This is a genomic window from Pseudoxanthomonas sp. SL93 (assembly GCF_026625825.1).
GTDB lineage: Bacteria > Pseudomonadota > Gammaproteobacteria > Xanthomonadales > Xanthomonadaceae > Pseudoxanthomonas_A.
Map to the genome: position 1 here is coordinate 562,927 of NZ_CP113065.1, position 57,671 is coordinate 620,597.

48 protein-coding genes and 4 tRNA genes (2 of these 52 only partly in view) are annotated in these 57,671 nt (G+C 63.9%); 24 read left to right on the plus strand and 28 right to left on the minus strand.

Annotated elements, in window-relative coordinates:
- The 18 genes from OVA13_RS02635 to OVA13_RS02720 form a co-directional block, all read right to left on the minus strand.
- Positions 1-230 carry the start of a hypothetical protein gene (locus OVA13_RS02635; RefSeq protein WP_267792276.1) on the minus strand. It extends 238 nt beyond the left edge of the window, so only the first 230 of its 468 coding nucleotides appear in the window; its start codon is at positions 228-230; its stop codon lies beyond the left edge, outside the window.
- A gap of 737 nt (positions 231-967) precedes the next feature.
- A complete protein-coding gene (locus OVA13_RS02640; RefSeq protein WP_267792277.1) occupies positions 968-1,348 on the minus strand; it encodes a DMP19 family protein in 381 nt (126 codons plus the stop codon).
- Between the two features lie 508 nt (positions 1,349-1,856).
- The gene (locus OVA13_RS02645; protein WP_267792278.1) at positions 1,857-2,378 is read right to left on the minus strand and encodes a DUF2199 domain-containing protein; all 522 of its coding nucleotides are present in this window, start codon (positions 2,376-2,378) and stop codon (positions 1,857-1,859) included.
- A 603-nt stretch (positions 2,379-2,981) separates the two neighbouring features.
- Positions 2,982-3,305: a DUF3658 domain-containing protein gene (locus tag OVA13_RS02650; RefSeq protein WP_267792279.1), complete on the minus strand. Its 324-nt coding sequence runs from the start codon at positions 3,303-3,305 to the stop codon at positions 2,982-2,984.
- Positions 3,306-3,798: 493 nt separating this feature from the next.
- Positions 3,799-4,146 carry a hypothetical protein gene (locus tag OVA13_RS02655; protein ID WP_267792280.1) on the minus strand — a complete coding sequence of 116 codons (348 nt, stop codon included), beginning with the start codon at positions 4,144-4,146 and terminating at the stop codon, positions 3,799-3,801.
- A 507-nt stretch (positions 4,147-4,653) separates the two neighbouring features.
- A complete protein-coding gene (locus OVA13_RS02660; RefSeq protein WP_267792281.1) occupies positions 4,654-5,004 on the minus strand; it encodes a hypothetical protein in 351 nt (116 codons plus the stop codon).
- 510 nt (positions 5,005-5,514) lie between these two features.
- Complete coding sequence (locus tag OVA13_RS02665; RefSeq protein WP_267792282.1) at positions 5,515-5,871, minus strand: hypothetical protein; 357 nt, start codon at positions 5,869-5,871, stop codon at positions 5,515-5,517.
- 446 nt (positions 5,872-6,317) lie between these two features.
- On the minus strand, positions 6,318-6,635 hold the full coding sequence (locus tag OVA13_RS02670) for a hypothetical protein (RefSeq protein ID WP_267792283.1): 318 nt from the start codon (positions 6,633-6,635) through the stop codon (positions 6,318-6,320).
- A gap of 81 nt (positions 6,636-6,716) precedes the next feature.
- A complete protein-coding gene (locus OVA13_RS02675) occupies positions 6,717-6,983 on the minus strand; it encodes a hypothetical protein (RefSeq protein ID WP_267792284.1) in 267 nt (88 codons plus the stop codon).
- 670 nt (positions 6,984-7,653) lie between these two features.
- Positions 7,654-7,938: a hypothetical protein gene (locus OVA13_RS02680; RefSeq protein WP_267792285.1), complete on the minus strand. Its 285-nt coding sequence runs from the start codon at positions 7,936-7,938 to the stop codon at positions 7,654-7,656.
- A gap of 518 nt (positions 7,939-8,456) precedes the next feature.
- Entirely contained in the window at positions 8,457-8,807 is a 351-nt protein-coding gene (locus tag OVA13_RS02685) for a hypothetical protein (RefSeq protein WP_267792281.1), read from the minus strand.
- Between the two features lie 2,003 nt (positions 8,808-10,810).
- Positions 10,811-11,152 (minus strand): hypothetical protein, encoded by a 342-nt coding sequence (locus OVA13_RS02690; protein WP_267792286.1) that lies wholly within the window; start codon positions 11,150-11,152, stop codon positions 10,811-10,813.
- A gap of 2,721 nt (positions 11,153-13,873) precedes the next feature.
- A complete protein-coding gene (locus OVA13_RS02695) occupies positions 13,874-14,146 on the minus strand; it encodes a hypothetical protein (RefSeq protein ID WP_267792287.1) in 273 nt (90 codons plus the stop codon).
- Positions 14,147-15,422: 1,276 nt separating this feature from the next.
- Positions 15,423-15,764 (minus strand): hypothetical protein, encoded by a 342-nt coding sequence (locus OVA13_RS02700; RefSeq protein WP_267792288.1) that lies wholly within the window; start codon positions 15,762-15,764, stop codon positions 15,423-15,425.
- A gap of 69 nt (positions 15,765-15,833) precedes the next feature.
- Positions 15,834-16,061: a hypothetical protein gene (locus OVA13_RS02705; RefSeq protein WP_267792289.1), complete on the minus strand. Its 228-nt coding sequence runs from the start codon at positions 16,059-16,061 to the stop codon at positions 15,834-15,836.
- Positions 16,062-16,497: 436 nt separating this feature from the next.
- Positions 16,498-16,821 (minus strand): DUF3658 domain-containing protein, encoded by a 324-nt coding sequence (locus OVA13_RS02710; protein ID WP_267792279.1) that lies wholly within the window; start codon positions 16,819-16,821, stop codon positions 16,498-16,500.
- 82 nt (positions 16,822-16,903) lie between these two features.
- Positions 16,904-17,362 (minus strand): hypothetical protein, encoded by a 459-nt coding sequence (locus OVA13_RS02715; RefSeq protein ID WP_267792290.1) that lies wholly within the window; start codon positions 17,360-17,362, stop codon positions 16,904-16,906.
- Between the two features lie 418 nt (positions 17,363-17,780).
- Positions 17,781-18,092 carry a hypothetical protein gene (locus tag OVA13_RS02720; RefSeq protein ID WP_267792291.1) on the minus strand — a complete coding sequence of 104 codons (312 nt, stop codon included), beginning with the start codon at positions 18,090-18,092 and terminating at the stop codon, positions 17,781-17,783.
- An 872-nt stretch (positions 18,093-18,964) separates the two neighbouring features.
- On the opposite strand from OVA13_RS02720, the gene OVA13_RS02725 reads away from it, so the two are divergent.
- From OVA13_RS02725 to OVA13_RS02795, 15 genes are all read left to right on the plus strand, one after another.
- Positions 18,965-19,972 (plus strand): integron integrase, encoded by a 1,008-nt coding sequence (locus tag OVA13_RS02725; RefSeq protein WP_267792292.1) that lies wholly within the window; start codon positions 18,965-18,967, stop codon positions 19,970-19,972.
- A gap of 86 nt (positions 19,973-20,058) precedes the next feature.
- Positions 20,059-22,377, plus strand: coding sequence for a DNA internalization-related competence protein ComEC/Rec2 (locus tag OVA13_RS02730; protein ID WP_267793609.1), 2,319 nt, complete (start codon positions 20,059-20,061; stop codon positions 22,375-22,377).
- Positions 22,378-22,379: 2 nt separating this feature from the next.
- Entirely contained in the window at positions 22,380-23,039 is a 660-nt protein-coding gene (locus OVA13_RS02735; protein ID WP_267792293.1) for a MotA/TolQ/ExbB proton channel family protein, read from the plus strand.
- A 9-nt stretch (positions 23,040-23,048) separates the two neighbouring features.
- The gene (locus OVA13_RS02740; protein ID WP_267792294.1) at positions 23,049-23,471 is read left to right on the plus strand and encodes an ExbD/TolR family protein; all 423 of its coding nucleotides are present in this window, start codon (positions 23,049-23,051) and stop codon (positions 23,469-23,471) included.
- A complete protein-coding gene (gene msbA / locus OVA13_RS02745; RefSeq protein WP_267792295.1) occupies positions 23,468-25,222 on the plus strand; it encodes a lipid A export permease/ATP-binding protein MsbA in 1,755 nt (584 codons plus the stop codon). The genes OVA13_RS02740 and msbA overlap by 4 nt, the downstream gene beginning before the upstream one ends.
- Positions 25,219-26,238 carry a tetraacyldisaccharide 4'-kinase gene (gene lpxK, locus OVA13_RS02750; RefSeq protein ID WP_267792296.1) on the plus strand — a complete coding sequence of 340 codons (1,020 nt, stop codon included), beginning with the start codon at positions 25,219-25,221 and terminating at the stop codon, positions 26,236-26,238. Before msbA ends, lpxK begins: the two co-directional genes overlap by 4 nt.
- Positions 26,239-26,295: 57 nt before the next feature.
- Positions 26,296-27,057 carry a 3-deoxy-manno-octulosonate cytidylyltransferase gene (gene kdsB / locus OVA13_RS02755; RefSeq protein ID WP_267792297.1) on the plus strand — a complete coding sequence of 254 codons (762 nt, stop codon included), beginning with the start codon at positions 26,296-26,298 and terminating at the stop codon, positions 27,055-27,057.
- Positions 27,054-27,518, plus strand: a complete 465-nt coding sequence (locus OVA13_RS02760) for a low molecular weight protein-tyrosine-phosphatase (RefSeq protein WP_267792298.1) — start codon at positions 27,054-27,056, stop codon at positions 27,516-27,518. Before kdsB ends, OVA13_RS02760 begins: the two co-directional genes overlap by 4 nt.
- Positions 27,519-27,543: 25 nt before the next feature.
- The gene (locus OVA13_RS02765; RefSeq protein ID WP_267792299.1) at positions 27,544-28,965 is read left to right on the plus strand and encodes a hypothetical protein; all 1,422 of its coding nucleotides are present in this window, start codon (positions 27,544-27,546) and stop codon (positions 28,963-28,965) included.
- A complete protein-coding gene (gene uvrC, locus OVA13_RS02770; protein ID WP_267792300.1) occupies positions 28,962-30,809 on the plus strand; it encodes an excinuclease ABC subunit UvrC in 1,848 nt (615 codons plus the stop codon). The genes OVA13_RS02765 and uvrC overlap by 4 nt, the downstream gene beginning before the upstream one ends.
- A 7-nt stretch (positions 30,810-30,816) precedes the next feature.
- On the plus strand, positions 30,817-31,464 hold the full coding sequence (pgsA, locus tag OVA13_RS02775; RefSeq protein WP_267792301.1) for a CDP-diacylglycerol--glycerol-3-phosphate 3-phosphatidyltransferase: 648 nt from the start codon (positions 30,817-30,819) through the stop codon (positions 31,462-31,464).
- Positions 31,455-31,530 (plus strand) — tRNA-Gly (locus OVA13_RS02780). The genes pgsA and OVA13_RS02780 overlap by 10 nt, the downstream gene beginning before the upstream one ends.
- Before the next feature lie 107 nt (positions 31,531-31,637).
- Positions 31,638-31,711 (plus strand) — tRNA-Cys (locus tag OVA13_RS02785).
- Between the two features lie 116 nt (positions 31,712-31,827).
- Positions 31,828-31,914: transfer RNA gene (locus OVA13_RS02790), tRNA-Leu, on the plus strand.
- A gap of 16 nt (positions 31,915-31,930) precedes the next feature.
- A complete protein-coding gene (locus OVA13_RS02795) occupies positions 31,931-33,553 on the plus strand; it encodes an FMN-binding glutamate synthase family protein (RefSeq protein WP_267792302.1) in 1,623 nt (540 codons plus the stop codon).
- A gap of 7 nt (positions 33,554-33,560) precedes the next feature.
- On the opposite strand, the gene arsC is transcribed toward OVA13_RS02795, so the two are convergent.
- Entirely contained in the window at positions 33,561-33,920 is a 360-nt protein-coding gene (gene arsC, locus OVA13_RS02800) for an arsenate reductase (glutaredoxin) (protein ID WP_267792303.1), read from the minus strand.
- 87 nt (positions 33,921-34,007) lie between these two features.
- Between arsC and OVA13_RS02805 the strand changes: the two genes are divergently transcribed.
- The 4 genes from OVA13_RS02805 (at position 34,008) to pbpC (ending at position 44,688) form a co-directional block, all read left to right on the plus strand.
- A tRNA-Val gene (locus OVA13_RS02805) sits at positions 34,008-34,082 on the plus strand.
- 301 nt (positions 34,083-34,383) lie between these two features.
- Positions 34,384-37,077: a DNA gyrase subunit A gene (gene gyrA / locus OVA13_RS02810; protein ID WP_267792304.1), complete on the plus strand. Its 2,694-nt coding sequence runs from the start codon at positions 34,384-34,386 to the stop codon at positions 37,075-37,077.
- A 237-nt stretch (positions 37,078-37,314) separates the two neighbouring features.
- Positions 37,315-42,192, plus strand: coding sequence for an alpha-2-macroglobulin family protein (locus tag OVA13_RS02815; RefSeq protein WP_267792305.1), 4,878 nt, complete (start codon positions 37,315-37,317; stop codon positions 42,190-42,192).
- 144 nt (positions 42,193-42,336) lie between these two features.
- Positions 42,337-44,688: a penicillin-binding protein 1C gene (pbpC, locus tag OVA13_RS02820; RefSeq protein ID WP_267792306.1), complete on the plus strand. Its 2,352-nt coding sequence runs from the start codon at positions 42,337-42,339 to the stop codon at positions 44,686-44,688.
- 7 nt (positions 44,689-44,695) lie between these two features.
- Here pbpC and OVA13_RS02825 read toward each other — a convergent pair whose 3' ends face one another.
- Both OVA13_RS02825 and OVA13_RS02830 read right to left on the minus strand, forming a co-directional pair.
- A complete protein-coding gene (locus OVA13_RS02825; protein ID WP_267792307.1) occupies positions 44,696-45,448 on the minus strand; it encodes a hypothetical protein in 753 nt (250 codons plus the stop codon).
- A gap of 4 nt (positions 45,449-45,452) precedes the next feature.
- Positions 45,453-45,932, minus strand: a complete 480-nt coding sequence (locus tag OVA13_RS02830; protein ID WP_267792308.1) for a peroxiredoxin — start codon at positions 45,930-45,932, stop codon at positions 45,453-45,455.
- 145 nt (positions 45,933-46,077) lie between these two features.
- On the opposite strand from OVA13_RS02830, the gene OVA13_RS02835 reads away from it, so the two are divergent.
- Both OVA13_RS02835 and OVA13_RS02840 read left to right on the plus strand, forming a co-directional pair.
- Positions 46,078-46,521: an Hsp20/alpha crystallin family protein gene (locus OVA13_RS02835; protein WP_267792309.1), complete on the plus strand. Its 444-nt coding sequence runs from the start codon at positions 46,078-46,080 to the stop codon at positions 46,519-46,521.
- A 171-nt stretch (positions 46,522-46,692) separates the two neighbouring features.
- Entirely contained in the window at positions 46,693-47,589 is an 897-nt protein-coding gene (locus OVA13_RS02840; RefSeq protein WP_267792310.1) for a DnaJ C-terminal domain-containing protein, read from the plus strand.
- A gap of 202 nt (positions 47,590-47,791) precedes the next feature.
- On the opposite strand, the gene OVA13_RS02845 is transcribed toward OVA13_RS02840, so the two are convergent.
- Both OVA13_RS02845 and OVA13_RS02850 read right to left on the minus strand, forming a co-directional pair.
- Complete coding sequence (locus tag OVA13_RS02845) at positions 47,792-49,972, minus strand: M3 family metallopeptidase (protein ID WP_267792311.1); 2,181 nt, start codon at positions 49,970-49,972, stop codon at positions 47,792-47,794.
- Positions 49,973-50,291: 319 nt separating this feature from the next.
- Entirely contained in the window at positions 50,292-50,891 is a 600-nt protein-coding gene (locus OVA13_RS02850) for a hypothetical protein (protein WP_267792312.1), read from the minus strand.
- Between the two features lie 125 nt (positions 50,892-51,016).
- Here OVA13_RS02850 and OVA13_RS02855 point away from each other — a divergent pair, with 125 nt between their 5' ends.
- Together OVA13_RS02855 and OVA13_RS02860 are read left to right on the plus strand one after the other, a co-directional pair.
- The gene (locus OVA13_RS02855) at positions 51,017-51,499 is read left to right on the plus strand and encodes a glutathione peroxidase (RefSeq protein WP_267792313.1); all 483 of its coding nucleotides are present in this window, start codon (positions 51,017-51,019) and stop codon (positions 51,497-51,499) included.
- Between the two features lie 8 nt (positions 51,500-51,507).
- The gene (locus OVA13_RS02860) at positions 51,508-51,906 is read left to right on the plus strand and encodes a hypothetical protein (RefSeq protein WP_267792314.1); all 399 of its coding nucleotides are present in this window, start codon (positions 51,508-51,510) and stop codon (positions 51,904-51,906) included.
- On the opposite strand, the gene OVA13_RS02865 is transcribed toward OVA13_RS02860, so the two are convergent.
- A complete protein-coding gene (locus tag OVA13_RS02865; protein WP_267792315.1) occupies positions 51,891-52,682 on the minus strand; it encodes an alpha/beta hydrolase-fold protein in 792 nt (263 codons plus the stop codon). The two genes, OVA13_RS02860 and OVA13_RS02865, sit on opposite strands and share 16 nt — an antisense overlap.
- Complete coding sequence (locus OVA13_RS02870; RefSeq protein WP_267792316.1) at positions 52,679-53,221, minus strand: TlpA family protein disulfide reductase; 543 nt, start codon at positions 53,219-53,221, stop codon at positions 52,679-52,681. The genes OVA13_RS02865 and OVA13_RS02870 overlap by 4 nt, the downstream gene beginning before the upstream one ends.
- A gap of 148 nt (positions 53,222-53,369) precedes the next feature.
- Here OVA13_RS02870 and OVA13_RS02875 point away from each other — a divergent pair, with 148 nt between their 5' ends.
- Entirely contained in the window at positions 53,370-54,425 is a 1,056-nt protein-coding gene (locus OVA13_RS02875) for a GDSL-type esterase/lipase family protein (RefSeq protein WP_267792317.1), read from the plus strand.
- A gap of 54 nt (positions 54,426-54,479) precedes the next feature.
- Here OVA13_RS02875 and OVA13_RS02880 read toward each other — a convergent pair whose 3' ends face one another.
- The 3 genes from OVA13_RS02880 to scpB form a co-directional block, all read right to left on the minus strand.
- Positions 54,480-55,274 (minus strand): ferredoxin--NADP reductase, encoded by a 795-nt coding sequence (locus tag OVA13_RS02880; protein WP_267792318.1) that lies wholly within the window; start codon positions 55,272-55,274, stop codon positions 54,480-54,482.
- Positions 55,275-55,519: 245 nt separating this feature from the next.
- Complete coding sequence (locus OVA13_RS02885; RefSeq protein ID WP_267792319.1) at positions 55,520-57,196, minus strand: pseudouridine synthase; 1,677 nt, start codon at positions 57,194-57,196, stop codon at positions 55,520-55,522.
- Positions 57,193-57,671 carry the 3' portion of an SMC-Scp complex subunit ScpB gene (gene scpB, locus OVA13_RS02890; protein ID WP_267792320.1) on the minus strand. 370 nt of this gene lie beyond the right edge of the window, so 479 of the gene's 849 nt are visible here — the last part of the coding sequence; its start codon lies beyond the right edge, outside the window; its stop codon occupies positions 57,193-57,195. Before scpB ends, OVA13_RS02885 begins: the two co-directional genes overlap by 4 nt.

Here is a 57,671-nt window from a genome sequence, read left to right on the forward strand (position 1 = left end):
TGAGTATCTGGCATACGCAAGTGAAGCTGCTTGTCCGTGAACTCTAGCGTCATCTTTCCCATCAGGCTTGCAAGGAAGCGCTCTTGGCGCTCCTCAAGCCTGGCATTTGCACGATTAAACGACATCGTTGCGGTTGCGTCGGACTGCCAAGTACCAATGAGGGGGAGATCACAAGCCAGCAGTGTGGGTGAAAAGCCTAGTGCTGTAAGAAGCAAAGTGATCTTCATCATGGGGGCTAACACCGGAATTAAGCCGACCCGCGAAGCGGGTTCGGCTTGAATGAATTGTTAGGCCGCGCCAGATGGAGTCGCAGCACTAACGTGGTTTTACTTGTCATGGTGATCGCCATTTGTCTGAGATTGATCGTCAGCTCGTCTGCGCAGACCCTGCTCAAGTATCGGTTTAATGGCGATCCATGTGTGGGCGTAGTGGCCGCGTGGTCCCCGATTTTGCAGATGCTGAGGCTGCAGCGGGGTGTCGGAATAGATAAGCCAGTAGAGAAGAGGGCCGGCAACAGGGACTAAGAGCAGAAGGATGCGCCAAGCTTTATCGAGCGGAGTGCGGCTGCTCCGGACGACGCCGATTATCAGCGTCATGCTGATCGTGATTGAAGCGACCAGTAACGCGATGAGAGCGAGTCTAGTCATTGTGCGCCTCCGAGCTCATGGAATTGCTTTAGCGGCCTAACACCTGAATTAAGCCGACCCGCGAAGCGGGTTCGGCTTGAATGAATTGTTAGGCCAAAGTTGTACCAGAAAGAGGCGCCGGATGCAGGCGAGCCGCTGGGGTGGGGTGCGCGGTGTCTGACCGATGAGGCGCTGGCCTGGGAATCCATCCGAAGAGCGAGCGGAAGGGCGAACTACGGCGTCGTTGCCGCAGGCCAGCGATGCCACTCTGAAGCGCCAACCCAAGGGCCTAACACCGGAATTAAGCCGACCCGCGAAGCGGGTTCGGCTTGAATGAATTGTTAGGCCCCGCCCGATACCGGGCCGAAAGTCGCTGGATTTGCATAAACGTACTTGTAAAGCAGGTCAGTCAGATCGTCTGGGTAGTCGTAGAACTCGGCGTCCAACTCGTCCAGTGAACCGGAGCCAGCAGAAATGGCGCGATCTACTATGCCCGCGCAGTTTACTGCGCCGATCGCTCGCAGTGCCTCTGGGGTGAAGGCCACGAGTAAAGGATCCTCATACTCGAAGAAGCTCTCGAAGCCGCCACTATTGACTTGGCTCTCAATGGACCAAATTGCCGAGAAGACCTGCTGGTGTTGTGACTGTGCCGAGAAATCAACCCGGCCATAGTCGGTGCGATCACTCTCGGACAATTGGATGAGGATATTGTTCTTGTCCATGCGACAACCTCTTTGCGGGGCCTAACACCCGAATTAAGCCGACCCGCGAAGCGGGTTCGGCTTGAATGAATTGTTAGGCCCAAGCCCGGAAACCGGCAGTGTTGTACTCATTGCTCTTGGATCGTGCGGAGAACGTGTCTGGGCTGCCAAGATCATAGCCCCCTTTGAGAACGAAGCCGCCGTACCCACTTGGGTGGGGCTTTGCCAGTCTTGCTTGGACTTGTACAAGTGCTCGACCTGGAGCATGAGTGGTTCTGAAGATCGCGCGGACGGTCCATGCAGCATTGGAACCGAATACAGGCGACTCCTCGCCCCGAGCAAAGGCATGAGCGGAATAGGTGCTCTCGACGCCAAGCTCCGCAGATGCCCGGACGATCTCCGGGGTTACTGCTGCCGTCAAGAGCGCCTGTAGGTCGGAGCTGCTTGGGATGAACTCGTCGGACACTGTCATTGGGCCTAACACCGGAATTAAGCCGACCCGCGAAGCGGGTTCGGCTTGAATGATTTGTTAGGCTTCACTCTCGTCGAAGTGGCCACACAACTCAAGAAACTGGTGATGCCTGTTGTGACCAATGCCGTCTCTCTGGTCAGCAGCAAGCTCGTGCTCCGCGGATCGTGGAAAGGAAAAGAAGGGGCGGCTCTTCGAATTTTGGAACGCAATGTCAAGGGCTTGCCCGGTAATCTCTGGAAAACCGGGAATGGTGTTGGCCAATACACCCGAGGCTTTGGTCCCTTGAGCCATCTCGTTGCTGTAGTTCTCTAAGTAGAAGTCGTGAGTTGCTTTTGATACCTCAGCCCACACGCCCCAAGCAAACTCGCCCTCTCGATGGGTGAAGGGAATACTTAGAAGACCACGAATGAAGAAGCGACTCTCATCAAGCGAGCACAGGTCCGTGTTGGAACGAGTCCGGCGGTACTTGTCCAAATAGGACAAGTCAAAAACCTCGTCCGGGAGTTTGAAGCCCCAGTCCGTCGGCAGTCCCTCGTGAGTCTTGCCGCAACTAGAGCAAACGTACCTGTGATCTGTCATGTGATGCCTAACACCTGAATTAAGCCGACCCGCACTGGATAGGGCCCGAAGCCAATACTACCCAAAACCAAACGAAGTTAGGGAACCTGATGCGGGTTCGGCTTGAATGAATTGTTAGAGCCCATGCCGCTAATGCATTGGTGGCAGAGTTACTACCCGAACTTGTGACATCTCGCCTCGCCCAGGCCCGGGAGAATCGAAGTGGAGTACGGGGCCATAGAATCCAAAATAGGCGCCACCAGTCTCAAACGTATCTCGGACAACTGTTAGGCGATAACCGCGGCCAGCATAGTAGGTGCTGCCTCGCTTCTTGGTAGTGGCGGGAGGCGATACCTTGTGCGCGTGTTTTGGCTCGCGATTCTCTAGTACGGCGCAAAAATCTTCTTGTGCCTCCAGAATAGTCGTGCGTGCCTCAGGGGGAATATCCGGATCTTCTAATCCAGCTATGGGCCAGCACGGAGTGAACTGTGCGGACGGTATAGGGGCCGGTGATTGAGAGCATGCAGTCAGGAAGAGTGCTGCAAGAATGCAGGAAACTCGGTTCATGGGCTCTAACACCTGAATTAAGCCGACCCGCGAAGCGGGTTCGGCTTGAATGAATTGTTAGGCCTCACTGTCGAGGCCGGCGAGAGTAAGGCGAACCTCACTGAAACGCATGCGGTACAGATTGCCCTGCGCCTCCAGATGGCCAGCCGAGACTAGATCTCTGAGGCGTTGGCTGTAGAAGACATCTGGAACGTCGTGGTACTTGTCCGGATATGCGTCCATTGCGACCGCTACAACAAGGGCGACCTTTCGCCAGTTTGAGCTACTACTGGCCAGAATGGCTCGATCTATGGCAAGAAGGTCATCCTGAGTGAGTGCGGCAACAGCCCGCAGATCGTCCGCATCAAGCGGCGGATCATCTTGGTCGTCGGCTGGAGTCATAGTGGACAGTCTTGTGAGGCCTAACACCAGAATTAAGCCGACCCGCGAAGCGGGTTCGGCTTGAATGAATTGTTAGGCCGCGTCAAAGGCACGTTGTGACCAGACATCGCCTGATTGGTCATGCCAGTAGTAGATGTCAACTTTGCGACCCTCGAAATACTCGCCGCGTTCTTTTGGAGTGCCGTCTTGCCACCAGCTCTCGTAAATCCCATGAAGCTGCCCTGCTCTAAAGTGAGCACGTTGAGTGAGAACCCCCGGATAGTGCCAGGTTTGCTCCAGGCCGTGCGGCACGCCATCTCGTAGCTCAAGACGATATAAGGGCTCACCGGAGGCATGGAGAAGCTCTCTCAACTCGCTGTGATCTGCCATAGCGGCCTAACACCTGAATTAAGCCGGCCCGCAGCGGGGCGGCGACTGAGTGCAAATATAGCCGAAGGCGTGCACTTAGGCGCCGCCCTGATGTGGGCTCGGCTTGAATGAATTGTTAGGCCGCTCAACCGAACTGCTTGGCATACGCGGCTACTTGATTTGGGAACAACTCCTCATAGAGCGGATATCCGATCCCAATTACGTGAACCTCAATCTCAGAGGCACCAAGCTCAATCGAGAAGTCGAGAATGGAAACGCCCAGAGCAGGTATGAGCTGTCCATCTGATTGAGTAGCTGATATCGGAAGATGCTCTTGTGACATCTCTCGCGATGCGATGCATCGGGCCTGAACTGCCTCGTAACCTGGAAGTGGCACAAACTTACCGAAAGCGACACCCATTGGCGGATCGCCCGACTCAAGTGCGGAGTATCCGATCAACGTTTCATCCCACAGTATTCGGTACTGGCTCATGAGCGGCCTAACACCTGAATTAAGCCGACCCGCGAAGCGGGTTCGGCTTGAATAAATTGTTAGGTGCCAACCGGTTGGTCGGCACCCTTGCGCTTTGCGATGAACCAAATGATGGCAGAAGCCAACAGCGTTGCGACCCACAGCGGAACGTAGAAGAGCCAAGCAAGGCCAGACTCGTGCCCGGGGACTGCCAGCAATACCCACAGCTGAAAGGCAATGAGCAACCCGTTGAGCAATGAAAGCACCCATAGAAGTGCAGGGTGTCGGGCTTTGGGCCAAATGGCCAGTACGCTGACTAGCAGTAGCGGCAAGGCCATGAAGAGATAGTTGGGCAACAGGTATTTGAGGCAAGAGGTGCGGCCGTTATGGAGCCCAATCGCTAGGTAAAGCGCGGCCGGCACACAAAGCTGCAGCGCAACCCATCCTGCAAATCGCGTTGATTTCGCCATTGGCACCTAACACCCGAATTAAGCCGACCCGCGAAGCGGGTTCGGCTTGAATGAATTGTTAGGGCTCATCAGGACTGACGGAGAACATGAACTCATCGGTGCTTTGGCCAGCGATTAATGCGCGAGAGACCTCTCGGTCACCACAGAAGATTGCCATGCGAGTACCGACACTAGCCTTGGTAAACCGAGAGTTGACCAAGGCGCCATCGGTATTCAGCTTTACGAACCACAGGTGCATGCCCGAAACGTCGATGCCGCCCGACTTAACAGACGCAACGTTGTCAGGCTTTATCGTCGCTTCCGCTGCAAGCGTTCCATCCGGCTTAACCGCATAAACCGACAAGGCGCAGCGCTCCGAGAGCTCAGATGAACTAGCGGCAAGACTTAGAAGAAGAAGCAGAGAATGCATGGAATGAGCCCTAACACCGGAATTAAGCCGACCCGCGAAGCGGGTTCGGCTTGAATGAATTGTTAGGCCGCGCCAGATGGAGTCGCAGCACTAACGTGGTTTTACTTGTCATGGTGATCGCCATTTGTCTGAGATTGATCGTCAGCTCGTCTGCGCAGACCCTGCTCAAGTATCGGTTTAATGGCGATCCATGTGTGGGCGTAGTGGCCGCGTGGTCCCCGATTTTGCAGATGCTGAGGCTGCAGCGGGGTGTCGGAATAGATAAGCCAGTAGAGAAGAGGGCCGGCAACAGGGACTAAGAGCAGAAGGATGCGCCAAGCTTTATCGAGCGGAGTGCGGCTGCTCCGGACGACGCCGATTATCAGCGTCATGCTGATCGTGATTGAAGCGACCAGTAACGCGATGAGAGCGAGTCTAGTCATTGTGCGCCTCCGAGCTCATGGAATTGCTTTAGCGGCCTAACACCTGAATTAAGCCGACCCGCGAAGCGGGTTCGGCTTGAATGAATTGTTAGGCCTCATAAGCGAAGTCCTCGTGGGCAATTGAGTAGATGATGCCATGGCTGGTAAGAAGCCGCTGTAGCGACTGCTCCTGCTCTACGGTTAGGCCGTCGCAAGAAATTCTGGGCTTTGTAGCGATCTGTGAGACGTAAAGGCTCCCGGTTGGCTTGTCCCAAAGCAAGACGCCGTTACCCTCGACCAGAAAGCCTGCGACCTCTTGAGAGGTCAAGTAAGTGAGCTGACCTGCTGAGGTGAATCCATGCACGCGTCCAGTATCCGGGCACGACATTTGATACCCGGCCTGGCACAGGCGCTCAATCAGAGCAGCAAGCGTGAGACCTTCAACCGTTGCGACATTCTTTGTCATGAGGCCTAACACCAGAATTAAGCCGACCCGCGAAGCGGGTTCGGCTTGAATGAATTGTTAGGGGGCACTGCCATTGACCACAAGCTCCCCGCCGACACGCATGTCACGACCGTACTTGAAAGTGCGCTGTGCTGCCACAGCCCCATTACAGATGAGAGATATCCGATGCCCCTTGCGCGAATGACCAACCGGAAGTCGCTGCCGGAAGTTACCCCTTACCTCCCACTCTTTAGGAGAACTCTTTGAGTCAACTGGGATCAGTTGAAGCTTGCAGGAGTTCATGTCTGGAGTGGAACCAACTGCATAGAAGATGCCGTGAGCAGGCCCGAACCAATGAGTGCAGCCAGGAAGCAGTAGGAGAAGCAGGCTCGCTGAAAAAGCTCTCATGTGCCCCCTAACACCGGAATTAAGCCGACCCGCAAAGCGGGTTCGGCTTGAATGAATTGTTAGGCCGCGTCGCCATCTGCCGCGCCCTTGTGAGGATAGTAGACCAGGGCGGCGCCCGAACTCAGAGCTTCTTCATAGAAGCCAGCGAATCCCCGATAGAGGTCCGTGTTTAGGACGTCAATCTTGAGCTTGCCGCCGCGCATGTTTTCAATATTTGTAAAGCCGTATCGGCCACACTCGTCCAGCGCTGCCTTGAAGTCGTAGGCCTCAGATTGCTGCCTAAGGAAGAGCATGCATTTGTGAGTGGCGCCAACGTCGGGGTGGCTCCAGGTGTACTTGGAATCACCGGAAAAGCGACCTTGGAACCCGTAGATCATTACAACTGTCATCAGCGGCCTAACACCAGAATTAAGCCGAGCCGCGAAGCGGCTTCGGCTTGAATGAATTGTTAGGCCGCTCTACGGCGAAGAAACACCAGAGGCGGCCCACATTTGCTCGAAGTATTCCTCTGCCACGGGCTCACCCGTGAAATCGGGGTAATGCATGCCTGTGTCCAGCCAGAAGCCGTAGTCCTTCTTGCTTGGTCCGGCGATCACGATGGCCCCGTGCTCATCAAGGCCGATCTCACGCCAGGGCCTTCCGCTCTCGTCGAACTCTATTAGCCAGCTACGAACTAGGTGGTATTTGTCCCGGTAGTTTGGGTTGACGGTATCGGTCACCGTCATTCGCTGCCACCAGTTTGATGGCTTGCGGAAGTCCGTTGCGAGCTGTGTGCGAAGGAACATTAGTTTGAGCGGCCTAACACCTGAGTTAAGCCGACCCGCGAAGCGGGTTCGGCTTGAATGAATTGTTAGGCGAGCGTTGTACCAGAAAGAGGCGCCGGATGCAGGCGAGCCGCTGGGGTGGGGTGCACGGGCTCCAACCGGTGAGGCGCTTGCCTGGGAACCCGTCCGAAGAGCACCGGATGGGCGAACTACGACGCCGTCGCCGAAGGCAAGCGATGCCACCTTGACGCGCCAACCCAACGGCCTAACACCTGAATTAAGCCGACCCGCGAAGCGGGTTCGGCTTGAATGAGTTGTTAGGCCGCACACGGCGTGCGCGGCGGATGAACATCAAGCCAGCAATGGCTACAAGTGCGGCCGGAAGGAACAAGTGCCAACCGCCCGAGATGGCATGGTGGACAGCTGCAAGACCAGATGAGGAGATGCTATCTGGGCCAAGACCATCTCGAAGAAGCCAGGCCCAGAAGGCTGCTAATCCAGCTAGGAAGACCGCAGCAGCCATCATTGTCCAGCCAACTATTGCCTGCATCCGTCTGCTTGGAGCTTTCATGTGCGGCCTAACACCCTGAATTAAGCCGACCCGCGAAGCGGGTTCGGCTTGAATGAATTGTTAGGCCTGCCCACGAGGAAGGGCAGCCTGAGCGAACTGTTGCATAAGATTGCTGCCCAGTAGCTTGTCTACTGACGCGATGCTTGAGATGGCGCTGGCAGCGTCGAAGGACTCGCCATACTGCCAGGCAGCATGTGCTTGATTGTGGAGGGCATAGGCGAGATGGGCAGCGACTCTGACTGGGTGGTCTCCGGGGTTGTCACTGCCCAGATAGCCTGCCAAGAGCAAACGCATCTCGTAGAGAGCGAACGCGAGCACTTTGATTTGATCTGTCTGGTCCGTCATTGGCTCTCGGCAGGCCTAACACCTGAATTAAGCCGACCCGCGAAGCGGGTTCGGCTTGAATGAATTGTTAGACCTGCCAGCCGCAGAGCTCGACAAGCCTGCGAGCTGGACCTCTACCGGAACTTGATGGCGGCACGGGTGCCCTCGCGTGGGGTAACGCCATTGGGCCACAGCTGAAAGAATGACCTCGTTGTATCCCACAGGCTGGCCGCGGCTACGGCCGATAGGATGCCACTCCGCAGAGACGATGGCGGGTGACTGCACCTGACCGGTGCGGCCAATGACAAACGAGACCTGGGCTTTGCCAGAGAACTCGTTGTGCAGCCGAGGCGGCAGCTTTGGCGGAACGGTCGACGTAGGAGTAAGCCCAGAAGAACAGGCCGGCGCCGGCTCGGCAGCCGCGCATGCGCCAGATGTGATGCCAAGAAGCAGAACTACCAGATTGCAGATTGTTCTCATGGCAGGTCTAACACCCGAATTAAGCCGACCCGCGAAGCGGGTTCGGCTTGAATGAATTGTTAGGGCTCATCAGGACTGACGGAGAACATGAACTCATCGGTGCTTTGGCCAGCGATTAATGCGCGAGAGACCTCTCGGTCACCACAGAAGATTGCCATGCGAGTACCGACACTAGCCTTGGTAAACCGAGAGTTGACCAAGGCGCCATCGGTATTCAGCTTTACGAACCACAGGTGCATGCCCGAAACGTCGATGCCGCCCGACTTAACAGACGCAACGTTGTCAGGCTTTATCGTCGCTTCCGCTGCAAGCGTTCCGTCCGGCTTAACCGCATAAACCGACAAGGCGCAGCGCTCCGAGAGCTCAGATGAACTAGCGGCAAGACTTAGAAGAAGAAGCAGAGAATGCATGGAATGAGCCCTAACACCAGAATTAAGCCGACCCGCGAAGCGGGTTCGGCTTGAATGAATTGTTAGACCGCATCACAGCCACCACCGGCGATCCTCTGGATACTCAGCCCTGACATCCGCATCCGAAGGGCCGTGGCACTTTATATCCCAAGCCTCTTCGGGAGTCAGGATCCGCACGCCACACATGCGCAGGTCACAAGAGCGGGGCTGCGAACCGTCTATAAGGGATATGCCCCAGACCTCGCCGTCGCCGGCACCCACACAAAGGCACGGATGAAAAGCACAGTCCTCGTAAATCTCGCCGGGAGAGATGTTGAGATCACCGAACTTGTCCCGATCTTCCATGCGGTCTAACGCCTGAATTAAGCCGACCCGCACTGGGTTGGCACCGAAGTCGATATTACCCAGAACGACCCGAAGTTAGCGAACCTGATGCGGGTTCGGCTTGAATGAATTGTTAGGCCGAAGTTGTACCAGAAAGAGGCGCCGGATGCAGGCGAGCCGCTGGGGTGGGGTGCATGGGCTCCGACCCGCGAGGCGCTTGCCTGGGACCCCGTCCGAAGAGCGACCGGAAGGGTGAACTATGACCTGGTTGCCGAAGGCCAGTGATGCCACTTTGAAGCACCAACCCAACGGCCTAACACTTGAGTTAAGGCGACCCGCGAAGCGGGTTCGGCTTGAATGAATTGTTAGGCATCATGGCCACGAGACCTCGCACCTGCAATGCCTGCTGAAAAGAAAGTGAGCGATGCGCCTAGGACCATGAGTCTGTGCGTCATCGATCCATTGATCATCAGAGCCATAGCGAAACCGCACAAACCAAGCGCGACAAAGGCCCAAGCAACCACTCGCGTCTCCTTGTGGTTGAGGCTGCGCGGGGCGCCAAATGCGGCGCGATAGAGCATCACTAGAAATCCTAAAGTCAGAGCGCCACATATCCCTGCAACCAGCCAAGCGCCGCGAGTTGCAAGAAAGACGGATAGCGAGCCGAACAGCGCTGATAGCAAAGAGCTGGCGCTGATGCCGGCTATGCGCTCCCGCCTATTAGGTGAACGGCTGAACTCTCTCACTTGATGCCTAACACCTGAATTAAGCCGACCCGCGAAGCGGGTTCGGCTTGAATGAATTGTTAGGGCGCACCCACCACTCTGCCAAGCCTGCACAGACGAAAGCGGTTGCCGCCCCCAGTGCCGCCTCCGTTACGCCCGCATCTCCGCCAGGGAATACCTGCGGGAGAGTCCAGCTCAGGAGGCCGCCACTCCCTACCGTGGCCGCGAGACGGAGGATACGAGACCGAGCGCCGACTCCCGGCGAAGTACTGCGCATGTAGACAGCGACAACGCCCGTGAGGAATGCGGGAGCAAAGCCCCAGAGGTAGGCAAACACACTAAGCCCTGCCCAAGTGGAGATCCACGACCCCAACGAATAGTCTCGTGGGAACTCGGCAGTGATCGCAACGACAATCTGCCAGAGAAGCGCTCCAATCGGAGGCCCTGCAAGCGCGAACAGAGCAACCTGCTTTACCTTCGAGCTGCGCGATTGCTTCATGTGCGCCCTAACACCTGAATTAAGCCGACCCGCGAAGCGGGTTCGGCTTGAATGAATTGTTAGGCGCCACCCTACGACCCAAACCCTGCAGGAAGCAAGCGGACCTCCGTAGCCATGCAAATGCCGTTGCCGCCAGAGAGGGGGCGGACGCCCAAGACGGTGCCGTGAGGTGCAAGCTCCGCTTGAATAATGACAACAGGCTGCTCCGAGCCATCCTCAAGCACTTGGATGGCACAGCAAGGGAGAGCCATTGAGGCTGCGGCGGACTCACCAGGTACGTAGAAGACTGCGGAACCAGCAGCGACGTCAGCTTCCGTTGCCGGCCGACCGACGACACAAGGTATGTCGCGCCAGTCATTTGCTGCGATTGAGTCCCAAAGATCGGCAATGCCTGCCGTGGCGCCTAACACCTGAGTTAAGCCGACCCGCGAAGCGGGTTCGGCTTGAATGAATTGTTAGGCTCCATGCTGGGGCACCTGGGTCGGGGTTGCGAGATGCTCATGGACCGCAGAAAGAGTGGAAAAATATGGGTTGCCATTGATGTGATGGATGCTGGCAATAGACTCTGTCAGCGTGGGCTTGCCCGATACCTGGACCAGCCGATATGTGCCCCCACCAACGGTGAATCTGCCGCGATGGTTTGGAGTGAGGAACTCCGCGCTCAAAGCGTTGCCTGCGTGATCCCAGAAGATCCAGCCGCCATCCTCCACGTCGATACTCTCGCAGTACGCGATTGCCTCCGAGATTGAAGCGAATACGAACAGCGTGTTCTCGTCGGTCGCTGCAGCGAATATCATGGGGCCTAACACCTGAATTAAGCCGACCCGCGAAGCGGGTTCGGCTTGAATGAATTGTTAGGCGGCTGGCCGATAACCTGCACGCGCCGCCCTCCAGCCGAAAAACACACAAAGCAACAAAAGCAAGATCGTGAGGATCATTGCGAAGTGGACTTGACGGCAGCGCAAGTGCTCCGCGAATAGCGAGAAGCTATTGCCACAAAAGCCAGAAGCCAGACTTGCGGCGGAGAAGATCCACAGAAAGCAGTAGACCGTGCCGAGTCCGCACAGGACTGATCCGGTTATCAGCAAAGCTCGACGTGCCATGTTGCTTACCCCTGCCGCCTAACACCCTGAATTAAGCCGACCCGCGAAGCGGGTTCGGCTTGAATGAATTGTTAGGCCGTACCTGCACTAGTAAGTGATCGGCCAAAGATTAGGATCTGGGTGGAACAAGCCGTATGTACAGTACAAGGTGTAGCCGAGGTATGTAAGGACAGCTGCGATGGAGAGGGCTGCAAGCCATCTACTGCGAGTACTGCGCCTGTAACGAAGAACGATAAAAGTGCATAGGCAAGCGTGGAGCACTGCAATGACCTGGATCGCTACGCTGTTGTACCAACCGTACTTGAACGACTCCGCACTGGCAGAACGTACCTCTTGCCCAGCAATGATCTCGACAGTGTGACCGCCAAGGCGATCCGTGACGAAGTTTGTGAGCGCAAATAGCGCGATTGCAATGAGATACGTCGCCGGACAGACAATCCAGAACGCCTTCCAGAGCGGAAACTGATTTCTTGAGCCATCGACCATGTTCGTGTGCGGCCTAACACCTGAATTAAGCCGACCCGCGAAGCGGGTTCGGCTTGAATGAATCGTTAGGCCAGCGTTGTACCAGAAAGAGGCGCCGGATGCAGGCGAGCCTTGAGAGCAGGGTGCGCGGGGCGTGACCGGCGAGGCGCTTGACTGGGAGCCCATCCGAAGAGTTGCCATGCAGGCGAACAATCGGATCGCTGCCGCAGGCCAGCGATGCCACCTTGAAGCGCCAACCCGACGGCCTAACACCTGAATTAAGCCGACCCGCACTGGATAGGCACCGAAGCCAATACTACCCAGAACCAACCGAAGTTAGGGAACCTGATGCGGGTTCGGCTTGAATGAATTGTTAGAGCCCATGCCGCTAATGCATTGGTGGCAGAGTTACTACCCGAACTTGTGACATCTCGCCTCGCCCACGCCCGGGAGAATCGAAGTGGAGTACGGGGCCATAGAATCCAAAATAGGCGCCACCAGTCTCAAACGTATCTCGGACAACTGTTAGGCGATAACCGCGGCCAGCATAGTAGGTGCTGCCTCGCTTCTTGGTAGTGGCGGGAGGCGATACCTTGTGCGCGTGTTTTGGCTCGCGATTCTCTAGTACGGCGCAAAAGTCTTCTTGTGCCTCCAGAATAGTCGTGCGTGCCTCAGGGGGAATATCCGGATCTTCTAATCCAGCTATGGGCCAGCACGGAGTGAACTGTGCGGACGGTATAGGGACCGGTGATTGAGAGCATGCAGTCAGGAAGAGTGCTGCAAGAATGCAGGAAACTCGGTTCATGGGCTCTAACACCTTGAATTAAGCCGACCCGCGAAGCGGGTTCGGCTTGAATGAATTGTTAGGCCAGCGTTGTACCAGAAAGAGGCGCCGGATGTAGGTGAGCCGCAAGGGTGGGGTGCGCGGGGTCTGACCGGCGAGGTGCTTGCCTGGGGACCCGTCCGAAGAGCGACCGGAAGGGTGAACTACGACGTCGTTGCCGAAGGCTAACGATGCCACTTTGAAGCGCCAACCCAACGGCCTAACACCGGAATTAAGCCGACCCGCGAAGCGGGTTCGGCTTGAATGAATTGTTAGCGCCCAGCCGCGGCCTTACGAGCGCGAAGATGAGCGAGGTTACCTGCTTTGAGCGACTTGTACTGCGGCAGGAACCCTTCTGCCGCGTCCCACTGAGATGCTATCGCATCTAGATCCGCCAGCGTCTTGGACGCCAGAAAACTGTCTAGCGGCTCTACGCCAAGATCCATGCCCTCGCTGGAGCAATCCGGACACATAGGCCAGTCTGCCGACATGGTGCCGGCAGGGAACTGAGTGAAGCACACAGGGCAGACTGTCTCTACTGCCAGTGGATTCTCGACCACCCCTTGCGCGGCGGGGACGTAAGTCCGACGAAACTCCTGAAACGGCATCGAGAGAGGAACTCTGGGTTGCTTCCTGCGGAATGGCCACATATGGGCGCTAACACCTGAATTAAGCCGACCCGCGAAGCGGGTTCGGCTTGAATGAATTGTTAGGCGGCTCAGACACCCGAGCAGCCCGGGAGCGTTACCGCCAAGCTTAAGAATTGGAGCACGAAAGCGAGAGCTGCAACAGCCAGTGCCCCGAGCGCGAGACGCCATGAGCGTCTTAGCCAGGCTAGCAGTAAGACCGCTGAGGCGGAGACTAGGCCAAAGCCAAAGCTGGCTAGGAAGGCCAGCGGGCCGGGCACACCGCATAGATACAGGCGCGCCAATACGATCCCAACACAGAAAGACAATAGCGAAGCAGCAAGGCTGACCCATGCAACTGCTTTTGTGAGTCTCAACGAACTCTCCTTGCCGCCTAACGCCTGAATTAAGCCGGCCCGCACTGGACCGGCACCGAAGCCGATATTACCCAGAACCAGCCGAAGTTAGCGAACCTGATGCGGGCTCGGCTTGAATGAATTGTTAGGCCTCAAGCCGACACGAGAAGGCTACCGTGTATCGGCCTAGGTCAATCGTCTCCCAGTCGAGCGACTCATGCACTGGCATGTCCAAGGCGATCTTTTTAAGGTCGATATGCTTGGGAAAGCCAAACAAAACGACGTCAGCTGAGCCGGATACAAGTTGGTGGGAAGCCTGAAAAAGGCTGAAAGCAAATACGGCCCTATCGGCACCTACAGTGAAGCATCCGCGATCGAGCAACGTATCTCCCTCAAATAACGCCAGATCAACATGCATGATTGCTCTTGAGGCCTAACACCTGAATTAAGCCGACCCGCGAAGCGGGTTCGGCTTGAATGAATTGTTAGACCTGCCAGCCGCAGAGCTCGACAAGCCTGCGAGCTGGACCTCTACCGGAACTTGATGGCGGCACGGGTGCCCTCGCGTGGGGTAACGCCATTGGGCCACAGCTGAAAGAATGACCTCGTTGTATCCCACAGGCTGGCCGCGGCTACGGCCGATAGGATGCCACTCCGCAGAGACGATGGCGGGTGACTGCACCTGACCGGTGCGGCCAATGACAAACGAGACCTGGGCTTTGCCAGAGAACTCGTTGTGCAGCCGAGGCGGCAGCTTTGGCGGAACGGTCGACGTAGGAGTAAGCCCAGAAGAACAGGCCGGCGCCGGCTCGGCAGCCGCGCATGCGCCAGATGTGATGCCAAGAAGCAGAACTACCAGATTGCAGATTGTTCTCATGGCAGGTCTAACACCTGAATTAAGCCGACCCGCGAAGCGGGTTCGGCTTGAATGAATTGTTAGGCCGCAGCATACAAAACCCCAAGAGCTAGGAACTGGACACAGACTACTGCGAGAGCGAATTGCCAAATGGGTCGTGGTGGCGTGAGCATGTGCACGAATGCGTACAGCGATTTACTGTACAAGAACTGGTAAGCAAGTGCTCCCAATGCTGCAGCGAGAAATCCGAGGAGCGGCTTGCCGTATGGGAAGGCCCAAATGGAGGCCAGCAAAGCTGCGTACGTCGGGATGCCGAGAAGGTGCATGGTCCGCGTACCGGCAGCATCCATTTGAGTGTATTCAAAGATCACGGATGGCTCTCTCTGCGGTCTAACACCTGAATTAAGCCGACCCGCGAAGCGGGTTCGGCTTGAATGAATTGTTAGGCGCCACCCTACGACCCAAACCCTGCAGGAAGCAAGCGGACCTCCGTAGCCATGCAAATGCCGTTGCCGCCAGAGAGGGGGCGGACGCCCAAGACGGTGCCGTGAGGTGCAAGCTCCGCTTGAATAATGACAACAGGCTGCTCCGAGCCATCCTCAAGCACTTGGATGGCACAGCAAGGGAGAGCCATTGAGGCTGCGGCGGACTCACCAGGTACGTAGAAGACTGCGGAACCAGCAGCGACGTCAGCTTCCGTTGCCGGCCGACCGACGACACAAGGTATGTCGCGCCAGTCATTTGCTGCGATTGAGTCCCAAAGATCGGCAATGCCTGCCGTGGCGCCTAACACCTGAGTTAAGCCGACCCGCGAAGCGGGTTCGGCTTGAATGAATTGTTAGGCTCCATGCTGGGGCACCTGGGTCGGGGTTGCGAGATGCTCATGGACCGCAGAAAGAGTGGAAAAATATGGGTTGCCATTGATGTGATGGATGCTGGCAATAGACTCTGTCAGCGTGGGCTTGCCCGATACCTGGACCAGCCGATATGTGCCCCCACCAACGGTGAATCTGCCGCGATGGTTTTGAGTGAGGAACTCCGCGCTCAAAGCGTTGCCTGCGTGATCCCAGAAGATCCAGCCGCCATCCTCCACGTCGATACTCTCGCAGTACGCGATTGCCTCCGAGATTGAAGCGAATACGAACAGCGTGTTCTCGTCGGTCGCTGCAGCGAATATCATGGGGCCTAACACCTGAATTAAGCCGACCCGCGAAGCGGGTTCGGCTTGAATGAATTGTTAGGCCTCAAGCTACACCCGAGGCTTGCGGGCGACAAGCCAAATACCCAAAGCCGACAGAGCCACGCCGACAGCAATGTGTACCATGCGTTGGGCGGTCGACGGCGGGACACCGAACGGATCGAAGTCATTGGCGAGTTGCGCGCCTTGTGGGTCAGCGACCGCCAGCAAGCCGAAGATGGCGATGCCTATACCCAGCGCTGAAATCAGGTAGCCGACAACTTTACCGACAAGTCTCATAGTGCGTGCTCTTGAGGCCTAACACCAGAATTAAGCCGACCCGCGAAGCGGGTTCGGCTTGAATGAATTGTTAGGCCGCAGCCCAAGGCTATGACCGTCCATGAGACCTGTCCCGAATCTTGAGGCCGATCAGAACGTCTGCAAATATCAGAGACGCAAGCGCAAGAAACACGCTCGAACCAAAACCAAAGCCGAAGAACTCTCCCGGTGCCGAGAATAGCGTAACTATCAGGAACGAGATTGTGCCTACGCCGCCGTCGTCATAGGAGGTTTGCCGCTCCCATGTAAAGCTCACCATGTAAGAGAGCAGCAAGATTGCCGCAACCCAGAGCAAGGGCCTGAACTTGAGGATGCGTGAGATCATCGAAGTAGTCTTTCTGCGGCCTAACACCTGAATTAAGCCGACCCGCGAAGCGGGTTCGGCTTGAATGAATTGTTAGGCCTCACTGTCGAGGCCGGCGAGAGTAAGGCGAACCTCACTGAAACGCATGCGGTACAGATTGCCCTGCGCCTCCAGATGGCCAGCCGAGACTAGATCTCTGAGGCGTTGGCTGTAGAAGACATCTGGAACGTCGTGGTACTTGTCCGGATATGCGTCCATTGCGACCGCTACAACAAGGGCGACCTTTCGCCAGTTTGAGCTACTACTGGCCAGAATGGCTCGATCTATGGCAAGAAGGTCATCCTGAGTGAGTGCGGCAACAGCCCGCAGATCGTCCGCATCAAGCGGCGGATCATCTTGGTCGTCGGCTGGAGTCATAGTGGACAGTCTTGTGAGGCCTAACACCTGAATTAAGCCGACCCGCGAAGCGGGTTCGGCTTGAATGAATTGTTAGGCCCCGTCACGGTGAGCATGTGGTCTCTACAGTGGTTGCCACGTTGGCTTGAAAACTGATCCGAAGCCAGCATCCATCGTCCCACAGATAGTCCCTGAATACGCGCCCGTCGCGCTCGTAGGGATCTGCGTGGCCGTACGCCTCCGTAACCTGCGCATATGTCATGCCAGGACAAACATTTGCAAGAGTGCAGAATTTTTCACTGGAGCTATGAACGCCGCCGACACCTTGCTCATCAAGAGAAACGACCAAGCCCGGATAGGACAAGGTTATGGGCAGAAAGAAGTCCGACTCTTCAGTGCGTTTCTTGGGATTACCCAGCAACGCAGTAACAGAGGCCTCGCTTTGCCCAATCGCAATCCCACCCAATGTCAGGCGCTCTTCGGGGGAGGCAACGGAACTGACGCCGGCATACGCTGGCGTCAGTTGAGCAAAGATCATCATCAGTGCCGTGAGTGCCTTCATAGGGGCCTAACACCTGAATTAAGCCGACCCGCGAAGCGGGTTCGGCTTGAATGAATTGTTAGGCCGCGCATCGACGACAAATCCGTGACCGACGACTCGTGCCCCCTCCAACACCTCAATGCTAACGCCTGGCTGAAGCTCAGAGTATGAGACGGCCGGCGCATAGACAAGTTTTGCCAAAACAGATATCGGCGCGCCAACAGGTGCGACGCCGGCATGGCCGAAGAACTCAACCCCGAGCATTGTGCTGTCAGAGGGAATGCGGAGATGGGGCTTGTAGCCGTTAATCGCAGGTGGATTCATCCGGCCGCCTTGGTCTGGTGTCAGGAAAGTAATCTCCAACTTGACATGATCTTGCATAGCGGCCTAACACCGGAATTAAGCCGACCCGCGAAGCGGGTTCGGCTTGAATGAATTGTTAGGCCGCGCGCAGGATCGGTTGACCCGGCGACAGCCAAGAAACAGCGGTGATATTGCCATGAACCAAGCCCTCGTCTCTCATCTGCGCAAAGATTGCGGCCGGAGGCCAGCCGGCAGGAGAATCAGCGAATGGAACCTGGAGCCGCTGTAACTGGGTCAGGGCAACCGCCAAGGTGTCCTTTGAGTTAAACGGAATACAGACGCCATTGTCACTAGTGATAGCTCCGACAGCCACAAGCTCAGAAAGTAATTGGCTTGTGGAGCAGCGGACGCTGACAGAGTCGGGGAGCACTGCCTCAACATAGTCCATGGACTCTCCTAGCGGCCTAACGCCTGAATTAAGCCGAGCCGCGAAGCGGCTTCGGCTTGAATGAATTGTTAGGCATCGCCGCCGGGTGGTTTGAGTAGCAGCGAGAGCCCGTAAGCAATGCACGCGAGCCCGATGAGCAAGTAAGCGACATGCGGAATTGCGGCATCTGCACCATAAAGATGTAGCCCCTTCCTCGAATGGAACTCTAGATTGCCAGTGGCGACATAGCTAACAAGCCGTTGCCAAACAGGATATGAGATCAGGCCGCCTAAACAGATGCAGAGCGCGCCCCACACACGGTCTGAGTTGCGACTGGCTTTCATAGATGCCTAACACCGGAATTAAGCCGACCCGCGAAGCGGGTTCGGCTTGAATGAATTGTTAGAGCCCATGTCCCGTGAATCCGGTGCCCTGGGCCGCATAGTAAATTGCCATGACTCCGAATAGGAATGACAAGAGAAACTGCATCATGTGGCGTGTTTTAGCTGGGTCTTGGGAAAAAACGGAACTCATACTTTCGGGCTGAATCAATGCTACGACCGAGTGGAACATCATCGAAATACCGCAAGCAGTTAGTGTGAGCAAGGCTAGAACTGAAAATTGCGGAATGTTGATCCCGTTGCGCCCAGGATTGAGTAGCAGCGTGACCGCTATGGGTAGCCAAAAGAAGCATCCATTGAACCAGGGCCGAACATTTCTCACGTGGGCTCTAACACCTATTAGACCCCAACGCGGGGTGTAGCGGGATTCTTGACCCTGTCGAGAGTCACCGTCAACCAGAAAAAACCTACATCGGACAACGGGTTGGACTGATTGCGGGGTTCGGCGCGGTGCGGGAAGGTCGTTGTATAGCCCTGCATGGATGCGGTGATATGCAATATGACGGTGACGGGACGGTGATATCGGCTGGGGAGGGGGAGAATGCGCGGCTGGGGCTGATCGGCGAAGTTCAACGCCGGTTGCGGGTCAAACATTACAGCCTGCGCACCGAACAGGCTTATCTCTACTGGATTCGCCGCTATATCCGTACCAACGGGATGCGCCACCCGCGCGAAATGGACGGCAGGCAGGTCGAGGCGTTCCTTACCGTCCTGGCCACGAAGGACAGGGTGGCGCCGAGCACGCAGAACCAGGCGCTGTCGGCCCTGCTGTTTTTGTATCGTGAGGTCCTGGCGTTGGAGCTGCCCTGGATGGAGAACGTGGTGCGTGCCAAGCGCATGCCGCGGCTGCCGGTGGTGCTGTCGCGCGGTGAGACGGCCAACCTGTTGCGGTCCATGTCCGGGCGTGACGCGTTGATGGCGGGGCTGCTCTACGGCAGTGGACTGCGGTTGATGGAATGTCTGCGTCTGCGCGTCAAGGATGTCGACTTCAGCCGTTGCGAGATCACCGTCCGGGAAGGCAAGGGTGGTAAAGACCGCAAGACCATGCTGCCCGCCAGTCTGAAGGCAGCGCTGCAGTTGCAGGTGGAGCAGGTTCGCGTGCAGCACCTGCGTGATCTGGAGGCCGGGCATGGCGCGGTGCATCTGCCGCATGCGCTGGCGCGCAAGTACCTCAACGCCGAGACCGAGTTGGGATGGCAGTTCGTGTTCCCCGCCCTACGGGTGTCGGTGGATCCCCGCGATGGCCGCATCAAGCGCCATCATCTCGACGAGGGCGTGCTGCAGCGTGCAGTCCGCGCGGCGGCCCGGCTGGTGGGGCTCAACAAGCCGGTGACGCCGCACACGTTGCGCCACTGCTTCGCCACCCATCTGCTCGAAAGCGGATATGACATCCGTACGGTGCAGGAACTGCTGGGCCATCAGGATGTGTCCACCACGCAGATCTATACCCACGTTCTCAACCGAGGCGCAGCCGGTGTGCTGAGCCCGTTGGATCGCTGATGAAGGGAAGAGATGCGCAACCCGCCGCGGAGCGCGCGGTACCGGCGCCGGCCGGACTGGCGTGTGGGGTAGCGTGGCTGGCCGGCATGATGTTGTGCCTGTGGCTGCCGATGCTGCTGCCTGCCTGGGTGCTGTGGATAGCCGCAGTGCTTGGCACGGCGCTCTGGTCTCGAAGGATTCGGGGCCGCTGGCTGGGAGCAGCACTGGCGGGCTTCGCATGGGCAGGGCTGCATGCCGCCTGGAGCCTGCACGCGCAATTGCCTGTGTCGATGGAAGGCCGCGAGGTGGCGGTGCACGGCCGCGTGGTGGGGTTGCCGGAACCGGAAGCCAGGCGGACCCGCTTCCTGTTCCGCGTGGACGATCTGCCCACCCAGCCGGCGCCTCTGCGCGGACGACTGCTTCGCTTGTCGTGGTACGACGACTATGGCGCAGTGCAGCCCGGCGCGCGCATCGAACTGCAGGCCGGTGAACGGTGGCGCCTGCGTGTGCGGGTACGCGCTCCGCGTGGTCTCGCCAATCCGGGTGGCTTCGACGCCGAGCGCCACGCGCTTGCGCAGCGGATCACTGCGATGGGATATGTCCGCCAGCCGGAGCAGGCACGGCGGCTTGCCGGCGCAGAAGGCATCCACGCCTGGCGGGCGGCCATGTCAGCGAAGATCGCGCGGCAGGTGCCAGGCGCATCGTCGCGTTACGTGCGGGCCCTGGCGCTGGGCGACACACGCGAACTGGATGATGGCGACTGGCAGGTCCTGCGCGCCAGCGGGCTGACCCACCTGATCGCGATCTCGGGCTTCCATGTCGGCCTGGTCGCGGGCTTTGCGGCACTGTGCGGTGTCGGGATCTGGCGGTGCTTTCCTGCGCTGGCACGCGTGTTTCCACGTCCCCAGGCCGCCGGGGCGGCGGCGTTGCTGGCGGCGTGCGGCTACGCGGTCGTGGCGGGATTCGCGTTGCCCACGGTGCGTACCGTGCTGATGATCGCGGTTGTCGTGGCAGCGCGGCTTTGGAGGCGGCCGGTCAACGTGGTGGATGCGCTGGCGTTGGCGATGCTGGCTGTCCTCCTGTTCGATCCGCTGTCGCTGTTGTCGGCCGGTTTCTGGCTGAGTTTCGGTGGCGTGGCCTGGTTGGCCTGGTGCCTGCCCACCTCGCTGCATTGGGCGAAGGCCTTCCTGCCGGCGCAGGCGGTGGCGACGGTGGGTCTGCTGCCGATGACGGCGATGCTGTTCGGCCAGGCGTCACTGGCGGGGCCGTTGGCCAACCTGGTGGCGATCCCATGGTGGAGTCTGGTGGTGGTACCGCTGGCGTTGGCGGGAACGGCGCTGGAAGCGCTTTGTCCCGGTGCCGGGGCATGGGCATGGCGTGCCGCAGCCGACTGTTTCGATCTGACCTGGCCGTTGTTCGTCTGGATGGCGGAAAGTCCCTTCGCCCTCTGGTGGCTGCCCGAAAGCCGGCCGTGGGCGTTGGCGCTGGCGTTGCTGGCGGCGTTCTGGATGCTGCTGCCGCGTGGCGTGCCGGGCAAGCCGCTGGCGATGCTCCTGTGGCTGCCGCTGCTGTGGCCGGATCGCGAGTTGCCGCGACATGGCGAGGCGGAACTGGTGGTCATCGACGTGGGGCAGGGTCTGTCGGTGCTGGTGCGTACTGCGCGGCATGCTTTGCTGTATGACGCCGGGCCGGCCGTGGAGGATGGTTTCGACGCCGGCGAGCGCGCGGTGGTGCCTGCCCTGCGTGCGCTGGGGGTGTGGGAGGTGTCCCTGCTGGTCGTCAGTCATGGCGACAATGACCACGCCGGAGGCGCGGACGCCGTCCGCGATGCATGGCCGGTCGGGCAGGTGCTCGCGCCGGTCGGCGCCGGCGTGGCGGCGGCGGGCGCGTGCGAGGCCGGGCAGGCGTGGGAATGGGACGGGGTGCGCTTCAGCTTCCTGCACCCCACGCCGCATTTTCCCTACCTGGGCAACGAAGCCAGCTGCGTGCTGCGTGTTGAAGGGCGCCATGGTGCGGCATTGCTGCCCGGTGACATCGGCGACATCGTCGAACGCAGCCTGGTGCATCGCGTGCCGGGTGCCTTGCAGGCCGAGGTGGTGGTTGCCCCGCATCATGGCAGCGCCGGTTCGTCCGATCCCGCCTTCGTCCACGCCACCCGGGCGCGGCTCGTGCTGGTTTCCAGTGGTCACGGCAACCGGTTCGGCCATCCGCGGGCCAACGTGGTCCAGCGCTGGCAGCAGGCCGGGGCGGAAGTGCTGGATACCCGGCAGGGCGGCGCCCTGCGTGTCTGGCTTGGCCGGGACGGGCTCGCCGTGCGTGAACGCCGTCACTCCCGGCGCCACCTCTGGGACGCCGTGCAGCGCCAGCGGGCGGGTGGGCTATCCTATCGGCCTGCGAACGAACGGCGCGAAGTGCCGGAGGACTGAACGTGCTGGAACTGGTGAAGGCTGGCGGTTGGCCGATGATCCCGCTGCTGCTGCTCGGCGTACTGGCGCTGGCCATCGTGGTGGAGCGCTTCTGGTCGCTGCGCCGCAGGGAGATCCTGCCGCCCGGTCTGGGCGAGGAAGTCCGCACGTGGGCCGTGAAGGGGCAGCTTGAGCCCGCCCATATCGAGTCCCTGCGCCGCAATTCGCCGCTGGGCGAGGTGCTGGCTTCCGCGCTGGATGTCCGCAACAAGCCGCGCGACCAGATCCGCGAACGCATCGAGGACACCGGCCGCCATGTGGTGCACCGCATGGAGAAGTTCCTGAACGCCCTGGGCAGCATTGCATCGGCAGGGCCGCTGCTGGGCCTTCTGGGCACGGTGGTCGGCATGATCCAGATGTTCCTCGGCATCCAGGACAGCGGCGTCGGTGACGTCAATGCGCTCGCAGGCGGCATCGGCAAGGCCCTGGTCTGCGCGGCCGCGGGCATGATCGTCGCCATCCCGGCCCTGTTGTTCCATCGCTATTTCCGTGGTCGTGTCACCGGTTACGTGATGGAGATGGAAAAGGAAGCCACGGCGCTGGTGGATGCATTGGAAGCCCGCACGACCCGCCCGGTCGCGCGCCCCTCGGGTGTCGTCGCGCCCGCGCCGGTCGGCGCCTGAGGCCGGCCGATGCGGATCCGTGACGACCGCGCGCAGGAAGAGCCGGAGATCAACCTGGTTCCCCTGATCGACGTGATCCTGGTGCTGATCATCTTCTTCGTGATCACCACCACGTTCGACTCGCGCTCGATGCTGCAACTGCAGTTGCCCAGCGCCACCGGCGAGGCCGTTGCCGCGCAGACCAAGGCGCTCAGCGTGCTGGTCAATGCCGATGGCCGCTACTTCGTCGACGAACACGAAGTGCTGCGCCCCGACATCGATGCGCTCAAGCAGACCCTGCAGCAGGTGGCGGGCAGCGACCGCAGCCGGCCGGTGCTGCTGCGTGCCGATGCGCGTACGCCGCACCAGGCCGTGGTAACGGCGCTGGATGCGCTGGGGCAACTGGGTTTCCGCAAGGTCAACATCGCCACCGCGCCCGAGGCGCGCAAGTGAACGAGGCATCGTCGGCCTGGCAGGTCTACAAGCGGCTGCTGGGGTTTGCCACCCCGTACCGTGGACTGCTGGCGCTGGCGGCCATCGGCATGCTGCTTGAAGCGGCTGCGGGCGGTGCGTTCGCCAAGCTGATGGAGAACGTCGTCGACGAGACGTTCATCAAGCGCGACGAAGCCAAGAGCCTGCTGCTTCCCGCCTACATCGTGGGACTGTTCGTCATCCGCGGCGTGGCCGGTTACATCACCGACATGGGCATGGGCAAGGCGGCCCGCAGCATCGCGCGCGACTTCCGCGTGAAGGTGCTCGGCAAGTACCTGCGCCTGCCGGGCCTGCGCTTCGACACCGAGCCGGTGCCGGCCATGCTGGTTCGCCTGGGCTCCGACAGCGACCAGGTCGCGCAGGCGGCGGTCGATGCGATGAAGGTGATGATCCAGCAATCGCTGCAGGTCATCGCCATGCTGGCCGTCATGCTCTACACCAGCTGGCAGGTCACCATCGCCATCCTTTTGATGGCACCGCCGTTGGCATGGATGATGGACAAGGTGGCCCGTCGCTACCGCCGCATCAGCCATCGCATCCAGGAAAGCGGTGCGCAGATGATGCAGGCGGCCGACCAGACGCTGTCCAACCAGCAGGAAGTGAAGATCTACGGCGCCCAGCAAAATGAGCTTGCGCGGTATGGCGGGCTGGCCGACACCAACCTGCGGCTGGCCATGAAGGTGGAGGCCACGCGCAGCATCTCCTCGGCGATGGTGCAGCTGATGGGCGCGGTGGGGCTGGCGCTGCTGCTGTTCTTCGCCGGGCGCGAAGCCATGGCCGGGCGACTGACGGCGGGTGGCTTCGTGTCGCTGATGGTGTCGATGATGGCGATCATTCCGGCGTTGAAGCAGCTGACCAACGTGCAGAACATGCTGCAGCGGGGCGTGGCCTCCGCCCAGCGGTTGTTCTCGGTGCTGGATGCGGACGACGAGCAGGACCACGGCCGGCTGCCGCTGGATCGCGCCAAGGGGGTGATCGAGTTCCGCGACATCACTGCGCGCTATCCCGGGCAGACGCGGCCCGCGCTGGAAGACATCAGTTTCATTGCGCGTCCCGGTACCGTCACCGCCATCGTCGGCCGCTCCGGCAGCGGCAAGTCCACGCTGATCAAGCTGATCCCGCGCTTCTACGAAGCCGAGTCGGGCCACATCCTCCTCGACGGGCATCCGGTGCAGGACTACGCCCTGGCCGACCTGCGCCGGCAGATCGCGCTGGTCGGGCAGCAGGTGATGCTGTTCGACGGTACGGTCGCCGCCAATGTCGCCTACGGCGAACTGCAGGGCGCCGGTGCCGAGGCGATGGAGCAGGCCGTGCGCGGCGCCAATGCGATGGAGTTCGTGCAGGAACTGCCGCAGGGCGTGCACACATCGATCGGCAACAAGGGCGGGCGCCTTTCCGGCGGCCAGCGCCAGCGCCTGGCCATCGCACGCGCGATGCTCAAGGATGCGCCGATCCTGATCCTCGACGAAGCCACCGCCGCGCTCGACAACGAATCCGAACGCCTGGTTCAACAGGCACTGCAGAAGCTGATGCCCGACCGCACCACGCTGGTCATCGCGCACCGGCTGTCCACCATCGAACACGCGGACCAGGTGCTGGTACTGGACCAGGGACGGTTGGTGGAGCAGGGCACGCATGCGGAACTGCTGGCGCGCGGCGGCCTGTACGCCCACCTGCACCAGATGCAGTTCCGCGAAGGCGATACCGGGTGAGCAGGACCGCTTCGCGCACGCCCGAGTACTGGTTCAGCGATGCCGCAGTCCCGCTGCCCGCGCGTGCGCTGTCGGGTGTCTACGGTGCGCTGGTCGCATTGCGGCAGCGTTTTTACCGGTGGGGCCTGCTGCGTCCCAAGCGCGCGGAGGTGCCGGTCATCGTGGTCGGCAACATCACCGCCGGCGGCACCGGCAAGACGCCCCTGACCATCGCCCTGGTGGAGCGCCTGCGTGCGGCCGGCTACAAGCCCGGCGTCGCCAGTCGCGGCTACGGGCGTCGCGACGAGGGCACACCGCGCTGGGTGGACGCGCAGACGCCACCCGAAGAGGGCGGCGACGAACCGGTGCTGATCGCCCGCCAGACCGGCATCCGCGTGCGCGTGGACCGCGACCGCGTGGCCGCGGCGCGTGCGCTGGCGGAAGCGGGCTGCAACGTGGTGATCTGCGATGACGGGCTGCAGCACTACCGCCTGCATCGCGACATCGAGATCGAAGTGATCGATGGCCAGCGGCGCTACGGCAATGGCCGCTTGCTGCCGGCGGGGCCGCTGCGCGAACCCGTCGAACGGGCGGCCGGCTGCGACTTCCGCGTGGTCAACCTGCCTGCGCCCGACGCCGAGACCGGCTTCGGCGAATGGCCGATGCACCTGCATGCCGATGTCGCGCTGCCGCTGCGTGGCGGTCGTCCGCGTGCGCTGGCGGCTTTCGCAGGGCAGCGGGTGCACGCGGTTGCCGGCATCGGCAATCCCGCGCGCTTCTTCGCCATGCTGAAGGGATTCGGGATCGCCGTGGTACCGCACGCCTACGTCGATCATCACGACTATCGCGCAGATGACTTCGAGTTCGGCAGTGAACTCCCGGTGCTGATGACCGAGAAGGACGCCGTGAAGTGCGCGGGTTTCGCCACGCCCTGGTTCTACAGCGTGCCGGTCGCGGCCCGGCTGCCCGAGGCGTTCTGGGTGGGGCTGCTGGAGAAACTCGCTACCCGCGCCGGCCCGCCACAGACGGCGCGCTAGCGCATCGACGACGCGCCCTCCTTGGGTTTCCACTGAATCGCAGGCACTTCCACTGACATGACGCCCTTCATCGTCGCCATTCCCGCCCGTTACGCGGCATCCCGCCTGCCCGGCAAGCCCTTGCGTCCGCTGGGCGGTGAACCGCTGGTGGTCCACGTTGCGCGGCGGGCACTGGCCGCCGGCGCACGGGAAGTGTGGGTGGCCACCGACGACGCCCGCATCCGCGACGCCCTGCAGGGCACGGAAGTGCAGGTGGCGATGACCTCCGAGCGGCATGCGTCGGGCAGTGACCGCCTGGCCGAATGCGCCGACATCGCCGGCTGGAACGATGACACGCTGGTGGTCAACCTGCAGGGCGACGAACCGTTCGCTCCGCCTGCCGGCATCCGCATGGTGGCAGAAACCCTGGCCGCCAGCGCGGCGGACATGGCAACCCTGGCCGTGCCCATCGAGGATGCCGATACCCTGTTCGATCCGAATGCCGTCAAGCTGGTGCGTGCGGACAACGGCGATGCGCTGTATTTCAGCCGCGCGCCCATTCCCTGGCATCGCGACGCTTTCGCCCGGTCGCGTGATGCCTTGCCAGCCGGCCAATGGCTGCGGCATATCGGCATCTATGCCTACCGCGCGGGCTTCCTGCGCCGCTACGCGAAGATGCCGCCCGGCCGCCTGGAGCAGGTCGAGTCCCTGGAGCAGCTGCGCGTGCTGGAGGCGGGTTTCCGCATCGCCGTGGCGCTGACGCCGGAACCGTTCCCACCCGGCGTGGATACGCCGGAGGACCTGGCGCGGGCGGAGAGCCTGCTGAAAGGCCTGTCTTGAAGCTGCTGCTGGTGTGCCTGGGCAACATCTGCCGCTCGCCGATGGCCGAGGGCGCGCTGCATGCGCGCCTGCAGGCATCGCCTTTCGCGGGACGGGTGCAGGTGGATTCGGCCGGAACCGGTGACTGGCACGTGGGCGAACCCCCGGATCGTCGCGCCATCGCCTGTGCACGTGGATTCGGCGTGGACATCGGTGCGCAGCGCGCACGGCAGCTGCAGGCGCAGGACTTCCACGATTTCGACTGGCTGTTGTGCGCCGACCGGGCCAACGTCCGTGATGCACGGCAGCGTGCGCCGGCCGGGATGGGCGATAAAGTGGTGCTGCTGCTGGACTGGTCGGGCGTGATGCCGGACGGCGAGGTCCCGGACCCCTACACCGGCGGTCCCGAGGATTTCCGGCAGGTCTGGCGACTGGTCGATTCGGCGGCACAGGCGGTCGTCGCCCGGCTCGCCACCCGATGAGACTTGGGCATAATCAGGGATGATGATGAACGCGACCCTCGCACCCGAACTTCCGCGCGCGCTGCACTGGCTCAATGCGCCGGCCACCACGCTGCACGAACAACGCGGCCGTATCGTCGCGCTGGCCTTCGTCAACGGCGCGTCGGCCTGGTGTGCCCAGCGACTGAACGACCTTGCCGTTCTGCAGGCCCGCTATGTCGGCCGGCTGCACGCGCTGGCGATCCACGTGCCCCGTTTCGACAGCGAGCGCGAACCCCAGCAGGCGCTCAAGCGTCTCCGCCGGCAGGGCAACACGCTTCCCGCCGCACACGACGCCGACTGGGTGGCCTGGCAACGCTTCGGCGTTGACGCCTGGCCGACGGTCCTGCTGATCGATGGCGAGGGCCAGCTGCGCCACCGCATCGTGGGTGCGGATGGCCTGGCGGAGCTGGAGCGCGCGGTCGCCACCCTGTGCGACGGCCTGCATTCGCCGCCCGAAGACGACCTGCGCGGCTTTCGCGAGGCGCACCCCGAACCCCGCATGCCGCTGTCCTTTCCCACCGGCCTGGTCGCCACGCCCGACCGGCTGTTCGTGGCCGACAGCGGTCACCACCGCGTGCTGGAGTGCAACCACCAGGGGCGCGTGATCCGCCAGTTCGGCATGGGGACGGCGGATTTCGCCGATGGCGAACTCAACCATGCCGCGTTCCGCCGCCCGCACGGGCTGGCGCTGGTGCGCGAGTCGCTGTACGTCGCCGACACCGGCAACCACGCGCTGCGCAGGATCAACCTGGCGACCAGCACGGTGGACACGCTGTGCGGCAATGGCCGTGCCGGTGAACCGGTGGAAGGCATCATCACGGTCGCCCGCAACGTGCCGCTGAACCAGCCGCAGTCCGTGGTGGTGAACAACAACCAGGTCTTCATCAGCATGGCGGGCGACAACCGCATCTGGAGCTATGACCTGGGCAGCCGCGAACTGCGCCCGCGCGCCGGTTCCGGCCAGCTCGACATGCGTGACGGCAGCGGCGTGATGGCGGCGTTCGCGCAGCCGGCCGGCTTGGCCGCGGTGCACCAGACCCTCTACGTCTGCGATGCCGTGGGCTCCGCGGTGCGGTCAATGCAGCTGCGTGCCGATACCGTGCAGACGCTGGTGGGGCAGGGCACGTGGGTGTTCGGGTCCGACGACGGCCCGCGCGAGACCGCGCGGCTGCAGCATCCGCAGGCCATCGCATTGAGCCCGGACGCGCCGGTCATGTGGATCGCCGACAGCGGCAACGGCAGCCTGCGCACCTTGCGGCTGGGGGGTGGGGAACTCACCACCGTGGCCCTGCCGCGTCGCCTGCACGGTCCGGCCGGCGTGGCCGTGGCGGCGGGCGCGGTGTGGATCGCCGAAACCGATGCCCATGACGTACTGCGTTACGATATCGCCACCGGCGCATTGAGCCACGTTCCGATCGACGAATGAGTGGTAGTCCCCAGGCGGAATTTGACGGCAAGGCCTTTTCGGCCCGCCTGAGCACGGCGCCGGGCGTGTATCGCATGTACGCCGCCGACGACAGCCTGCTGTATGTCGGCAAGGCCGGCGCCTTGCGCAAGCGCGTCACCAGCTATTTCAATGGCTCCCCCAAGTCGCCGCGCATCCTGTCGATGCTGACGCAGGTCGCGCGCATGGACGTGACCGTCACCCGCACCGAGGCCGAAGCACTGCTGTTGGAAAACCAGCTGATCAAGTCGCTGACGCCCCGTTACAACGTGCTGCTGCGCGACGACAAGAGTTACCCCTACGTGCTGTTGACCCAGGAGCAGTGGCCGCGCATCGCGTTCCACCGCGGCCCGCGCGCGGTACCGGGGCGCTACTTCGGCCCTTACCCGGGGGTCACCGCAGTGCGGGAAACGCTCAACCTGATGCAGAAGCTGTTCAAGATCCGCAACTGCGAAGACAGCGTGTTCCGCAACCGGTCGCGGCCCTGCCTGCAGTACCAGATCGGCCGTTGCAGTGGCCCGTGCGTGGCGCTCGTGGACGAGGCCGACTATGCCGAATCGGTACGTCGCGCCACGCTGTTGCTGGATGGCCGCAGCGATGAGCTGACGCGCGAGCTGACCGATGCCATGGAGCGGGCCAGCGTGGCACTGGAGTTCGAGCAGGCGGCACGCCTGCGTGACCTGGTCGCCTCCATCCGCACGCTGCAGGCGCGCCAGTACGTGGATGGCCGCGCCGCCGATCTCGACGTGCTGGCCTGCGCGATGCAGGGCAGTCAGGCCTGCGTATTGCTGCTCGCGTTCCGCGACGGACGCAACCTGGGCACGCGGACGTTCTTCCCGAAGACCAATGGCGAGGACAGTGCGGAGGAAGTACTGGGAGCGTTCGTCTCCCAGTATTACGCCGAGCAACCCGCGCCCCAGGAAATCGTGCTGGACCGCGAAATCCCCGATGCCGAACTGATCGAGCATGCGCTGGCGGCGTCCAGCGGCCGCAAGGTCCAGTTGAAGTGGAACGTGCGCAGCGAGCGCGCGGGTTACCTGGACCTGGCGAAGCGCAATGCCGAACTGGCGCTGGTCACCGAACTGACCAGCCGTAGCGCGCAGACCGCGCGCAGCGAAGCCTTGAAGGACCTGCTGGGCCTGCCCGAGCCTGCCCGCCGCATCGAATGCTTCGACATCAGCCATACCATGGGCGAAGCAACGGTGGCGTCATGCGTGGTGTTCGATGCCAACGGCGCCGTGCGTTCCCAGTACCGCCGCTACAACATCACCGGCATCACGCCGGGTGACGACTACGCCGCCATGCATCAGGCCATCGAGCGCCGTTTCCGGCGCGCGGTGGAGGAGGGTGGCGTGCTGCCCGACGTGCTGCTCATCGACGGCGGTGCGGGCCAGCTCGCGCAGGCAGTGGGCGCGCTGGCCGACCTGGGCGTGGACGGCGTGACCCTGGTGGGCGTGGCCAAGGGCGAGGAGCGCCGGGCGGGTCACGAAACGCTGGTGTTGCCCGACGGCCGTGAAGTGCGCCCTGGCGCTGCGTCCCCGGCGCTGCAGCTCATCCAGCAGGTGCGCGACGAAGCCCACCGCTTCGCCATCACCGGCCATCGGGGCAAGCGGCAGAAGGCGCGCATGACCAGCAAGCTGGAGGACATTCCCGGCATCGGTCCGCGGCGTCGCGCCAGCCTGCTGAAGCATTTCGGCGGCCTGGCGGGCCTGAAGGCGGCCGGCGCCGACGAGATCGCGCGCGTCGAGGGCGTGAACGCCGCACTCGCCGAGCGAATCTACGCTAACCTGCACGGGTTGCCGTCGCCACAGGCGGGAAACGAGTAAACGCGTAATGAAGTTGACCATCCCCACTTGGCTCACATTGCTGCGGATCGTGCTGATCCCGGTGCTGGTGCTGGTGTTCTACCTGCCCTACAAGTGGACCAACCTGGCCGCGGCGATGATCTTCATCCTGGCCGCCGTCACCGACTGGCTGGACGGCTGGATCGCGCGTCGCTACCACCTCTATTCCGCCTTCGGTGCCTTCCTGGATCCGGTGGCCGACAAGCTGATGGTGGCGGTGTCGCTGTTCCTGATCGTGCAGGACAACCCCACCATGTGGATGGCGATCTGGGCCGCGGTCATCGTCGGGCGCGAGATCGCGGTGTCCGCGCTGCGCGAATGGATGGCCGGGCTGGGCCAGCGCGCGACGGTGAAGGTGGCGGCACTGGGCAAGATCAAGACCATCGTGCAGATGGTGGCGCTGGGCTGCCTGCTCTATGCCTCCACGCCGGGCGAACTGGACGTGGGCGACATCTGGATGGGGCGCTGGATTTTCCTGATCGGCGACTGGCTGTTGGCCATCGCGGCGCTGCTGACCCTGTGGTCGGGCATCCAGTACCTGCGCGCGGCATGGCCCATTCTGCGCGACGGTGAAAAAAAGAGTGTTGACATGCCGAAACAAGACGCTACAATTTCGTCTCTCTCGACGCGGGAATAGCTCAGTTGGTAGAGCACGACCTTGCCAAGGTCGGGGTCGAGGGTTCGAGTCCCTTTTCCCGCTCCAGATTTCGTCCTGCAAAGGACGGTACCCAAAACCCCGTTCGCGGGGTTTTGTGTTGTAAGGCGCTTGAAAAGGCGTCGTGATTGCGCCAGTCTGGCGCAGTCGCCACCGGCCTGGTGGCAGAGTGGTTATGCAGCGGACTGCAAATCCGCGTACGCCGGTTCAATTCCGACCCAGGCCTCCATACACGTTGATTCCGATGACGCCTGGCCCACGCCGGGCGTTTTCGTTTTTGTCCGTGTGTGCAGTGACCTGGCCACGGCTTTCCATTCAGCCGGCAGTGAGGCAGGCTATCCGCATGCCCGGATGGCGAAATTGGTAGACGCATCGGACTTAAAATCCGCCGGCCGCAAGGCCATGCCGGTTCGATTCCGGCTCCGGGCACCACCAGGCGAGGGACGCGATGAGCCGCTATCTGGCGTATGGACTGTGCATCGCGCTGGCACTGTTGTCGCTGGCGCTTTCCTTCACATGGCCGGCCTGGGGGTGGGGCGCCGTGGCGTTCGGTCTGCTGGCCGTGATCGGAACCTGGGACGTGCTGCAGTCGCGCAGCACCCTGCGCCGCAACTATCCGGTGCTGGCGCATTTCCGCTACGGACTGGAATCGGTGGGCCCCGAGATCCGCCAGTACTTCATCGAAGGCGATACGGTGGAAGTGCCTTTCTCGCGCCAGCAGCGTTCACTGGTGTACCAGCGGGCCAAGGGTGTGATGGACGTGGTGCCGTTCGGCAGCCAGCAGGACGTGTACAGCGTCGACTACGAGTGGATCAACCACTCGATGGCGCCCACGCACGTCGACTCCCATGATTTCCGCGTGGTGATCGGCGCGAACACGGCGCAGCCTTACTCGGCCAGCGTGTTCAATATCTCGGCGATGAGCTTCGGCGCGCTCTCCGCCAATGCCGTGCGCGCGCTGAACGAAGGCGCGCGACGCGGCGGCTTCTACCACGACACCGGCGAGGGTTCGATCTCGCCGTATCACCGCGAGAACGGGGGCGACCTGGTCTGGGAGATCGGTTCGGGCTATTTCGGGTGCCGTGACGAGCGGGGGGCGTTCAGCGAGGAACGCTTCGTCGAAAACGCACGCTCCCCGCAGGTGAAGATGATCGAGCTGAAGCTGTCGCAGGGCGCCAAGCCCGGCCATGGCGGCGTGCTGCCGGCGGCCAAGGTCAGTGCGGAGATCTCCGCCACGCGCGGCGTGCCGATGGGCCACGACTGCGTTTCGCCGGCCAGGCACTCCGCGTTCTCCACGCCGGTGGAATTGCTGCAGTTCATCGCGCGCCTGCGCGATCTCTCCGGCGGCAAGCCGACGGGCTTCAAGCTGGCCATCGGCCATCCCTGGGAGTGGTTCGCCATCGCCAAGGCGATGCAGGAAACCGGCCTGCTGCCGGATTTCATCGTCGTCGACGGGGCGGAGGGCGGCACCGGTGCGGCGCCGTCGGAGTTCATCGACCATGTGGGCGTGCCGATGCATGAAGCGCTGCTGCTGGTGCACAACACGCTGGTCGGACTGAACCTGCGCGACCGCATCCGCATCGGCGCGGCGGGCAAGATCATCAGCGCCTTCGACATCGCCCGGATCATGGCGATGGGCGCGGACTGGTGCAACGCTGCGCGGGGTTTCATGTTCGCGCTGGGCTGCATCCAGTCGCAGAGTTGCCATAACGACCGTTGCCCGACCGGCGTGGCCACGCAGGATCCGCGTCGCTGGAAACACCTCGACGTGCCCGACAAGTCGGTGCGCGTGCAGCAGTTCCACGACAACACGCTGAAGGCGCTGCGCGACATGCTGTGTGCTGCCGGGCTGGAGCATCCGCAACAGCTGGGGCCGGAACACATCCTGCGCCGCGTGTCGCCGATCGAAGTGCGTTCGCTGGCCTCGCTCTACCGCTTCGTGGAGCCCGGCGAGCTGCTTGACCGCGTGCCCGCGCATGCGGTCTTCCGCGACTTCTGGCCGGATGCCCGCAGCGACAGTTTCGCCGCGCCGCGCCGCGTCAGCGCGCTGTGCGATGCCAAGGACCGCTGAGGCGTCGTCAAACGGGCGGCAGCAGGTCCAGTACCCGCTCCGGCGGACGGCCGATCACCGCGCGCCCGGCGTGAACGAAGAGGGGGCGCTCCAGCAGCCGCGGGTGGGTGGCCAGGGCCTGGATCAGGGTCTCTTCGTCGAGTGACATGTCGGCCAGTCCGAGCGCGGCATAGTCCTCTTCTCCGGTCCGGATCAGTGAGCGTGCGGGCACGCCGAGCAGGGCCAGCAGCGACCGGATTTCGTCGGCCGACGGCGGCTGTTCCAGGTAGGGGATGATGCGGGGCTCGATGCCGCGCGCCTGCAGCAGTTGCAGCGCGTTGCGTGACTTGGAACAGCGGGGGTTGTGGTACAGGCGGGTGTCTTCCATGCGGGCATTCTAGGGCGGGGAGGCACCACCTCCGGGAACGTTGACCGTGGGCGTGGTCCGCGATTACCATACGCGCCCCGATCATCCGGGCGGTTAGCTCAGCGGTAGAGCACTGCTTTCACACGGCAGGGGTCACAAGTTCGAAACTTGTACCGCCCACCAGTTCCAGCAAAAAGCCCGGCCCTGCCGGGCTTTCTTGTTTTCCGGCGACGGCGGACGGCATGTGCCGGGGGGGGCAGTCTGACGCCCCGCTGCGGCCGTCCCGGCAACCTGCAGCGACCCACGCGCCCAGTCGGCGATAAGTGGTTGTTTCAGGGGTGGAAAACAGGGCGGAAAGTGGGCGTCTGTGGTAGACTCCGGACGTTGCAGAACCCGCCTGAAACCCCGTCTGCCCGTGCCTTGCCGGCATAGTCCCGGCAGCCGGGTTTCGGCTCGAAAAACCTGAAAGAACCACGGAACCCGAATGGCCGAACTCGCCAAGGAAATCATCCCCGTCAACCTCGAAGACGAGATGCGCCGCAGCTATCTCGATTACGCGATGAGCGTGATCGTGGGGCGCGCACTCCCGGATGTCCGCGATGGCCTGAAGCCTGTCCACCGGCGTGTCCTGTTCGCCATGAACGAACTGGGCAACCACGCCAACAAGCCCCACGTGAAGTCGGCGCGCATCGTCGGTGACGTGATTGGTAAATACCACCCCCACGGCGACCAGTCGGTGTACGACACGCTGGTGCGCATGGCGCAGCCGTTCTCGCTGCGCTACCTGCTGGTCGACGGCCAGGGCAACTTCGGTTCGGTCGACGGCGATGCCGCCGCCGCCATGCGTTACACCGAAGCGCGCATGGCCAAGCTCACCCATGAGCTGCTGGCCGACATCGACAAGGAAACCGTCGATTTCCAGCCCAACTACGACGAGAAGGAACAGGAGCCGACGGTCCTGCCGACGCGCTTCCCGAACCTGCTGGTCAACGGTTCGGCCGGCATCGCGGTGGGCATGGCCACCAACATCCCGCCGCACAACCTGTCGGAAGTGGTCAACGGCCTGATCGCGCTGATCGACAATCCGGAACTGGATGTCGACGGATTGATGCAGTACATCCCGGGCCCGGATTTTCCCACCGCCGGCATCATCAACGGCACCGCCGGCATCGTCGCGGGCTACCGTACCGGCCGTGGCCGCGTGCGCATGCGCGCCAAGGCCGATATCGAAGTCAATGAAGACAACGGCCGCGAATCGATCATCGTCACCGAGATCCCGTATCAGGTGAACAAGGCGCGGCTGATCGAGAAGATCGCCGAGCTGGTGAAGGAAAAGAAGCTGGAAGGCATCAGCGAGCTGCGCGACGAGTCCGACAAGGACGGCATGCGCATCTACATCGAGGTCAAGCGCGGCGAATCGGCCGAGGTCGTGCTGAACAACCTGTACCAGCAGACGCCGATGGAGTCGGTGTTCGGCATCAACATGGTCGCGCTGGTCGACGGCCGCCCGCAGCTGCTCAACCTGAAGCAGATGCTGGAAGCCTTCGTGCGCCACCGCCGCGAAGTGGTCACCCGCCGCACCATCTTCGACCTGCGCAAGGCCCGCGCCCGCGCGCACATCCTCGAAGGCCTGACGGTCGCGCTGGCCAACATCGACGAGATGATCGAACTGATCAAGACGTCGGCCAACCCGCAGGAAGCGCGCGAGCGCATGCTGGCCAAGACCTGGGAGCCGGGCCTGGTGGGCACCCTGCTGGCGGCGGCCGGCGCCGAGGCCTCGCGTCCGGAAGACCTGCCGGTCGGCGTCGGTTTCCATGACGGCCGCTACCAGCTGACCGAAGTGCAGGCCACCCAGATCCTGGAGATGCGCCTGCACCGCCTGACCGGTCTGGAACAGGAAAAGCTGACCGAGGAATACAAGGAACTGCTGGAAACCATCGCCGGCCTGATCCGCATCCTGGAAAACCCGGATGTGTTGCTGCAGGTGATCCGCGACGAGTTGCTGAACGTCAAGGCCGAATTCGGCGACGAGCGCCGCAGCGAGATCCGCCACAGCGAGGAAGACCTGGACATCCTGGACCTGATCGCGCCGGAAGACGTGGTGGTCACCCTGTCGCACGCCGGTTACGCCAAGCGCCAGCCGGCCAGCGCCTACCGCGCGCAGCGTCGTGGCGGCCGTGGCCGCAGCGCGGCGGCGACCAAGGAAGAGGATTTCATCGACCAGCTGTGGCTGGTCAACACGCACGACACGCTGCTGACGTTCACCAGCAGCGGCAAGGTGTTCTGGCTGCCGGTGTACCAGCTGCCGGAAGCCGGCTCGAACGCGCGTGGCCGCCCGATCATCAACTGGATCCCGCTGGAACCCGGCGAGAAGGTGCAGGCGGTGGTGCCGGTGCGTGCGTACGAGGAAGGCCGCTATGTGTTCTTCGCGACCAAGGACGGCACGGTCAAGAAGACCCCGCTGACCGAGTTCGCGTTCAAGCTGGCGCGCGGCAAGATCGCGATCAACCTGGATGAAGGCGATGCGCTGGTCGGCGTTGCCCTGACCGATGGCGAACGCGACGTCATGCTGTTCGCGTCGAACGGGCGCGCGGTGCGCTTCTCCGAATCGCTGGTGCGCCCGATGGGTCGTACCGCGACCGGCGTGCGCGGCATGCGCTTGGCGCCGGGCAGCGATGCCGAGGTGGAAGCGGACGAAGGCGATGCGGGTGAGGGCGTCGACGTCGATGCCGCGCCGGTGATCCACGACAGCGGTTCGGAAGTGGTCAGCCTGGTCGTGGTCGATGGCGACGGCGACATCCTGACCGCCAGCGAGCGCGGTTACGGCAAGCGCACGCCGGTGACCGAGTACCCGCGCAAGGGGCGTGGCACCCGTGGCGTCATCGCGCTGAAGACCACCGAGCGCAACGGCAAGCTGGTCGGTGCGATCCAGCTGTCCGACCACCACGAAGTACTGCTGATCTCCGACGGCGGCACGCTGGTGCGGACGCGGGCCAGCGGCATCTCGCAGGTGGGTCGCAATACGCAGGGCGTCACCCTGATGCGGTTGGGCGAGGGTGAAGTGCTGCAGGCGGTCGAACGCCTGGACGCCTCGCTCGACGATGAGGACGAGGGCGGCGACACGCCGGCGGATCTGGCCTCCGTCGCCCCTCCGGCGGAAGACCAGCCCCAGGCGTAAGCCGGCGGCGTCACGACAGGAACCCCGGCCATGCCGGGGTTTCTCTTTTCCGGGGTGGCGCTTGCCATCGGCGGTGGGGCGCATGCCGGCGCCACGTAAACGTGACCCCAAACCTGCCGCGGGTGCGTTCTATACTGCCGACACGACCAGGGCAGGGACCGGCACATGGCATCGGCAACACCGCACACGGCACGCGCGCGCACCTTCCGGGTCCGCGCGTTTTTTGTTTTCTTCGCAATGGTTTTCGCGCTGCTGTCCCTCAACGGCTGCAAGCGCAACGAGACCGGCCAGTTGCCCGAAGCCAGCGGCGAGCCCATCAAGGCGCAGCGCGACAAGGTGGAAGGTTTCGCGCTGGTGGGGGCCTATCCCGACCAGCATGACGGCAACCTGGCCATCGCCCTGGAGTTCAGCCGGCCGCTGGTCAGTTCGCAGGATTTCGACGCGCTGCTGGCGGTCACCGATGCCAACGGTGCGGTGGTGAAGGGCAGCTGGGTGCTGGACGAGAAAGGGCTGGTGCTGCGCTTCCCGTCGGTGGAAGCGGCCAAGGACTACCAGGTCACGCTGCGCGCCGGTCTTTCCGCGGCCGATGGCACCCGACTGGGCAAGGACGACACCCGCAAGGTGCACACCGGCGAACTGGAACCCGCGGTCGGCTTCGCCTCGCAGGGCAGCGTGCTGCCGGCGCGGGAAAGCCGCGGCCTGCCGGTGGTGTCGATCAACGTGGACGAAGTCGATGTCGAGTTCCTGCGCGTCACCGAGAAGCAGCTGCCGAAGTTCTTCGCCGAGTACCAGCGCGGTGGCCGTCGCGGCAGCTGGGACCTGGACAGCGAATACGGCGACAACACGCCGCTGGGCACGCTGGCCGAGCCGGTCTACCTCAACCGCTTCGTGCTGGGCGGCAAGCCCAACGAGCGCGTGCTGACCTACCTGCCCATCCAGGACATCCGCGAGCTGCAGGATCCCGGCCTGTACTTCGCCGTCATGAAGCGCACCGGCAAGTTCGCCGGCGAGTTCGAGACGGCGTTCTTCACCGTTAGCGACATCGGCCTGCATACGCGTGCCTACAAGGACAAGCTGTTCGTGCACACGGCATCGCTGCAGGACGGCGCGGCCATCGGTGGGGTCGAGCTCAAGGTGCTCGATGCGCGCGGCGAAGCGGTGCTGGCCGGCAAGACCGACGGCAACGGCAATGCGCTGTTGAACTACACCCTGGACGCCGGTCACGTGCTGGTCGCTACGCGCGGCAAGGACGTGTCCATGCTTCCGTTCAACCAGCCCGCGCTGGACCTGTCCGAGTTCGCGGTGGCGGGGCGGGAACAGGCGTGGTTCGACGTGTTCGCCTGGTCGGGGCGTGACCTGTACCGGCCTGGCGAAACCGTTCGCGTCTCCGCCCTGCTGCGCGACAACGACGGCAAACCGGTGACGGCCACCGGCAAACAGTTGCAGCCGGTATTCCTGCGGCTGAAACAGCCCGACGGCAAGGTGTTCCGCGAGACCCGCCTGCAGCCGGGCGAGCAGGGTTACGTCCGTTTCGAGCAGGTCATCCCGGCGGAGGCGCCGACGGGGCGCTGGCAGGTCGAGTTCCGCACCGATCCCGCCAGCAAGGAAGCAGTGCAGGGCATGACGCTGCGCATCGAGGAATTCCTGCCCGAGCGCATGAAGCTGGACCTGGACGCGGCGCAGCCGGTGCTCAAACCCGGCGAGCCACTCCGGCTGAAGGCCACGGCGGCCTACCTGTACGGCGCGCCGGCCAGCGGCAACCGCTTCACCGCCAAGCTGGCCGTGGCGGTGGAGCAGCACCCGCTGGAGCAGCTGCCCGGTTACTTCTTCGGCGATCCGACGCTGGAACTGCCGAAAGAGGCCAAGGACGTCATCGACACCACGCTGGCCGAGAACGGCGTGCTGCAGCAGGATATCGCCTTGCCGGCCGAGGCCAAACCGCGCAGCACCATTGCCGCCATCGTGTCAGGCAGTGTGTACGAGACCGGCGGCCGCACGGTCAACCGCACGCTAAAGCGCGTACTGTGGCCGGCGAACACGTTGGTCGGCATCCGCCCGTTGTTCGACGACAAGGACGGTGCCGACGCCAACGCGAATGCGGGCTTCGAACTGGTGCGCGTGGATGCGGCCGGCAAGCCACGGCCTGGCAAGGGGCTGAAGGCCATGCTGGTGCGCGAACTGCGCGACTACCACTGGAACTACGACGAGGACGGCGGCTGGGACTACGACTTCACCCGCCGGTTCGAGAACAAGGACACGCGCACGCTCGACATAGGAACCGGTGCGTCGAAGATCGATTTCCCGGTGGAGTGGGGCGAGTACCGGCTGGATGTGTTCGATCCGGCCACGGGCCTGACCACGCGTTATCCGTTCCGTGCCGGCTGGAGCTGGGACGACCAGAACCGCGGCCTGGACGCGCGCCCCGACAAGGTCAAGCTGTCGCTGGACAAGACCGGCTACAAGGTCGGCGACACCATGAAGGTCACCCTGACGCCACCGCACGCCGGCAAGGGCCTGCTGATGGTCGAAAGCGACCGCATGCTCTACGTGCAGGCCATCGATGCCAAGCCGGGCAGCACGTTCTCCATCCCGGTGACCAAGGACTGGGAACGCCACGACGTCTATGTCACCGCACTGGTGTTCCGCGGTGGCTCCGCACCCAGCAAGATCACGCCCGCGCGCGCCGTCGGCGTGGCGCACGTGCCGATGGATCGCCGCGACCGCCGGGTGGCCGTTGGATTGTCCGTGCCCAAGCAGATGCGGCCGGAGCAGAACCTGTCGGTGGTGGTCAGCGTGCCGGAACTGGCGGGCAAGCCCGCCTATGTCACCGTGTCCGCGGTCGACGTCGGCATCCTGAACATCACCCGCTTTCCCGTGCCGGATGCGAACGCGCAGTTCTTCGCGCAGCGCCGCCTGGGCGTAGACGCCTATGACATCTATGGGCGCGTGATCGAGAGCTTCGAAGGCGGCAGTGCGAAGATCCGCTTCGGTGGCGACATGGCGCTGGCGGCATTGCCACAGGCCAAGCGGCCGACCTCGCGCGTGCAGACGGTGGACCTGTTCTCCGGCCCGGTGAAGCTGGATGCCATGGGCAATGCGCGCATTGCGCTGAAGGTGCCGGATTTCAACGGCACGTTGCGGGTCTCCGCACTGGTGTATTCCGACACCCGCTACGGCAACCGTGACCGTGAAACGGTGGTGCGCGCGCCGATCGTCGCCGAGGCCAGCCTGCCGCGCGTGCTGGCGCCCGGCGACCGCAGCACGGTGACGCTGGACGTGCAGAACTTCACCGGCAAGCCCGGTGCCTTCAAGGTGCAGGTGAACGGCGAAGGGCCGTTGAGCATCGGTGAGGGCAGCCGCGACGCCACGCTGCCCGTGGACGGAAAGAACACCCTCAGCTTCCCGATCACGGCAGGCGAGGGCTACACCACCGCCAAGGTGCGGGTGCGCGTGGAGGGCAATGGCTTCAAGGTGGACCGTCGTTATGACCTGCCCGTACGCGCGGGCTGGCCAGCGGTGCTGCGTTCGCAGACGCGCGTGCTGGATGCCCTGGGCCCGGTGGAAATGGGCGCGGGCTTCGCCGACGGGTTGATGCCCGGCTCGGTGACGGCGCGCATGACGGTGAGTGCGTTGCCGCCCATTCCGTTCGCCAGTGCGCTGCAGGGCGCGCTGGAGTACCCCTACGGCTGCGCCGAGCAGACCACCAGCAAGGGGTACGCCGCGCTGGAACTGGATGACGCGACCGCGAAGCTGCTGGGCGTGGCGGGACTGGACGCGAAGAAGCGCCGCGAGCGCATGGAGGGTGCCTTCGGCCGACTCGCATCGATGCAGGTGGCGAACGGCCACTTCTCGATGTGGGGCAACGACGATTACGTCAACCCGGGGCTGACGCCGTACATCGCCGAATTCCTGCTGGATGCGCGCGAAGGTGGTTTCGCGGTACCGGATGCGGTGCTGCAGAAGGCGCTGACCCGGCTCAACGAAGACCTGCTGGCCGGTGGCGCGCAGTTCTACGGCTACGACAGTCGCGATCACCTGAAATTCGCCAACCAGGCCTACGCGGGTTACGTACTGGCGCGCGTCAACCGGGCGCCGCTGGGCACGCTGCGCGCGCTGTACGACAACGAGCGCGGCAAGAGCCTGACCGGCCTGCCTCTGGTGCACCTGGGCATCGCGCTGTCGCTGCAGGGCGACAGGAACCGTGGTGCGAAGGCCATCGCCGACGGCTTCGCGAAGACCGGCGATCGACCCGAGTACCTGGGCGATTACGGCACCCGCCTGCGCGATGACGCGCTGATGATCGCGCTGGTGCACGAACGCAAGCTGTCCAAGCCCGAGTACGACCGTCGTACGGTGTCGCTCGGCCGCGAACTGGACGCGCGCCGCAACAGTGGCTGGTTGTGGCTGAGCACCCAGGAGCAGGTGGCGCTGGCCCGGCTTGGCAAGGCCCTGATGGTGGACCAGGCGAAGCTGGTGTCCGGACAATGGAGCGTCGGCGGCGATGCCGAAGCGGTGGCGCCGGTGCGCCTGTTCGGCCGCAGCTTCGACCATGCAAGCCTGTCGAAGGGCGTGCGGTTCGTCCCGGAGGGCAGTCCGCCGCTGTACGCCAGCCTGGACGTGGCGGGCATCCCGCGCAGCGCGCCTGCGCCGGACAATCGCCAGATCGGCATCGAGCGACGCTACTACACCACCGATGGCAAGGAGTGGAAGGGTGGCACGTTGAAGGAAGGCGAGGCGCTGATCGTGCGCGTGGGCATCACCGCCAATGTCAGCATGCCGGACGCGCTCTTCACCGACCTGCTGCCGGCGGGGCTTGAGATCGAGAACTTCAACCTGGGTGAAGCAAAGCAGTGGGCCGAGGTGGTGGTGGACGGCATTTCCGTCAGCGACCGCGCAGGCGCCGCCGACGTGAAGCACGAGGAGTTCCGTGACGACCGCTATGTGGCCGCGCTGAAGCTGGACCGGGGCGACACCGCCAAGGTGTTCTACCTGGTGCGTGCGGTCACGCCGGGCACGTACACGGTGCCGCCGCCGCTGGTGGAAGACATGTACCGCCCGGATATCCGTGGCGTGGGCAAGTCCACGCCGGCGTCCATCACGGTGGTGCAGCCGTGACGCTTTCCTTCTCCTGGCGCGCCGGGAGAAGGTTCGCATCCACACTGGTCACTGTGGGAGCGACGTGAGTCGCGACGAACGGCTGGTATAGCCTCATCGCTACAGGCGTCGCTCCCACTGCCACACGCAGCGTTACCATCATTCATGCAGAAGCGAGGTTTCCCCAGACTGTTGACCTGGCTCCGCTGGGTCACCGTCGCCGTGCTCGTCATGCTGCTGGTGCTCGATTTCGCCTTCCCGCCGCCGCTGCCGAAAACGCGCGACACCAGCACGCTGGTGGTCGCGCGCGACGGTACGCCGCTGCGCGCGTTCGCCGACCGCGAAGGCGTCTGGCGCCATCCCGCCACGCCCGACAGCGTGTCGCCGCTCTACCTGCAGGCGCTGTTGACCTACGAGGACCGCTGGTTCTGGCGCCATCCCGGCATCAATCCCTGGGCGCTGGTCCGTGCAGGCGGACAATGGGTGCAGCGCGGCCGCATCGTGTCGGGTGGATCGACGCTGACCATGCAGGTGGCGCGCATGCTGGACCGGCATTCGCGCACGCCATGGGGCAAGGCCAAGCAGATGCTGCGCGCGCTGCAGCTGGAAGCGCATCTTTCCAAGCGCGAGATCCTCACGCTGTACCTGGAACGCGCCCCCTTCGGTGGCACCATCGAAGGCGTGGATGCGGCCAGTTGGGCCTACCTGGGCAAGCCGGCCGCGCAGCTGTCGCATGCCGAGGCCGCGCTGCTCGCCGTGCTGCCGCAATCCCCCAGCCGGCTTCGCCCCGACCGTCATCCCGAGGCCGCACGGTTGGCACGCGACAAGGTGCTGCGGCGCATGGCCGAACAGGGTATGTGGTCGTCCGATGTGGTCGACGATGCGCGGGTGGAACCGGTGGTCGCACGCTCCCTGCAGCCGCCGTTGCATGCCGCGCTGCTCGCCGAACGCCTGCGCCAGCAGCAACCACGTGCCGCACGCATCGTGTCCACGATCGACGCCGGCCTGCAGCGCACGCTCGAAGAGCGGGTGCAGAGTTACTTCTCCACGTTGCCGGCGCGCACGTCGGCGGCGCTGCTGGTGGTCGACAACGCGACGATGGAAGCGCACGCCTATGTGGGGTCGGTGAGCTTCGGCGACCAGGCGCGGTTGGGGCACGTGGACATGGTGCAGGCCTGGCGCTCGCCGGGTTCCACGCTCAAGCCCTTCCTGTACGGCCTGGCGCTGGATGATGGCCTGATCCATTCGGAGAGTCTGCTGGTGGACGCGCCACAGTCCTTCGGCGGTTATCGTCCGGGCAATTTCGATGCCGCATTCAATGGGCCAGTCAGTGCCGCCGATGCGTTGCGGCTTTCCCTCAACGTACCGGCCGTGGACCTGCTGGACCGCGTGGGTGCGGCGCGCTTCTCGGCGCGGCTGGCCAACAACGGGCTGACGTTGCGCTATCCGCCGGGCGCGCAGCCCAACCTGGCGCTGATCCTCGGTGGTACCGGTGCGCGGCTCGAAGACCTGGTGGGTGCCTACGCCGCGCTGAACCGCGCAGGGCTGTCGGGGCGCGTGCGGTACACGCGCGACATGCCTTCCATGGATCGCAGGCTGCTGTCGCCGGGTGCCGCGTGGATCATCCGCGAGGTGCTGGAGGCGCATCCACGCCCCGGTTATGGCGGCGGCGTGCTGGATACCGGCAATCGCCCGCGCGTGGCCTGGAAGACCGGGACCAGCTACGGGTTCCGTGATGCATGGGCCCTGGGCAGCACGCACCGCTACACGGTCGGCGTCTGGGTGGGGCGACCGGACGGCACGCCCCTGCCGGGGCAGTACGGTGCGGTGACGGCGTTGCCGTTGATGTTCGAAGTGATCGACAGCCTGCCGCGCACCCGCGGCGATGCGGAACGCCCGCCGGCACCGCGCGAAGTGACGGAAGCCGAGATCTGCTGGCCGCTGGGCACGCTGGCGGACGCTGACGCCCCCCACCTGTGCCAGCGTCGGCGCGAGGCGTGGATACTGGACAATGCCGTGCCGCCCACCTTCGCCGAACGCGACGCACGGCTGTGGAATGCGGGCAGGGAACGCTTCGACGTGGACCAACGTACCGGGCTGCGGCTGTCGGCGGAGTGCGCCCATCCTCATGTGGCCCGCAGTACGGAGATCGCGCGCTGGCCTGCCCTGGCATCGCCCTGGTTGCCGGCGCAGACGCGCGAGGCCTCGCGGCTGCCCGCGTTGTCGCCCGACTGCCAGCCGGACGGCCGGGATGCAGCGGAAGAACTGCGCATCGAAGGACTCAACGACCAGGCCACGCTGGCGCGTGCACCCGGCAGCACGCACGGCGTGCGTCTCCAGTTGCGCGCGCTTGGCACGGACGCCCGCGTGCAGTGGTTGCTGGACGGTCGCTGGATCGCGGAAACCCGGGCTTCCCAGGCTTTCCAGCACGATTTTGACCAGCCGGGCGAGCATCAGCTCACTGCGCTGGCGGACAGCGGTGCCTGGACGCGGGTGAGGTTCAAGGTCCTGCGCTGAGCGGGGTTCAGCGATAGTGGGCCAGGAACGCTGACAGCGAGGTGGCGTCGGGCACCAGCAGGTTCATCAGCATGCCCGCCAGCAGCAGCGACAGCGTGGCGGCGACGAAGGGCCATGCGGTACTGCGGAGCGTGGTCGCCAGCCAGCGATCCGGATCGTGCTGGTGCTTCAGTCGCCGGTACAGTCCGGCCGACAACACGGCATCCAGAGCGAGTTCCGCCAGCAGGGCGGGCGCGATCCAGATCACCCACCCGACCGCCAGCAGCGCGCCCGCCAGCAAGGCCAAGACGACGGCGACAGGCAGTGACTCATCCAGATCGAGTGCGCTGTCCAGGGACGGCATCTGCACTTCGCCGGGGGAGGCATCGAACGACATGCGTGCCCCGCCATCGGGAAGCACGTCGAAATCCGCGCTGGCACCGGCGCCACCCGATTTCCCTCCCGCTCCGTGCCACTCGCTCCCATCGCGTCCGGCTGGCGGGGATGCGTGGCCGCCATCGGAATCAAGGCCCGACACGTCCCATTCCCGATACCGGCGCCACACCCAGATCAGGCCGAGGAACACGACATAGGCCAGCATCACGCACAAGGGGTAGCGCAGCCACAACGCATCCATGCCGGCCGCCGAGAGCGCCACGGAGGCCAGGAAGCCTGCCGCTGCCGTCAGCAGCACCAGCACGCTCATCTGCAGGCGTGGCGCCGAGACGCGCGCCGCGACGCGGGCTTTCAATGCAGGCGGAATGTCGTTCCGTCCTGCCACGCGATCAGCCGATCTGTTCCAGCATGTGCTCCGCGCCGGACACCTTGTACTCGCCCGGTGCCTCGACGAACACGTGGCGCACGATGCCGTCTTCCGCGTACAGCGCGAAGCGCTTGGCGCGGATGCCCATGCCGTAGGCGCTGGCGTCCATTTCCAGGCCCAGGGCCTTGGCGAAGTCGGCGTTGCCGTCGGCCAGCATCTGCAGGCCGTCCGGTACGTGCTGCGTCTTGCCCCACGCCTGCATCACGAACGGGTCATTGACCGAAACACAGAACACTTCGATGCCGCGGCTGCGGAAATCCTCGAAATGCTCGACATAACTGGGCAGGTGCTTCTCCGAACAGGTGGGGGTGAAGGCGCCGGGCACGGCGAACAGCACGGCCTTGCGGCCATCGAACAGGGCCGCCGTGTCGACGGCCTCGACACCTTCGCGGATACGCTTGAGGACGACTTCGGGAATGCGGTCGCCAACCTGGATGCTCATGGGGAATGCCTTGCGTTGAGGAAACTGAATGCAGTCTAGCGCGCCGGGGTAAGGCCGCGGTGAGGGTCTTGAAAACCCCTGGCCCGCGCCTATTTTCCGGGCTGTCGGCGCCGCCTGGGTTGCGCCTTTTCCTGAGGAGAAAACCATGAGCATCGTCCAGTACCACCCGTGGGCCAACTCGCGTGGCCTGCAGGATGAAATCAAGCAGGTGTTCGACCGCTTCCTGGGCGAGTCGGATGCCGACCAGTCCAACGTGGTGACCAGCCAGTGGGCCCCGCGCGTGGATATCCGCGAGGAGAGCGACCGGTTCGTGATCCTGGCCGACATCCCGGGCGTGGATCCCCAGGAGATCGAGATCCACATGGACAAGGGCATCCTGACCCTGCGTGGCGAAAGGGTTGCGGAGAAGAAGGAAGACGCCGCGCGTTATTCCCGCGTGGAGCGCGTGCACGGGACGTTCTATCGACGCTTCTCGCTGCCGGACAGCGCCAATGCCGACGGCATCACCGCCAGCGGCAAGCATGGCGTGCTTCAGATCGACATTCCCAAGAAGCCGGAAACCACGCCGCGCCGCATCCAGGTGTCCTGACGCCCGCGCAGGCACCCCTGACGCGTCGCCGCCTGCGCAGACGGGCGACGACGCGGGCAGGGTGGCATTACCGCTAGAATTGACCCGTGACGCGCATCCAGCGCGTTTTCCGTCAGCCGGGCGCTGTGCCGCAGTGCCGTCGGCGCGCCGGCGGACTCCTGCGGAGATTCCATGCAGTTCAAAGACTATTACGCGGTGCTGGGGGTGGAACCCGGCGCCGGCGATGCCGAGATCAAGACGGCGTATCGCCGGCTGGCCCGCAAGTACCACCCGGACGTCAGCAAGGAAGCCGGTGCCGAAGACCAGTTCAAGGCCGTCAACGAGGCCTACGAGGCGCTGCGCGACCCGCAGAAGCGCGCCGCCTACGATCAGCTGCGCGCGCGCGGTTACCGGCCGGGCGAGGAATTCCGTCCGCCGCCCGATTTCGGGCGCGGCGGCCACGGCGCTCAGGATTTCGATTTCGAGGAGATCTTCGGCGGCGCGGGCGGTGCCGGCAGCGGTGGTTTCAGCGATTTCTTCGAAGGCCTGTTCGGCCGCCGCGGTCGTCCCGAAGCTCCGCAGCCACGCGGACCCCAGGCGCCACGCGATTCGCGCGCCAAACTGGCGGTGCCGTTGCAGGCGGTGCATGACGGCGGCAGTGTCCGGCTCAACGTCAACGGCCGCCAGTTGGACGTCAGGGTGCCCAAGGGCGTGAAGCCGGGGCAGGTGATCCGTCTGGCCGGGCAAGGCAGCCAGGGCGGCAACCTGCTGCTGGAAGTGGAATACGCCCCGCATCCGCAGTTCGACGTGGATGGCCGCAACATCATCCACGTGCTGCCGCTGACGCCCTGGCAAGCGGCCCTGGGGGCGACGCTCAGCGTGCCCACGCTGGGCGGTGCGGTGGAACTGAAGATCCCCCCCGACTCCGATTCCGGCCGCAAGCTGCGGCTGCGCGGGCGCGGCCTGCCGGGTACGCCGCCAGGCGACCAGATCGTCGAACTGGAGATCACCGCCCCGAAGCCGGAAACGGAAGAGCAGCGCAAGGCCTACGCGAAACTGGCCAAGGCGTTCGGCGAAACGACGCCCTGACGGAAGCATCGTGATGCCGGCGGGTGGTCAAAATTTGGCCACCCTTCTTGACAGCGTTGTGGCACGGGCACGCGCCGCGGTTATCCACAGTTTCATGCACGCGTCATCCACACCCCCTGTGGAGAAACCCGTTCCCGTTGGCGGGCCGTAAACAACCGCGCCACCCGAAGGTGGCGCGGTTGCTACAACGAGGACGGGCGAATTACTTGGCCGCGGCGGTCGCAGTGGCCGGGGCGGTGAGGCCGCGCTTTTCCAGCAGGGGTTCGATCTTGGGATCGTGGCCGGCGAAATCACGGAAGATCTTCATGGCGTCCTGGCTGCCGCCCTGCGACAGCAGCGTCTTGCGGAAGTGGTCGCCGTTGGCGCGGGTCAGGCCACCGTTCTGCTTGAACCATTCCACGCTGTTGGCGTCCAGCACTTCCGACCAGATGTAAGCATAGTAGCCGGCCGAGTAGCCACCCATGATGTGGCTGAAGTAGGTCGTCTTGTAGCGCGGCGGCACCGGCTTGTAGTTGATGCCGTCGGCGGTCAGCGCGGCGGCTTCGAACTTCATCACGCCGGCGGCGTCGGGTACCTGGTCGGCGGTGATCTGGTGCCAGCGCTGGTCGAGCATGGCGGCGCCCAGGTACTCGGTGGTGGCGAAACCCTGGTTGAACTTGGACGCGGCGATCACCTTGTCCAGCAGCGCCTGCGGCATCGCCTCGCCGGTCTGGTAGTGCTTGGCGTAGTTCTTCAGGATGGACGGCCAGTCGGCCCACATCTCGTTGACCTGCGACGGGTACTCGACGAAGTCACGCGGCACGCTGGTGCCGCTGAAGTACGGATACTTCACGTCCGAGAACATGCCGTGCAGCGCATGGCCGAACTCGTGGAACATGGTGGTGACTTCATCCCACGTCAGCAGCGTCGGTTCGCCTGCGGGCGGCTTGGGCACGTTGAGGTGGTTGGCCACCACCGGCTTGTCGCCGCTCAGCGCGGACTGCGAAACGTAGGAGTTCATCCATGCGCCACCCCGCTTGGAGTCGCGTGCGTACATGTCCGCGATGAAGATCGCCAGCTGCGTGCCGTCCTCGTTGAACACGTCGTAGACCGTCGTGTCGGGGTGATAGAGCGGCAGGTCGGTGCGCTTCTTGAAGGTCAGGCCGTACAGCTGGTTGGCGGCGTAGAACACGCCGTTCTCCAGCACGTTGGTCATCTCGAAGTATGGCTTGAGCTGCGATTCGTCGAAGTTGTACTTCTCGGCGCGGACCTTTTCGGTGTAGAACGCCCAGTCCCACGGTTCCAGCGTGAAGGTGGGCTGGCCCTTGGCCTTCTGTTCCTTGTCGATCATCGCCTGCAGGTCGGCGGCCTCGCGCTTGGCATTGGCCACGGCGGCCGGGGCCAGCTTGCCGAGCATCGCATTGACGGCTTCGGGCGTGCGCGCGGTCTGGTCTTCCAGGCCGTAGGCGGCGTGGTTGGGGTAACCCAGCAGCTTGGCGCGGTCGGCGCGCAGCTTCATGACGCGCGAAACCAGTTGGGTGTTGTCGAATTCGCCACCGCGACTGCCGCGCACGACGGAGGCTTCGTGCAGGCGCTGGCGCAGGGCGCGGTTGGTCAGCTGCGACTCCGGCGGCTGGCCGGTGGTGTTCAGCAGGGTCAGCACGTACTTGCCTTCCAGGCCGCGCTTCTTGGCGACTTCGGCGGCGGTGGCGATCTGCCCTTCGGTCAGGCCATCCAGTTCCTTGGCGCTGTCGACGACCAGGGCGGATGCGTTCACTTCCTTCAGCACGTTGTCGCTGAACTTGGTGCCCAGTGCGGCCAGCTCGGCGTTCATCGCCTTCAGCGTCGCCTTGTCGGCCTCGGACAGGTTGGCACCGGAACGCACGAAGCTGGTGTGGTAGCGCTCGATCAGGCGGACGCCTTCGGCATCCAGGCCCAGGTCATTGCGCTTGTCGTACAGCGCCTTGATGCGGGCGAACAGTTTCGGATTGAGGTTGATGGCGTCGCCGTGGGCGGCGAACTTGGTGGAGTAGTCCGCACGCAGCTTGTTGCGCGTGTCATTGGTGTCCGTGCCGACGAGGTTGAAGAACACGGTGGTGGCGCGGTCCAGCACCTGGCCGCTCTTTTCCAGCGCGATGATGGTGTTCTCGAACGTGGGCGCGGCCGGGTTGTTGGCGATGGCATCCACTTCCTTCAACTGCTCCGCCATGCCGGCGTCGAAGGCGGGGGCGAAGTCGCTGTCCTTGATCTTGTCGAACTGCGGGTAATGCAGCGGCAGCGGGCTTTCGGCGAAGAAGGGATTGGCCGCCTGGGCGGTCTGGGTGGACGGGGTGGCGGCCTGGCTGTAGGCGGGCATGGCAAGTCCGAGGGTCGCGGCAAGCGCGAGGGCAAGGCGGGTGGTCATGGAGCGCAACTTCCTTCCAGATGTGGACATTCAAGGTTAACCCAAGGGGGCAGCGGGGACCCATGACGAAAGGCATGGGGAGGCGGAAGGCCGTCCCCTGGCGCTCGGCGAAGGCAGGATTCCCGCTCCCGGGAGGGCGAAATCCGTGGAACCTGTGCTTGCGCCCTGTCGTGCGCCGTTGCAGGCCCCGGTGCCTTGCTGGCGGGCCGGGCGTACTGGCCGGCCAGGATTCACGACGCGCGGCGCACCCGTTCACGCGGGGAAGTGCGGCCGCGGCGCTGGCTGCCATGAGCGCCGCTTCGGCAGAGAGCTGCGTGCATCAGGCGAGGATCTCGTACCGCCGCCAGATCCATGACAGTTCGTAGAGCAGGGCGGCGATGGCGAAGGTGCCGTGGTAGCGGTGGCTGCGCGTGGCGATGGCGCCCAGGCTGCCCACGATGTACGCCGCATTGCGCAGCGGGTATTCCCAGCCCAGGTGGCGGTAATAGGCCTCGCCCTTGATCAGCGTGTCCACCACGTCCATCGCGAACAGCACCGCGAGGAATCCGAAGAACCAGTGCCGGCGTGCGTAGAAGTAGGCGCGATAGTCCTCGTAGTCGTCGACGCTTTCGGGGAAGACGAGGGCGCACAGCAGGTACAGCATCAGCGCATACAGCGTGACGAAGAGGTACAGGTTGAAGTTCCAGTGGCCCTGGTGCGACAGCTGGAATTCCCACCACCAGAAATGCAGCAGGTAGACGAACATGAAGCCGGCCCAGACCAGGTGCACCCAGTAGATGCGGCGTGTCTGCGGTCGCTCCACGATGCGCGCCAGATGGCGCAGCAGATGGGTCAGGCCCAGGCCCACGATCATGCCCAGCAGGATGCGGATATGGATGTAGAGGCTGGCGTAGGACGCCGGATCGGCGGAGTGCTGCATGGCGGTTTCCCAGGGCCTGGCGCGTGACACGGTAGCCCATCGCATGCCGCCGTCCCAGTCCGCCGGGCGGCGGCTTGCCGAACACGGGCATCGGGTGTCTGATAGCGGCTCACCCGGAGGCTGGCATGACCACTGCATACGATTTTTCCGCCCAGGACATCGACGGCCGCGAGCGCTCGCTGTCCGAGTACCAGGGCAAGGCGCTGCTGATCGTCAACGTGGCGTCCAAGTGCGGGTTCACCCCGCAGTACACCGGCCTGGAAAAACTGTGGCGCGACTTCGGCCCGCAGGGGCTGGTGGTGCTGGGCTTTCCCTGCGACCAGTTCGGTCACCAGGAACCCGGCGATGCGGCCCAGATCAGGAACTTCTGTTCGCTGAACTACGACGTGACCTTCCCGATGTTCGCCAAGATCGAGGTGAACGGCGATGCCGCGCACCCGCTGTGGAAATGGCTGAAGAAGGAAAAAAGCGGCCTGTTGGGGCTGTCCGCCATCAAGTGGAATTTCAGCAAGTTCCTGGTGGGTCGCGACGGCAGCGTCATCAAGCGCTATGCGCCGACCGATGCGCCCGAGTCGCTTGCCGACGACATCCGCGCCGCACTGGGCTGACGCGCCACATGGTCGAACCGCCTGCCGACCTGAACTTCCATATCGAATTCAGTTCCGCCGACTACGGCCTGCGGGCCTGGGTCACCGGCGTCAACGGCACGCTGGAGACCACGCTGGCGTACTGGCGCATGATCGCCGAGGAAGTCCGCCGCGTGCAGCCGCGGGGCATGCTGGTGGTGGACGACATGGAAGGCGACCCTCCGCCGCCGGAGCAGCTGCTCGTGTTCGTGCAGGCGATGCAGGGGCAGGGCATGGAAGCGGTGCGCATCGCCTATGTGGAACGGCACGCCGCGCAGATTCCGCTGGTGGAATACGCCGGGCTGCTGGCGAACGAGCATGGCTTCAATGCGCGCATCTTCGCGGACGAGGATTCCGCCGTGCGATGGCTGCGCTACGGCGAGCGCTGAGCGCCTTCCAACTGCGCAGGGCCGGCCGTGGACAGCAGGTGGCGGGCGAGGGGTGACCACACCTTCCAGGCATGTCCACCTTCAACCACGGCGACATTGCGTGCGGGAAGCAATCCGGCGAGCGGCGGCATTGCCCCGGCAAGACGATCCTGCTCGCCATAGCCCAGCCACACCGTGCGCGTGCGCGACGGATCGCGCTGCCAGGTCTGCAGATGACGCCAGAGCTCACGCTGGTAGTTGCCGGCATCCACCCGCTCCGGCGGCGCACCGGGCTGCCAGCCGGCAAGCCCCGTGTGGCTGATCTCATCAATGAGCTTGCGGTCGCCGACATACGGCGCCAGCAGCACCAGCCCGGTCGCGTCGCCGGGATAGGCCCGGTCGTACATCAGGCTGCCCATGCCGCCCATCGAGGCGCCCAGCAACCAGACTTCCCGGTAGCCCCGCGTGCGTGCGGGGACGACGACCTCCTCATGCAACCGCTGCGGCGCGCGCCCCTGCATGTAGTACCCGAAGCCGAGACCGGTCAGCACCACGTCCGCATCCGGCCACGCGGACTGCACCGCCTCGGCGATGCCGCTGGCACGCAGCGCGGCGATGTCGTCGCCGCGACCCGGCAGGACCACCACCACCCGGGTCGCCGGCCGCTCCGCGGCGATCAGCGCCTGCGGGATGGGCGCATCGGGGTTGCCGCCCGGCAGGCAGGCGGTGAGCACTGCCGGCAGGATGAAAAGAAACAGCAGCATGCGTCCGCTGACGCCCGTCCGTTTCGTGCTCATGGCGTTTCGGTGCGCCTTTGCAGGGCTTCGCTAGGCAGCAGCGCCAGCAGTTCCTGCGCGAAGGACTCCAGCACTTCTTCCGAGTAGCCGCGGTGGGTACGGACGATGCGGCCATCGCGGCCGATGATGAACATGTTGGGCAGCGCGGTGACGCCATAGCGGTCGCTGACGGTGCCGCGCACGTCATGCACGAAGGTCAGGTCGAGGTCCTTGTTGGCGCGCAGTACCGACAGGTAGTCGCTGCGGGGTTCCTTCAGGTTGATGGCGATGACTTCCAGATAGTCACGCCCGACCAGTTTCTGCACGTGGCCGAGCATGGGCAGCTCGCGCCGGCAGGGGCCGCACCAGGAAGCCCAGAACGTCACCACGACGACCTTGCCCTGCAGCGCGGCGAGGTCCACGACCTGGCCGCTGCGATCCTTGATGCCGATGGTAGGCGGCATGTCGCCTGCGCGGGGCTGCGGCACGGCCACGTCGGCCGCATGCGATGGGAAAAAGGCGAAGGCCAGCAGCGCGGCCGATACGATACGCAGCAGCATCATCGTCCCCCTGATACAGGATTCAAGACTAGCATGCGCAATCCCTGGCGAAGGAGCGCATGCGAAGAGCTTTGCGACACGGCACGGCCGGCCAGGGGGCGTTCGCACGTTCTTGAAGACGTGCCACATCAGAGGAAACCTGCACACCATGACCCTGCGCCGAGCGCCCCTGACCGTGCATGCCCTGCTGCTCGCCCAGCTTCTTTCCCCGGGCCTGCCGGCGAAGGCGGGCACGCCGGTGGCCCTGGCGGTGATCGGAGATTCGGACAGCCATGCCTATCAGGACCGGGTGTACTTCCCTGCGTCCGAAGCCCCGCGCGGGGGTCTTCATCACGCCACCACGTTGCAATGGACCGAAGTGCTGCACCGCGTGAGGGCGACCGAAATCGATCAGGGCACGTGGGGGCGCTACGGCACGGCGGGGTACAAGGCGCGCATCCACGACTGGCTCGGCATGCCGACGCGGACGCCCGCCAAGCAGGACTTCCGCTACAACTTTGCCGTGTCGGGCGCCTCCTGCGTCGACCTGATGGAACGACAGCGGCAGGTTCCGCACCTGTTGCAGGTCATGGACGAATCACCTGCGCGATGGCTTACCGGCGTGGTGGTGATCCGCATCGGCGTGAACAGCTTCGCGCAGCGCGAGAGCCTGAATCGGTTGGCGGCCAATCCTGCCGATCCGAAGGTGCTGGGTACCGTCGACCGCTGCATCGGCAGCGTGCGTGCGGGCGTGGCGGCCATCCACGCCCGACATCCGCGGGCACGCATCGTGCTGGTCGGGATCTTCGACAACGCGCACGTGGCGCGCAATTTCGAGCTGTGGCGTTCGCCGCGGCAGTTGGCGAACCTGCAACCGGCGCTGGACCGTTACGACCAGGCCTTGCTGGCGATGGCGGAACGCGATGAGCGAATCGCGTTCTTCGACGACCGGCTATGGTTCGCCAACCGCTGGGGCTCGCGCGATGCGGAGGGAAAGCCGGCGTATCGTCCGGTGTCCATCGCCGGCAGGTTCAGCGTCACCAATACCGCGGGTGATGCCCCTTCGAACGCCACCCTGCTGGATGGCCATGCAGGCACCGCCTGGAACGCCATGTGGGCGCAGTCGCTGGTGGTCCTGTTGAACGCCCGGTTCGGGCTGGGACTGACTCCGATCAGGGACGAGGAAATCCTGCCGCTGGTGCTGGCAGGGGACGAGCGCCGCTGAACCTCATCGCAAGCGGCAGAGAAGGCCGTTACGCGCAGGCCCGAGGCCGGTCGCCTACTTCTCGACGAACGCCCGCTCGAACACGTATTGCCCCGCGGTACCGATGCGCGGGGCGGCGCTGAAACCGCGGCCATCCAGCAGTGCCCGGAAGTCGGCCAGCATCTGCGGGCTTCCACAGATCATCGCGCGGTCCTTGTCGGCATCCAGCGGTTCCAGTCCCAGCGTTTCCATCATCCGGCCGCTGGCCATCAGGTCGGTCAGACGGCCGTGGTTGGGGAAGTCCTCGCGGCTCACGGCCGGGTAGTACAGCAGCTTCTCGCGGATGGTCTCGCCGAGGAACTCGTGGTGCGGCAGTTCCTTCTCGAAGTAGTCGCGGTACGCGAGGTCCTGCACGCTGCGCACGCCATGGGTGAGGATGACGCGATCGAAGCGTTCGTAGGTGTCCGGATCCTTGATGATCGAGAGCCAGGGCGCCATGCCGGTGCCGGTGCCCAGCAGGTAGAGGTTGCGTCCGGGGTGCAGGTCGCTGATCAGCAGCGTACCGGTGGGCTTGCGCCCGATCAGCATGGTGTCGCCGGGCCGGATGTGGCGCAGGAGCGAGGTCAGCGGGCCGTTGGGCACCTTGATGCTGAAGAACTCGAGCTGTTCTTCCCAGTTGGCACTGGCGATGGAATACGCGCGCAGCAGCGGTTTGGTGGTGCCGTCGGGCTGTTCGACCTGAAGGCCGATCATCACGAACTGGCCGTTCTCGAAACGGAAGCCGTCGTCGCGGGTGGTGGTGAAGCTGAAGTAGTCGTCGGTCCAGTGACGGACGTCGAGCACCGTCTCGGTGCCGAAAGCGGAAGACATGGGGAGTCGTTGCGATCAGTCGAATCACGCCATTGTAGCCGACCGTCGCGGACGCTCCTTGATCCTGCGCAATCCTGCGCGTGAACGCCACCGGCTCCACGCGAATCCGTGATGACGCAGGCGGGCGCGCGGATCGTCCTGCAGGGTCCGGACCGATGCGGCAGGGCGGCGCAACGGACCCGCTTCCCCCGCAATGGAAAGGGCGCCGAAGCGCCCTTTCTGAAACGATCGATATCGGGTCGTGCTCAGCCGTGGCCGCCGCCACCGCGAGGGCCGCGATTGCCGCCACCCGGACGGCCACCGCCGCCGGGGCGACCGCCAGGGCCACGCCCGCCTGCCGGGCGACCACCCGGACCGGGGCGCGCACCCGCATTCTGCGGACGGTTGCCACCGCCACCCGGACGACCCTGCGGACGCGGTGCGCGCGGCTGCTGGCCGTAGGGGCTGAAGCCCGGGTTGGCATGGTCGGACGGGAAGCTGGGCGCGTTGCCCGGATGTCCGTACGGACGTGCCGCGCGCTGCGGCTTGCCGGCAGCGCCCTGCGCGCCGCGCGGGCCGCGCTCGGCATTGAAGCCGGAGCGGTCATTGCCGAAGCGGTCACCACCAGCACCCTGGCCACCCTGGCCGTAGGGATTGCCACCGCGCTTGGGGCCTGCGCCCGCGCCGCCGGGACGCGCACCGGGCTTGCCGGCGTAAGGCTTCCGGGGGCCGCCCGGTCCGGCATTGCGATGACCGGACGGACCGGTGTCCACGCCTTCCGGCACGTACCAGCTGCGGAAGGCCGCGGGATTGCCATCCGGCAACGGCTTGGGCCCCTTCGGCGTGCGCTGCTTGAACGGACGCTGCGACTGCTTGGCCGCGGCTTCACCGCTGACCGTCAGGCCGCCATGCGGCTTCTTGCCACGGCCGCCGCGGCCTCGGTCTTCGCGCACATGGTCGAAGCGACGCAGTTCGCGGCCTTCGTCGGCACTGTTGTGGCCGTTGACATAGGCATTGCCTGCGCTGCGGCCACCGCCCACGTGCACGGTGGACTTGGCGGCGCGGCGCTGGCCGATGACCGGCTGCAGGGTCAACGCGGCGGGCGTGCCGTCCTCGAGGCCCAGTTCCTTGCGCAACGCCAGCACCTGCGCGTCCGGCAGTTCCTGCGACTGGCCGCGCAGCAGCGGCTGCGGCAGGCTGACCTTGCCGTAGCGCACGCGCTTCAGGCGGCTGACCTGGCAGCCCTGCGATTCCCACAGGCGGCGCACTTCGCGGTTGCGGCCTTCCTTGACCACCACGCTGAACCAGTCGTGCGAGTCGGTGCCGCCGATGCGTTCGATCTCGTCGAACTTGGCGGGGCCGTCTTCCAGCGCCACGCCGCGACGCAGGCGGTCGACGATGTTGTCCGGCACGCTGTCCTGGCCTTCCGGCGCACGCACGCGCACGACGTACTCGCGCTCGACTTCGTACGACGGATGCATCATCGCGTTGGCGAGTTCGCCGTCGGTCGTCAGCAGCAGCAGGCCGGTGGTGTTGATGTCCAGGCGGCCGATGGCGATCCAGCGCGCGCCCTTCAGGGCCGGCAGCGCTTCGAAGATCGTCGGGCGGCCTTCGGGGTCTTCGCGCGTGGTCACTTCGCCTTCCGGCTTGTTGTAGATCAGCACGCGGGAGGGTTCGGTAAGTGCGCTGGCAACGAAGGTCTTGCCGTCGAGCTCGATCTTGTCGCCGGCCTTGACTGACAGTCCGGTCTGCGCGACTTCGCCGTTGACCTTGACCAGGCCGTCGGCGATGCGCTGTTCCAGCGCGCGACGCGAGCCCAGGCCGGCCTGCGCCAGCACCTTGTGCAGTCGCTCTTCAAGTCGCTGGGTGTCGGGGGTTTCAGCGCTTTCGCCGCGCTTCAGCGACAGCTTGCCGAGGGAGGGTTTTTTCGGGGTGTTGCTCATTGTTTCTGCTCCGACGGTGCCCGGTCTTCCTGGTCGGAATCTGCGGCGTCGTCATCTTCGGGTTGAGGTTCATCGCCGGAAGCGTCTTCGGCCTGGTGGCCGGCTTCCGTCGGGGTGTCGTCTTCCTCTTCATCGCCTGCTGGCGGTGAAGCGTGTTCGTTCATGCCGGCATCCGTTCCGTCGGCGTCCATGTCGTCCGCATCGCCGTCTTCCGCTGTCGCGGCGTGTCCGTCATCCTCCGGATCATCCACCGTGTCGCCGCTGGCGATGCTGACCGGGAGCGGTGCGCCGTCCAGGGGCAACTGCGGTTCCAGCTCGCCGATGTCCTTCAGTTCGGACAAGGGGGGGAGCTCATCCAGGCGCTTCAGGCCGAAGTAGTCCAGAAAGCCCTTGGTGGTGCCGAACAGCGCCGGCTTGCCGGGCACGTCGCGATGGCCCACCACGCGGATCCACTCGCGCTCTTCCAGGGCTTGGA

Excerpts from the sequence above, each read along its gene's own strand:
- OVA13_RS02660 (WP_267792281.1), bottom strand. The coding sequence starts at position 5,004 with ATGCATTCTCTGCTTCTTCTTCTAAGTCTTGCCGCTAGTTCATCTGAG.
- OVA13_RS02885 (WP_267792319.1), bottom strand. The coding sequence starts at position 57,196 with ATGAGCAACACCCCGAAAAAACCCTCCCTCGGCAAGCTGTCGCTGAAG.
- OVA13_RS02650 (WP_267792279.1), bottom strand. The coding sequence starts at position 3,305 with ATGACTCCAGCCGACGACCAAGATGATCCGCCGCTTGATGCGGACGAT.
- arsC (WP_267792303.1), bottom strand. The coding sequence starts at position 33,920 with ATGGAAGACACCCGCCTGTACCACAACCCCCGCTGTTCCAAGTCACGC.
- OVA13_RS02680 (WP_267792285.1), bottom strand. The coding sequence starts at position 7,938 with ATGACGGACCAGACAGATCAAATCAAAGTGCTCGCGTTCGCTCTCTAC.
- OVA13_RS02665 (WP_267792282.1), bottom strand. The coding sequence starts at position 5,871 with ATGACAAAGAATGTCGCAACGGTTGAAGGTCTCACGCTTGCTGCTCTG.
- OVA13_RS02870 (WP_267792316.1), bottom strand. The coding sequence starts at position 53,221 with ATGCTGCTGCGTATCGTATCGGCCGCGCTGCTGGCCTTCGCCTTTTTC.
- pgsA (WP_267792301.1), top strand. The coding sequence starts at position 30,817 with ATGAAGTTGACCATCCCCACTTGGCTCACATTGCTGCGGATCGTGCTG.
- OVA13_RS02685 (WP_267792281.1), bottom strand. The coding sequence starts at position 8,807 with ATGCATTCTCTGCTTCTTCTTCTAAGTCTTGCCGCTAGTTCATCTGAG.
- OVA13_RS02850 (WP_267792312.1), bottom strand. The coding sequence starts at position 50,891 with ATGCAGCACTCCGCCGATCCGGCGTCCTACGCCAGCCTCTACATCCAT.
- OVA13_RS02855 (WP_267792313.1), top strand. The coding sequence starts at position 51,017 with ATGACCACTGCATACGATTTTTCCGCCCAGGACATCGACGGCCGCGAG.
- OVA13_RS02740 (WP_267792294.1), top strand. The coding sequence starts at position 23,049 with ATGCGGATCCGTGACGACCGCGCGCAGGAAGAGCCGGAGATCAACCTG.
- OVA13_RS02835 (WP_267792309.1), top strand. The coding sequence starts at position 46,078 with ATGAGCATCGTCCAGTACCACCCGTGGGCCAACTCGCGTGGCCTGCAG.
- OVA13_RS02700 (WP_267792288.1), bottom strand. The coding sequence starts at position 15,764 with ATGATATTCGCTGCAGCGACCGACGAGAACACGCTGTTCGTATTCGCT.
- OVA13_RS02795 (WP_267792302.1), top strand. The coding sequence starts at position 31,931 with ATGAGCCGCTATCTGGCGTATGGACTGTGCATCGCGCTGGCACTGTTG.
- kdsB (WP_267792297.1), top strand. The coding sequence starts at position 26,296 with ATGACGCCCTTCATCGTCGCCATTCCCGCCCGTTACGCGGCATCCCGC.
- OVA13_RS02725 (WP_267792292.1), top strand. The coding sequence starts at position 18,965 with ATGCAATATGACGGTGACGGGACGGTGATATCGGCTGGGGAGGGGGAG.
- OVA13_RS02730 (WP_267793609.1), top strand. The coding sequence starts at position 20,059 with ATGATGTTGTGCCTGTGGCTGCCGATGCTGCTGCCTGCCTGGGTGCTG.
- OVA13_RS02645 (WP_267792278.1), bottom strand. The coding sequence starts at position 2,378 with ATGACAGATCACAGGTACGTTTGCTCTAGTTGCGGCAAGACTCACGAG.
- OVA13_RS02860 (WP_267792314.1), top strand. The coding sequence starts at position 51,508 with ATGGTCGAACCGCCTGCCGACCTGAACTTCCATATCGAATTCAGTTCC.
- OVA13_RS02695 (WP_267792287.1), bottom strand. The coding sequence starts at position 14,146 with ATGCATGTTGATCTGGCGTTATTTGAGGGAGATACGTTGCTCGATCGC.
- OVA13_RS02840 (WP_267792310.1), top strand. The coding sequence starts at position 46,693 with ATGCAGTTCAAAGACTATTACGCGGTGCTGGGGGTGGAACCCGGCGCC.
- OVA13_RS02865 (WP_267792315.1), bottom strand. The coding sequence starts at position 52,682 with ATGAGCACGAAACGGACGGGCGTCAGCGGACGCATGCTGCTGTTTCTT.
- OVA13_RS02690 (WP_267792286.1), bottom strand. The coding sequence starts at position 11,152 with ATGATATTCGCTGCAGCGACCGACGAGAACACGCTGTTCGTATTCGCT.
- gyrA (WP_267792304.1), top strand. The coding sequence starts at position 34,384 with ATGGCCGAACTCGCCAAGGAAATCATCCCCGTCAACCTCGAAGACGAG.
- OVA13_RS02670 (WP_267792283.1), bottom strand. The coding sequence starts at position 6,635 with ATGATCTACGGGTTCCAAGGTCGCTTTTCCGGTGATTCCAAGTACACC.
- OVA13_RS02710 (WP_267792279.1), bottom strand. The coding sequence starts at position 16,821 with ATGACTCCAGCCGACGACCAAGATGATCCGCCGCTTGATGCGGACGAT.
- OVA13_RS02655 (WP_267792280.1), bottom strand. The coding sequence starts at position 4,146 with ATGAGCCAGTACCGAATACTGTGGGATGAAACGTTGATCGGATACTCC.
- pbpC (WP_267792306.1), top strand. The coding sequence starts at position 42,337 with ATGCAGAAGCGAGGTTTCCCCAGACTGTTGACCTGGCTCCGCTGGGTC.
- OVA13_RS02715 (WP_267792290.1), bottom strand. The coding sequence starts at position 17,362 with ATGAAGGCACTCACGGCACTGATGATGATCTTTGCTCAACTGACGCCA.
- OVA13_RS02720 (WP_267792291.1), bottom strand. The coding sequence starts at position 18,092 with ATGGACTATGTTGAGGCAGTGCTCCCCGACTCTGTCAGCGTCCGCTGC.
- OVA13_RS02815 (WP_267792305.1), top strand. The coding sequence starts at position 37,315 with ATGGTTTTCGCGCTGCTGTCCCTCAACGGCTGCAAGCGCAACGAGACC.
- OVA13_RS02640 (WP_267792277.1), bottom strand. The coding sequence starts at position 1,348 with ATGGACAAGAACAATATCCTCATCCAATTGTCCGAGAGTGATCGCACC.
- OVA13_RS02765 (WP_267792299.1), top strand. The coding sequence starts at position 27,544 with ATGAACGCGACCCTCGCACCCGAACTTCCGCGCGCGCTGCACTGGCTC.
- OVA13_RS02880 (WP_267792318.1), bottom strand. The coding sequence starts at position 55,274 with ATGTCTTCCGCTTTCGGCACCGAGACGGTGCTCGACGTCCGTCACTGG.
- OVA13_RS02705 (WP_267792289.1), bottom strand. The coding sequence starts at position 16,061 with ATGAGACTTGTCGGTAAAGTTGTCGGCTACCTGATTTCAGCGCTGGGT.
- OVA13_RS02875 (WP_267792317.1), top strand. The coding sequence starts at position 53,370 with ATGACCCTGCGCCGAGCGCCCCTGACCGTGCATGCCCTGCTGCTCGCC.
- OVA13_RS02830 (WP_267792308.1), bottom strand. The coding sequence starts at position 45,932 with ATGAGCATCCAGGTTGGCGACCGCATTCCCGAAGTCGTCCTCAAGCGT.
- uvrC (WP_267792300.1), top strand. The coding sequence starts at position 28,962 with ATGAGTGGTAGTCCCCAGGCGGAATTTGACGGCAAGGCCTTTTCGGCC.
- OVA13_RS02845 (WP_267792311.1), bottom strand. The coding sequence starts at position 49,972 with ATGACCACCCGCCTTGCCCTCGCGCTTGCCGCGACCCTCGGACTTGCC.
- OVA13_RS02675 (WP_267792284.1), bottom strand. The coding sequence starts at position 6,983 with ATGACGGTGACCGATACCGTCAACCCAAACTACCGGGACAAATACCAC.